General features: G+C 49.2%; 46 protein-coding genes and 1 tRNA gene (1 of these 47 running past the window's edge). 10 read left to right on the top strand and 37 right to left on the bottom strand.

Annotation, left to right across the window (positions count from 1 at the left end):
• Nucleotides 1–486, bottom strand: partial view of a Na/Pi cotransporter family protein gene (locus FYJ45_RS19130; RefSeq protein WP_154466680.1) — the beginning only. 1,167 nt of this gene lie to the left of the window's left edge; 486 of the gene's 1,653 nt are visible here — the first part of the coding sequence; it begins with the start codon at nt 484–486; its stop codon lies off the left edge, out of view.
• A gap of 262 nt (nt 487–748) precedes the next feature.
• Here FYJ45_RS19130 and FYJ45_RS19125 point away from each other — a divergent pair, with 262 nt between their 5' ends.
• Complete coding sequence (locus tag FYJ45_RS19125) at nt 749–1,483, top strand: hypothetical protein (protein ID WP_154466678.1); 735 nt, start codon at nt 749–751, stop codon at nt 1,481–1,483.
• Nucleotides 1,484–1,541: 58 nt separating this feature from the next.
• Here the strand turns inward: FYJ45_RS19125 and FYJ45_RS19120 are convergent, their stop codons facing one another.
• From FYJ45_RS19120 to FYJ45_RS19080, 9 genes are all read right to left on the bottom strand, one after another.
• Nucleotides 1,542–2,471 carry a bifunctional riboflavin kinase/FAD synthetase gene (locus FYJ45_RS19120; protein WP_154466676.1) on the bottom strand — a complete coding sequence of 310 codons (930 nt, stop codon included), beginning with the start codon at nt 2,469–2,471 and terminating at the stop codon, nt 1,542–1,544.
• Nucleotides 2,472–2,549: 78 nt separating this feature from the next.
• The gene (gene truB / locus FYJ45_RS19115; protein ID WP_154466675.1) at nt 2,550–3,446 is read right to left on the bottom strand and encodes a tRNA pseudouridine(55) synthase TruB; all 897 of its coding nucleotides are present in this window, start codon (nt 3,444–3,446) and stop codon (nt 2,550–2,552) included.
• 78 nt (nt 3,447–3,524) lie between these two features.
• Nucleotides 3,525–4,466 (bottom strand): DHH family phosphoesterase, encoded by a 942-nt coding sequence (locus FYJ45_RS19110; protein WP_154466673.1) that lies wholly within the window; start codon nt 4,464–4,466, stop codon nt 3,525–3,527.
• A 50-nt stretch (nt 4,467–4,516) separates the two neighbouring features.
• Entirely contained in the window at nt 4,517–4,912 is a 396-nt protein-coding gene (gene rbfA / locus FYJ45_RS19105) for a 30S ribosome-binding factor RbfA (protein WP_021638787.1), read from the bottom strand.
• A 36-nt stretch (nt 4,913–4,948) separates the two neighbouring features.
• Nucleotides 4,949–8,080 (bottom strand): translation initiation factor IF-2, encoded by a 3,132-nt coding sequence (gene infB, locus FYJ45_RS19100; RefSeq protein ID WP_154466671.1) that lies wholly within the window; start codon nt 8,078–8,080, stop codon nt 4,949–4,951.
• A 14-nt stretch (nt 8,081–8,094) separates the two neighbouring features.
• Nucleotides 8,095–8,436, bottom strand: coding sequence for a L7Ae/L30e/S12e/Gadd45 family ribosomal protein (locus FYJ45_RS19095; RefSeq protein WP_081745525.1), 342 nt, complete (start codon nt 8,434–8,436; stop codon nt 8,095–8,097).
• Nucleotides 8,393–8,665: an RNase P modulator RnpM gene (rnpM, locus tag FYJ45_RS19090; RefSeq protein ID WP_021638784.1), complete on the bottom strand. Its 273-nt coding sequence runs from the start codon at nt 8,663–8,665 to the stop codon at nt 8,393–8,395. The genes FYJ45_RS19095 and rnpM overlap by 44 nt, the downstream gene beginning before the upstream one ends.
• Nucleotides 8,658–9,926 carry a transcription termination factor NusA gene (gene nusA, locus FYJ45_RS19085; protein ID WP_021638783.1) on the bottom strand — a complete coding sequence of 423 codons (1,269 nt, stop codon included), beginning with the start codon at nt 9,924–9,926 and terminating at the stop codon, nt 8,658–8,660. The genes rnpM and nusA overlap by 8 nt, the downstream gene beginning before the upstream one ends.
• A 21-nt stretch (nt 9,927–9,947) precedes the next feature.
• The gene (locus tag FYJ45_RS19080; protein WP_154466669.1) at nt 9,948–10,412 is read right to left on the bottom strand and encodes a ribosome maturation factor RimP; all 465 of its coding nucleotides are present in this window, start codon (nt 10,410–10,412) and stop codon (nt 9,948–9,950) included.
• 1,055 nt (nt 10,413–11,467) lie between these two features.
• On the opposite strand from FYJ45_RS19080, the gene FYJ45_RS19075 reads away from it, so the two are divergent.
• Nucleotides 11,468–12,823, top strand: coding sequence for a sodium-dependent transporter (locus tag FYJ45_RS19075; RefSeq protein ID WP_154466667.1), 1,356 nt, complete (start codon nt 11,468–11,470; stop codon nt 12,821–12,823).
• Nucleotides 12,824–12,894: 71 nt separating this feature from the next.
• Here the strand turns inward: FYJ45_RS19075 and FYJ45_RS19070 are convergent, their stop codons facing one another.
• On the bottom strand, nt 12,895–13,593 hold the full coding sequence (locus FYJ45_RS19070; RefSeq protein WP_154466665.1) for a MerR family transcriptional regulator: 699 nt from the start codon (nt 13,591–13,593) through the stop codon (nt 12,895–12,897).
• Between the two features lie 157 nt (nt 13,594–13,750).
• Between FYJ45_RS19070 and FYJ45_RS31490 the strand changes: the two genes are divergently transcribed.
• Nucleotides 13,751–13,885 carry a hypothetical protein gene (locus tag FYJ45_RS31490; protein WP_268890954.1) on the top strand — a complete coding sequence of 45 codons (135 nt, stop codon included), beginning with the start codon at nt 13,751–13,753 and terminating at the stop codon, nt 13,883–13,885.
• Nucleotides 13,886–13,997: 112 nt separating this feature from the next.
• Here the strand turns inward: FYJ45_RS31490 and FYJ45_RS19065 are convergent, their stop codons facing one another.
• The 3 genes from FYJ45_RS19065 to FYJ45_RS19055 form a co-directional block, all read right to left on the bottom strand.
• Nucleotides 13,998–14,426 carry a MarR family winged helix-turn-helix transcriptional regulator gene (locus tag FYJ45_RS19065; protein ID WP_021639644.1) on the bottom strand — a complete coding sequence of 143 codons (429 nt, stop codon included), beginning with the start codon at nt 14,424–14,426 and terminating at the stop codon, nt 13,998–14,000.
• Nucleotides 14,427–14,560: 134 nt separating this feature from the next.
• Nucleotides 14,561–16,417 (bottom strand): ABC transporter ATP-binding protein, encoded by a 1,857-nt coding sequence (locus FYJ45_RS19060; RefSeq protein ID WP_154466663.1) that lies wholly within the window; start codon nt 16,415–16,417, stop codon nt 14,561–14,563.
• Nucleotides 16,417–18,141 carry an ABC transporter ATP-binding protein gene (locus tag FYJ45_RS19055; RefSeq protein WP_154466661.1) on the bottom strand — a complete coding sequence of 575 codons (1,725 nt, stop codon included), beginning with the start codon at nt 18,139–18,141 and terminating at the stop codon, nt 16,417–16,419. Before FYJ45_RS19055 ends, FYJ45_RS19060 begins: the two co-directional genes overlap by 1 nt.
• Nucleotides 18,142–18,423: 282 nt before the next feature.
• Here FYJ45_RS19055 and FYJ45_RS19050 point away from each other — a divergent pair, with 282 nt between their 5' ends.
• Complete coding sequence (locus FYJ45_RS19050; protein WP_154466659.1) at nt 18,424–18,684, top strand: hypothetical protein; 261 nt, start codon at nt 18,424–18,426, stop codon at nt 18,682–18,684.
• Nucleotides 18,685–18,762: 78 nt separating this feature from the next.
• On the opposite strand, the gene FYJ45_RS19045 is transcribed toward FYJ45_RS19050, so the two are convergent.
• The 13 genes from FYJ45_RS19045 to FYJ45_RS18985 form a co-directional block, all read right to left on the bottom strand.
• A tRNA-Glu gene (locus FYJ45_RS19045) sits at nt 18,763–18,834 on the bottom strand.
• Nucleotides 18,835–19,120: 286 nt separating this feature from the next.
• Nucleotides 19,121–20,461 carry a glycoside hydrolase family 5 protein gene (locus FYJ45_RS19040; protein WP_154466657.1) on the bottom strand — a complete coding sequence of 447 codons (1,341 nt, stop codon included), beginning with the start codon at nt 20,459–20,461 and terminating at the stop codon, nt 19,121–19,123.
• Between the two features lie 167 nt (nt 20,462–20,628).
• On the bottom strand, nt 20,629–22,632 hold the full coding sequence (locus tag FYJ45_RS19035) for a glycoside hydrolase family 31 protein (RefSeq protein ID WP_154466655.1): 2,004 nt from the start codon (nt 22,630–22,632) through the stop codon (nt 20,629–20,631).
• Between the two features lie 209 nt (nt 22,633–22,841).
• On the bottom strand, nt 22,842–27,521 hold the full coding sequence (locus FYJ45_RS19030) for a PolC-type DNA polymerase III (protein WP_154466653.1): 4,680 nt from the start codon (nt 27,519–27,521) through the stop codon (nt 22,842–22,844).
• A complete protein-coding gene (gene ispG, locus FYJ45_RS19025; protein ID WP_021635666.1) occupies nt 27,522–28,580 on the bottom strand; it encodes a flavodoxin-dependent (E)-4-hydroxy-3-methylbut-2-enyl-diphosphate synthase in 1,059 nt (352 codons plus the stop codon). It lies immediately after the preceding gene.
• Nucleotides 28,581–28,598: 18 nt separating this feature from the next.
• Entirely contained in the window at nt 28,599–29,501 is a 903-nt protein-coding gene (locus FYJ45_RS19020; protein ID WP_154466651.1) for a glycine betaine ABC transporter substrate-binding protein, read from the bottom strand.
• A 15-nt stretch (nt 29,502–29,516) separates the two neighbouring features.
• The gene (locus FYJ45_RS19015; RefSeq protein ID WP_154466649.1) at nt 29,517–30,242 is read right to left on the bottom strand and encodes an ATP-binding cassette domain-containing protein; all 726 of its coding nucleotides are present in this window, start codon (nt 30,240–30,242) and stop codon (nt 29,517–29,519) included.
• On the bottom strand, nt 30,239–30,901 hold the full coding sequence (locus FYJ45_RS19010; protein ID WP_025491094.1) for an ABC transporter permease: 663 nt from the start codon (nt 30,899–30,901) through the stop codon (nt 30,239–30,241). Before FYJ45_RS19010 ends, FYJ45_RS19015 begins: the two co-directional genes overlap by 4 nt.
• A gap of 211 nt (nt 30,902–31,112) precedes the next feature.
• Nucleotides 31,113–32,792 carry a recombinase family protein gene (locus FYJ45_RS19005; RefSeq protein WP_195841888.1) on the bottom strand — a complete coding sequence of 560 codons (1,680 nt, stop codon included), beginning with the start codon at nt 32,790–32,792 and terminating at the stop codon, nt 31,113–31,115.
• A gap of 208 nt (nt 32,793–33,000) precedes the next feature.
• Nucleotides 33,001–33,462, bottom strand: coding sequence for a transposon-encoded TnpW family protein (locus FYJ45_RS31860; RefSeq protein WP_207708436.1), 462 nt, complete (start codon nt 33,460–33,462; stop codon nt 33,001–33,003).
• Between the two features lie 215 nt (nt 33,463–33,677).
• Entirely contained in the window at nt 33,678–34,073 is a 396-nt protein-coding gene (locus FYJ45_RS18995) for an RNA polymerase sigma factor (RefSeq protein WP_154466645.1), read from the bottom strand.
• A 10-nt stretch (nt 34,074–34,083) separates the two neighbouring features.
• Nucleotides 34,084–34,257, bottom strand: a complete 174-nt coding sequence (locus FYJ45_RS18990) for a hypothetical protein (protein WP_154466643.1) — start codon at nt 34,255–34,257, stop codon at nt 34,084–34,086.
• A gap of 159 nt (nt 34,258–34,416) precedes the next feature.
• Nucleotides 34,417–34,797 carry an RNA polymerase sigma factor gene (locus FYJ45_RS18985; RefSeq protein WP_154466641.1) on the bottom strand — a complete coding sequence of 127 codons (381 nt, stop codon included), beginning with the start codon at nt 34,795–34,797 and terminating at the stop codon, nt 34,417–34,419.
• Between the two features lie 492 nt (nt 34,798–35,289).
• On the opposite strand from FYJ45_RS18985, the gene FYJ45_RS18980 reads away from it, so the two are divergent.
• Together FYJ45_RS18980 and FYJ45_RS32790 are read left to right on the top strand one after the other, a co-directional pair.
• Complete coding sequence (locus FYJ45_RS18980) at nt 35,290–35,658, top strand: helix-turn-helix domain-containing protein (RefSeq protein WP_154466639.1); 369 nt, start codon at nt 35,290–35,292, stop codon at nt 35,656–35,658.
• Between the two features lie 79 nt (nt 35,659–35,737).
• Nucleotides 35,738–36,010 (top strand): winged helix-turn-helix transcriptional regulator, encoded by a 273-nt coding sequence (locus FYJ45_RS32790; RefSeq protein WP_408609510.1) that lies wholly within the window; start codon nt 35,738–35,740, stop codon nt 36,008–36,010.
• 245 nt (nt 36,011–36,255) lie between these two features.
• Here the strand turns inward: FYJ45_RS32790 and FYJ45_RS18970 are convergent, their stop codons facing one another.
• Both FYJ45_RS18970 and metK read right to left on the bottom strand, forming a co-directional pair.
• Nucleotides 36,256–37,140 (bottom strand): radical SAM protein, encoded by an 885-nt coding sequence (locus FYJ45_RS18970; protein WP_154466635.1) that lies wholly within the window; start codon nt 37,138–37,140, stop codon nt 36,256–36,258.
• 21 nt (nt 37,141–37,161) lie between these two features.
• Complete coding sequence (metK, locus tag FYJ45_RS18965; protein WP_154466633.1) at nt 37,162–38,349, bottom strand: methionine adenosyltransferase; 1,188 nt, start codon at nt 38,347–38,349, stop codon at nt 37,162–37,164.
• Nucleotides 38,350–38,524: 175 nt separating this feature from the next.
• Between metK and FYJ45_RS18960 the strand changes: the two genes are divergently transcribed.
• The 3 genes from FYJ45_RS18960 (at nt 38,525) to FYJ45_RS18950 (ending at nt 42,548) form a co-directional block, all read left to right on the top strand.
• On the top strand, nt 38,525–38,911 hold the full coding sequence (locus tag FYJ45_RS18960; protein WP_154466631.1) for a winged helix-turn-helix transcriptional regulator: 387 nt from the start codon (nt 38,525–38,527) through the stop codon (nt 38,909–38,911).
• A gap of 1,455 nt (nt 38,912–40,366) precedes the next feature.
• Nucleotides 40,367–41,767, top strand: coding sequence for an asparagine--tRNA ligase (asnS, locus tag FYJ45_RS18955; RefSeq protein ID WP_154466629.1), 1,401 nt, complete (start codon nt 40,367–40,369; stop codon nt 41,765–41,767).
• Nucleotides 41,768–41,840: 73 nt separating this feature from the next.
• Entirely contained in the window at nt 41,841–42,548 is a 708-nt protein-coding gene (locus FYJ45_RS18950) for an SDR family NAD(P)-dependent oxidoreductase (protein ID WP_154466627.1), read from the top strand.
• Between the two features lie 57 nt (nt 42,549–42,605).
• Here the strand turns inward: FYJ45_RS18950 and FYJ45_RS18945 are convergent, their stop codons facing one another.
• The 6 genes from FYJ45_RS18945 to FYJ45_RS18910 form a co-directional block, all read right to left on the bottom strand.
• Entirely contained in the window at nt 42,606–44,018 is a 1,413-nt protein-coding gene (locus FYJ45_RS18945; RefSeq protein ID WP_154466625.1) for a relaxase/mobilization nuclease domain-containing protein, read from the bottom strand.
• Between the two features lie 88 nt (nt 44,019–44,106).
• The gene (locus FYJ45_RS18940; RefSeq protein WP_154466623.1) at nt 44,107–44,853 is read right to left on the bottom strand and encodes a restriction endonuclease; all 747 of its coding nucleotides are present in this window, start codon (nt 44,851–44,853) and stop codon (nt 44,107–44,109) included.
• Between the two features lie 157 nt (nt 44,854–45,010).
• Nucleotides 45,011–45,295, bottom strand: a complete 285-nt coding sequence (locus tag FYJ45_RS18935; RefSeq protein ID WP_154466621.1) for a CD1845 family protein — start codon at nt 45,293–45,295, stop codon at nt 45,011–45,013.
• 76 nt (nt 45,296–45,371) lie between these two features.
• Entirely contained in the window at nt 45,372–45,710 is a 339-nt protein-coding gene (locus tag FYJ45_RS18930) for a plasmid mobilization protein (protein ID WP_154466619.1), read from the bottom strand.
• Nucleotides 45,710–54,910, bottom strand: a complete 9,201-nt coding sequence (locus FYJ45_RS18925; protein WP_330588755.1) for a helicase-related protein — start codon at nt 54,908–54,910, stop codon at nt 45,710–45,712. The genes FYJ45_RS18930 and FYJ45_RS18925 overlap by 1 nt, the downstream gene beginning before the upstream one ends.
• Before the next feature lie 71 nt (nt 54,911–54,981).
• Nucleotides 54,982–55,209, bottom strand: coding sequence for a sporulation initiation factor Spo0A C-terminal domain-containing protein (locus FYJ45_RS18910; RefSeq protein ID WP_154466613.1), 228 nt, complete (start codon nt 55,207–55,209; stop codon nt 54,982–54,984).
• Between the two features lie 147 nt (nt 55,210–55,356).
• Between FYJ45_RS18910 and FYJ45_RS18905 the strand changes: the two genes are divergently transcribed.
• Complete coding sequence (locus tag FYJ45_RS18905) at nt 55,357–55,674, top strand: helix-turn-helix domain-containing protein (protein ID WP_154466611.1); 318 nt, start codon at nt 55,357–55,359, stop codon at nt 55,672–55,674.
• Nucleotides 55,675–55,710: 36 nt separating this feature from the next.
• Here the strand turns inward: FYJ45_RS18905 and FYJ45_RS18900 are convergent, their stop codons facing one another.
• On the bottom strand, nt 55,711–55,992 hold the full coding sequence (locus tag FYJ45_RS18900; RefSeq protein ID WP_154466609.1) for a hypothetical protein: 282 nt from the start codon (nt 55,990–55,992) through the stop codon (nt 55,711–55,713).
• 5 nt (nt 55,993–55,997) lie between these two features.
• Nucleotides 55,998–57,557 carry a YodL domain-containing protein gene (locus FYJ45_RS18895; RefSeq protein ID WP_154466607.1) on the bottom strand — a complete coding sequence of 520 codons (1,560 nt, stop codon included), beginning with the start codon at nt 57,555–57,557 and terminating at the stop codon, nt 55,998–56,000.
• Between the last annotated feature and the right edge of the window lie 114 nt (nt 57,558–57,671).

Below are 57,671 nucleotides of genomic sequence, written 5' to 3'. Positions count from 1 at the left end.
CTCCGGCATGTCCCGCATCCCCGACATGGCGCTGGACATCCCGGACAGGCCCATGAAAAGAACGCCGAAGCCAAGGATAATATGACAGATTTTAACAATGTTCTGCCGCTTGCAGAACATGATGCCCAGGATTCCTGCCAGAAGGAATATCGGGGCTATCTCAGAAAGGTTAAAGGAAACAAGCTGGGAGGTCACCGTAGTACCGATATTGGCACCAAAGATTACACCCGCCGCCTGATACAGATTCATCAGCCCCGAGTTGACGAAGCTGACCACCATTACCGTACACGCCGAGGAGGACTGTATAACCGCTGTAAAAATAATACCGACCAGCATTCCAACAAAGCGGTTCTTGGTAAACATCTCCAGGATGCCCCTCAGCTTGGCACCCGCCGCCTTCTCAATACTCTCGCTCATCAGCCGCATGCCAAACAGGAACAATCCAAGGCCCCCGGCCATTGACAACAGCATCGCACCTATACTCATCTTTTGTCTTTTTCCTTCCCACCTGCGAAAAAGGCCTTTCGGCCTTTTCTCCAGGGTTTGCATTATACATCGATTTTACTTTTTATTTACGCACACTTTACATATATTTTAAGGGATTCTTAAGAAAGTTACAAGAGGAAATGGGGAAAATGTTGATTTTTGTATCAGACGCTTACAATATACAGATAAATTTTGTTGGCTGTTTAACCAGAAAATGGTATACTAAGGAAAAGATTTTATTGGGGAATAAGGAGGATATGCAATGAAAAAAAGGATAGTGACTCTGTTAACCACAGCCCTGCTTTTGAGCTTCGCCTTCTCGTCCACGGTTTCGGCCGCAGGCTTTGTCCAGGATACGTCAGGGGTAAAGTTCCAGAACGATGACGGAAGCTTTGCAGCCAACACCTGGGTGCAGGCCGGGACGGGCATCTATCATCTGGATGCCGCCGGTTTCGTGCAGACAGGCTGGATTCAGGTAGGTGAGCTCTGGTATTACCTGGATGAAACAGGCGTATGCACCACCCCTGAGGGAAGCCCGGTTGGTCCCAATGCCGAAGCCGCCAACCCTGCACCTGCAGCGCCTTCCCAAACAGCTCCGGCCCAGGCGGTCCCCGCTCCCGCCCAGACGGCTCCCGCACCGGATGCCGCCATCGCCGCTGTTTTTGAAGCCGCGGGCTGGACGCTGTATGCGCCCACTGATGCGACACTGCTGCAGAATGGCATTGCCGCCGGGCTGATAGGCTTTGACGGTGCACGCTACTGGGCGTCACCTGTATTTACGGCAGCCCTGGCAGGACAGACTGTTCCTGCGCCGCAGCAACAGGAAGCGCCGCAGGTAACCGCGGACAAGCCTCAGGAGAAAACCGTTTACATCACGGCTACCGGCAATAAATATCACAGAGCAAGCTGCCGTTATCTGGAGAAAAGCAAAATTTCCATCGACCTGTCCGACGCCCTCGCCGCCGGTTATGGCGCCTGCAAGGTCTGCAGGCCCTGAGCCGCATCAGCAAATACCTGAAACAGTATATCTGCAGGTCACAGAAAAACCGGAGACGTCACAGCCTCCGGTTTTTCCAATATTCCCTGCCCGCTTCTATGTCCCGGGCCATATTCTGCTTTAATTCTTCCACACTTGAAAACTTCATCTCCGGGCGGCAGAAGGAGTACAGGCTCACCTCCACATATTCCCCGTAGATTTCCTCATTAAAATCATAAAGATATGTTTCCACGCTCATCTGGCCGCTGTTGCTCACCGTAGGCCGGCAGCCGATATTTGTAATGCCGTTCAGCTGTCTGTTTCCGGCAGATACCCGGGAAAGATACACGCCGTTTGGGGGCAGGAGCTTGTCCCTGGGAGGAAAAAGGTTCACCGTGGGCATCCCCAGTGTCCTTCCCAGCCTTTTCCCATGCATGACAGACCCCGCCACACAGTAGGGAGCGCCCAAAAGCCGTTCCGCCAGCTCCATATTCCCCTTCTGCACCTCTTCCCGCACAAAGGTGGAGCTGATCTCCCGGCCGTTATACATGATTTTGTCGATAACCTGTACCTGATAACCCATCTGTTCGGACATGGCCTGCATAAGATGCCAGTCCCCCTTTCCTTTGTCTCCATAGGAAAGATCCGTCCCTGCCGCAATAAACCTTGTCTGCAGCCTGTCATGCAGCACTTCCCGGACAAAGGTCTCCGGCGGCATGGCCGCGGTTTCCGCATTCATGGGGAATTCAATCAGAAGATCGATTCCCATCCGGTCAAAAACCCGTCTTTTTTCTTCCTTGGTTGTCAGCTCCGCCTGCGGCTTTCCTGAGAAAAACACCCCTGGAGGGGGATCAAAGGTGAAAACCGCCGACTGCAGCCCATCCTCCTTTGCCTTCAGAATCTGGGAAAGAAGCATTCTGTGGCCCTGATGAATGCCGTCAAATTTTCCGATGGCCACCGCCGTATGGTGTTTACATTCAAATTCTGTCGTACCCGAAATTATCTGCATTGAATCACTCCAGTATCCGTACTTTCCGTTATTTCTGCGGGATATTTATCTAAAGGGTTTGGTTCCTTCACAGTCACATTACAGGAACATTTTTACGGGCTGATACCTTTCCTTCTCCTCCGAGAAGGCATAAATGCCGTAAAAACGTCCTTTTCTATCATACACTCTCACCTGTCTGCCGTCCGGAGTCCTTACGCTTTCCTCCGCCTGGCCGGGATAAAAGGCATTCCCATTTTCTATCAGCCTGACAAAAGCGTCCTTCACCGTAAGGACAGGAAGCTCTGTAAACATCGCTTCCACAGGTATCACCTTTTCTTCCAGCCTGCCCTGCGCCGCCAGTTCTTCCAGCTGGGAAAGCTTCAGCGTGCCGTCAATGGTAAAAATGCCCACTCTTGTGCGCTTCAGGCTTTTCATGGTGCCGCCGCAGCCAAGCTTCTGTCCGATATCATGGCATAAGGTCCTGATATAGGTTCCTTTGGAGCAGGCAACGCGGAAGGTGATTTCCGGCAGGCTGACGGAAAGGATTTCGATGCTGTGGATTTCCACCCTCCTGCCCTTCCTCTCCACTTCCTTCCCCGCCCTGGCCAGCTCATACAGCCTTTTGCCGTTCACCTTCAGCGCAGAGTACATGGGCGGGATCTGTTCATAAGCCCCCACAAAGGAGCGGATGGCCTCCACAGCCTGCTCTTCATCCGCCGTCACCTCATGCTCCTCCAATACCGTTCCGGTCACGTCCTGGGTATCCGTCACCTGTCCCAGAAGAAGCACAGCCTCATATTCCTTGCTTTTATCAGTAAGCATATCACACAGCTTCGTGCCGCTGCCCAGGCAAACAGGAAGTACCCCGACCGCTTCCGGATCCAGGGTACCTGTATGGCCGATTTTTTTCTGCCTGCATATGCCGCGCAGCTTTGCCACCACATCATGGGAGGTAAAGCCCGCTTCTTTATAGACATTCAGAATGCCGTTTATCATGTATTCCGCTCCTTGATAAACTGTTTCCAGCCGTCCGGTCAGGCTTAGCGGGCAGAAAAATGCCCGCTGGCCGGGTGGTTACAGCTGCTTTTCAATATGTAACGAAAGGTTATTGATTACATCATGGCAGGTGCCGTTCATGGTACAGCCCGCCGCGCGCACATGCCCGCCTCCTCCGAAATAGGAAGCGATCTGCGATACATTGACGAGACCGCCGGATCTCATGCTCACCTTATACTCCAGCACGCCTGTTTCATACATGAATATGGCGCATTCCACGCCCTTGATACTGCGAAGCTGGCTTACAATGCCCTCCAGATCCTGGGGCGAGGCGCCGTAAAAATCCATGGTTTTCCTGTCAATGACGCTGACCACGCATTTTCCGTCCATGAAAAGGATGCTTTCCAGCAGTGCGCGGCCGAGTATCTGCGTTTGCAGATAGGTTTTTTCATAAAATGTCTCTTCTATGAGACGGCTGAAATCAAAGCCATAGGAAATCAGCTTTGCCGCCGCCCGAAGGGTTTCCGGCGACGTATTGGAATACTGGAACACGCCCGTATCATGGATAATGCCGATATAAAGCGCTTTGGCAATCTCTTCGTCCAGCTGTTCCTTTTCCGTCAGATCATAAATAAGCTCGCTCGTAGAGCTGGCTGTGGGAACCACATAATTCACATCCCCGCAGCCCTTATTGCTGATATGGTGGTCAATATTTATCTTTTTCACAGCGCTGTTGAAATACGCTTCTGCTCCTCCCAGGCGGTCGGACGCAGTATCCAGGGCGAAAAACACATCAAAGCGTTCCTGCTCGCCGTATTCGCTGTTAATTTCTTCCACACTGCTGATGCAGCTGAAAATATCAGCCGGTTTTTCCAGGAAAATATGAAGGTCCGCATCGGGCCTTACCTTTTTCAAATAAAGGTAAAGGCCCATACAGGAACCGACACAGTCTCCGTCCGGACGGATATGTCCGCTGATCCCTATCCTTTTTGCCTGTTTACATTCTTCCAAAAGCTTCATATCAGACCTCCCTGCTGTCAAACATGCGCCAGGCGGAAGCATCTGCCGGCTTATTCTTCTCCGGCTTCCTCATCCGTCTCCGCCTGCGTCCCTGCGCTGCCCATAACTTCATCAATCTTATGTGACATGTTTACTCCGTAGGCAATGGACTGATCCATGATAAAACATACCTCCGGCGTAATACGAAGATTGATTTCCTTCGCCAGCCTGCTTTTGATAAAGCCGGCGGCGCTTCTTAAGCCGGCCAGCGTATCCGCCTGGGCTTTTTCATCCCCAAGCACGCTGATCCATGCCTTGCAGGTCTTCAGATCCGGAGAAACCTCCACCGCTACCACTGAAGTAAGGGGAGCGATTCTGGGATCCTTTATTTCCCCCCGGATGGTTTCGGCAAGCACCTTCTGCACCTCCGTATTGATCCGGGTATTTTTAACACTGTTTTTTCTCATATTACTCCTACCTGTGAGGCAGCAAACTTCCGCAGCTTATCTTGGAACCTCTACCATAATGTAGGCTTCCACGATATCACCCTCCTGAATCTGGTCAAAGCCGTCAAAGACAAGACCACATTCATATCCGGAACGTACTTCCTTCACATCATCTTTAAAACGCTTGAGACTTGCCAGAGTGCCTTCATAAATCTGATCCTTGTCTCTGGTAATTCTCACCTTGCAGTCTCTCTTGAACTCACCGTCAAGCACATAGGAACCTGCAATGTTGCCCACTGCGGATGCTTTGAAAATCTGACGCACTTCCGCATGGCCGATAACCTTCTCCTCAAATACAGGATCCAGCATACCCTTCATTGCGGCTTCGATATCCTCGATAGCCTGGTAAATAACTCTGTACAGACGGATATCCACGCCCTCTCTTTCGGCCGTTGCCTTCGCCGTTGCATCCGGACGGACATTGAAGCCGATAATGATGGCATTAGAGGTTGCGGCCAGGGTGACATCGGATTCGTTGATGGCGCCTACGCCGCCGTGGATGCATTTTACAACCACTTCTTCATTGGTCAGCTTAAGCAGGCTCTGTTTTACCGCTTCCACGCTGCCCTGTACGTCGGCCTTGATAATCAGGTTCAGTTCCTTCAGATTGCCTTCCTGAATCTGGCTGAACAGATCATCCAGAGACATTTTAGCCTTTGTCTCTTCCAGCTTCTTCTCTTTATTCTGTGCGATAAAGGTTTCCGCATAGGCTCTCGCCTCTTTGTCGTTCTCATGTGCCAGGAATACCTCTCCGGCATTGGGAACATCGGAAAGGCCCAGGATTTCCACAGGTGTGGAAGGTCCTGCTTCTTTGGCGCGTCTGCCCTTATCGTCTATCATTGCCCTAACCTTGCCATGGCATGCACCGGCAGAAATAAAGTCGCCCACGTGAAGGGTGCCCTTCTGTACCAGCACGGTTGCCACGGGTCCGCGTCCCTTATCCAGCTCCGCTTCGATGACAAGGCCTCTTGCCTGTCTGTTAGGGTTGGCCTTCAGCTCCAGGATTTCCGAAGTAAGCAGGATCATCTCCAGCAGCTGGTTGATGCCATCGCCGGTCTTTGCGGATACCGGTGCGAATACGGTGCTTCCGCCCCATTCTTCGGGAATAAGCTCATATTCTGCCAGTTCCTGCTTCACCCTGTCGATATTGGCATTGGGTTTATCCATCTTATTTACGGCAACGATGATTTCAATGCCTGCAGCCTTTGCATGGTTGATCGCTTCCACGGTCTGGGGCATAACGCCGTCGTCCGCCGCAACCACCAGGACCGCGATATCCGTGGAGTTGGCGCCGCGCATACGCATGGCTGTAAACGCCTCATGTCCGGGAGTATCCAGGAAGGTGATTTTCTGTCCGTTAATCTGTACAGTATAAGCGCCGATGTGCTGGGTGATTCCGCCCGCTTCACGGTCTGTTACATTTGTCTTTCTGATAGCATCCAGAAGGGAGGTTTTACCATGATCAACATGACCCATAACACAGATAACAGGAGGCCTGGAAATCATATCCTCTTCGTTCTCTTCGTCTTCCTTCAGCAGTTCTTCAATGACATCCACCTTGATTTCTTTTTCGCAGATAATGTCATAATCAATGGCGATATTTTCCGCATCTTCATAGGAAATTTCCTGATTCAGGGTAACAACCTTGCCCTCCAGGAACAGCTTCTTGATGATTGCGGCAGGCAGCAGCTTCATTTTATCGGCCAGTTCCTTAATGGTGATGGTATCACCTACGGTAATAACCTTGATCTGCTCCTCCTGAGTCTCTTCCTTCTTAGGCTCCGGCTTGATAAATCTGCCGGCCTTGTTTTTCAGTTTGTTCTTTGCCGCATTGTCCTCTTCGTAAATGAGGTCTTTCCTGGAGCGTCTATCCCTCTCCTGGCTGCTGCGGCGCTTCTCTTCGTCCCTGTGCTTCTCGCCTTCTTTAATCGGGCTTTCGGGGACAAAACTCTTGCCGCCCGGCGCAGGCTTCCTGAATTTATTGTCCGCGGCACGTTTAGCGTCCGGCCTTCCGCCTGCGCCCTGTGTACGGTCTCCCTGAGGACGGTCACTATTGCCGCCAGGTCTGCCGCCATTTGTATTACGGTTAAAGCCCTGGCCAGGCCTCTGGCCGCCGCCAAAGCCCGGACGGCTCTGGCCTTCACCAGGTCTGCCCTGCGGCCTGTCGCTTCTGGGTGCCCTTGTGTCCGTGCGTCCGCCCTGCGGCCTGTCGTTTCTCGGATTTCTGGACTGCGGCCTGTCTGTCCTGCCGCTGTCCGGACGGCTGCCCTGCGGTCTGCTGCCCTCCGGGCGGCTGTTCTGCGGCCTGTCGCTTCTGTTATCCGTTCTTCCTTCATTCCTGTTATCACTTCTCTCGGCCCTTGCCGCTTTCTCCGCGGCAGCTTTTTCTTCTCTTGCTTTCTGTTCTCTGGCTGCTCTTTCCGCAGCTTCCGCACGCCTGCGCTGTTCTTCCAGCCTCTCATCGGGCATCTGGGGCTGTGAAGGCTTGGTAAGGGGCTTGATCAGCTTGGGCTGTTCAAAACCGATTCTTCCTGAAGAACGGTTCTGGTTATTATTCTGACGGTTCTGGCCGTTTCTTCCCTGCCCGCCGGAATTGTTACCGCGGCCGGAATTATTTCTGCCGCCGTTGTTTCCATTATTTCCGTTGTTGCTGCCCCTTCTGTCTCCATTATTTCCAGACACACCGGGTTTATTCCCGGCTGAGGACTGACGCTGTCCGCCGGACTGCATTTTGCTGTTGTGCGGATTGCTCACAAAAATAATGTTTTTCTTCTTTTTCACCGGCGCATCGGCTGCGCCGCCTTCACGGTGCTCAGCGGCAGGCTGTGCCGCTGCAGAAGGCTGCGCTGCCGCAGTCTGGACCTGTTCCTGCTTTCCGTGATTTTCATTCTGCGTATTCTCTGTTTTCTTTTCCGGCGTAACGCCCGTCGTCTTCATGGATGCTTCTTCCACTACGCGTTTTTCTCCTTCGCTTTTACCAAAATGTTTCTTTACCATCGCTGTCGCATCGTCTTCAATGGAGCTTTGGGCGGCTTTCGCCTCCACCCCTTTTCCCTGAAGAAATGTGATTACGTCTTTACTGTGTATACCTAACTCTTTTGCAAGTTCAAATACTTTCGTTTTAGCCATGCTGCTACCTCCGTCTACTTGGCTTCTTCCAAATGTCCGATCAGGCTTTTGGCAAACCCGTCATCTGTTACCGCCAGGGATGCCCTCATTTCCTTTCCCATCGCGTGTCCCAGCCCCTCCTTGGTATCATAGAGGTAAAAGGGTACGCGGTAGTACTCGCACATGTTCCGGAAGTTTTTCTTTGTATTGTCAGAGGCATCATTTCCTACGATCACCAGCCTTGCAGCACCGGACTTCACACACTTTTCCGTCATGAACTCACCGCTGACCACTGATGAAGCCCTGGTGGCAAGACCCAGCAGGGATAAAATCTTATTCTGCTTCAAACTCCTCAAACTCCCTCTCCAGACTGTCATATACTTCATTTGGAATATTCATCTTGAAGGAGCGCTCCAGGCCTTTGCCTTTCCTTGCCTTTTTCAGGCATTCCATGGATTTGCAAAGATAAGCGCCTCTTCCATTTTTTTTACCGGTCACATCCAGTACAATGTCTCCTTCTGCAGTCTTCAGGACGCGCATCATTTCTTTTTTGCCCTTCATTTCGCCGCAGCCTACGCATTGTCTCATGGGAACTTTCTTATTCATAGTTCTCTCCGTCATCCTCTGTCAGTTCTTCCTGTGAAGCTTCATCCAGGTTCTCGTCGAAGGTTTCTTCAAGAGGAGCTTCCTCATAGGCTTCCTCTCCGGCATATTCCCCGGAATCCTCAGACTCCTCATAATCGCCGTCGTACTCTTCCTCGTATTCGCCGTCTTCCTCATCGTAATCATCATCCAGATAATCCTCATAACGGAAGCCGGGTGCATCCTTGGCCTGTGTCTCGCTCTTGATATCTATCTTGTAACCTGTCAGCCTTGCCGCCAGTCTGGCGTTCTGTCCTTCCTTGCCGATTGCCAGGGAAAGCTGGTAATCAGGAACAACAACCTTTGCGGTTTTTTCATCAGGATCCGCAAATACGGCAACAATCTTGGCAGGGGAAAGTGCATTCTGAATCAGGTTTCCGGGGTTCTCATCCCAGTTGACGATATCGATCTTCTCGCCGCGCAGCTCATCCACAATGGCGTTTACCCTGGCGCCGTTCATACCTACGCAGGCGCCCACCGCGTCAACGTTGGGATTGTTGGACCAGACAGCCATTTTTGTACGGCTTCCCGCTTCTCTGGCGATGCTTTTGATTTCTACCGTTCCGTCCTTTATTTCGGTAACCTCGGATTCAAACAGCCTCTTAACCAGCTCCGGATGGGTGCGGCTCACAAGGATACGCGGTCCCTTGGGTGTGTTCTTCACCTCCAGGATATAGACCTTGATTCTCTCGGTGGGCTTGAATACCTCGCCCTTTACCTGCTCGCTTTCATTCAGGAGGGCATCGGCCTTTCCTAAATTAATGCTTATGTTCTTACCCACATATCTCTGGACAACGCCGGTAACCACATCTTTTTCTTTTTCAAAATACTGATTGTAAATTACGCTTCTTTCTTCTTCCCTGATCTTCTGCAGTATCACGTTCTTGGCATTCTGTGTGGCAATACGCCCGAATTCCTTGGACTTGATTTCCACATGAATGACATCTCCCACCTTGGCTCTCTTGGAAATCTCCTGGGCATCCTCCAGGGCGATCTGCAGGCAGTCATCCTCCACGTCATCCTCTGTCTCCACCACTTCCTTTTCCGCATACACGAGAAAATCGCAGGTTTTCCGGTCAATTTCCACCTTCACGTTATCCGCTTTGCCGAAATGGTTTTTGCACGCCGTAAGCAGGGAATTCTCAATCGCCTCAAAAAGTGTCTCCTTGCTGATTTCTTTTTCTTTTTCCAGAATATCCAGCGCTTCCATTAATTCCTTATTCATTGCTTTAACCTCCAAAAATATTTAAAAATCAAATGTAAGCCTTATCAGGGCGATTTCAGACCTTGCAAAAACTTTTTCTTCCTCTTGTGTTTCAATTGTGACGCTGTTTTCATCAAATGCTTTCAGAATGCCCGCAAATTCCTTCTGTTTATCCTTAGGCTTGTAGAGCCGCAGCTCCACTTCCTCTCCAAGGCTCTTTTCCAAATGCTTATCCTTCTTCAGCGTCCTGCCCAGTCCCGGGCTGCTGACCTCCAGAATATAAGCATCATCAATAAAATCCTCTTCATCCAACTTGTCGGAAAGCGCTCTGCTCACATTCTCACAGTCGAGAATATTCACACCCTCCGGCTTGTCGATATAAGCCCTCAAATACCAGTCGCTGCCTTCCTTCGCGTACTCAACGTCGTAAATCTCCACGCCGTTTGCTTCTGCAATGGGTGCAAGCACTTCTTCGGTACGGGTTTCAATCGTTCTGCCTTTTGACATTCGTTCACCAGTTCCTTTCTTTATTCAGTTGTAAGTTGCCTAATCAATAAAGAAGAGTGGACCGGAAGTCCACTCTACTCTAGTAATCTTATTAACCTTACAGTAGTATAACACCATTGTATACAAAACGCAAGTGCAAAATGCGGAGGGTATGGTGGCCTCTCGGGAGGGTGGATAAGCCCGGAGCATTTCCGGCGGTGTCTGGGGGAGGGGTTCCGGGGTGCGGGGCGGGCTGTGTTACTGGTTCGGCCTCAAAAATGGGATATTTCTAATCGTCCCGTTTTTCCATGCTTCTTCCAACATGGCGCAAACTCCTCACTTCGTTCGTCAAACAGCGCCATTAGGAACGGAGCGAAGCATGAAAAAACGGGGCGATAAGAAATATCTCCATTTTTTCGGGACTCACCTGTAACACAGCCCGCCCCGCACCCCGGAACCCCTCCCCCAGACACCGCCGGAAATACTCCGGGCCGGCAGGTAACGAAAAGGACGCCGCACGCTTCCGTATTTTATATAGAAGAAAAAGAAAAAGGACTGGAGGGAGGTAATTTTATTTTATGGAGTTTTAACTTGTTTCATTATTCTTTTTTCAACAAATGCCGCTGTATTCAGGGATAAGCGCATCCGGCCCGGTTCCTTTCTTCTGTTTCACGGGGCGGCGGGAGGTTGGGAGGGCTGCGGCAGGGCGGGGAGGTGGGGGGAAGGGAGCGGCTCCATTGGAAAAAACGGTGATGTTTCTTACTGCGCCGGAAGGCCGGGATTTTGCCGTCCTTTGCGGCTTGTCTGACGAACGCAGACGACCACAGCAACTAAGATACAGCCACCGCACACAGGGGTCGCTGCGGAGGAGTTTCAGCCGCTTTGGCACAATCCCGGCCTTCCGGCGCAGTTAGAAACACCCCGTTTTTGAGACTGGGGCCGCCCCTCCCCCACTCTTTTTGTATTTGGGACTTTTCTCTTGGTTTTTAGTGTGATAGAATATATTGTCACAGCGGCATTGTTTTGAAGCGGCAGTGCAGTGCTGTAATTCATATTATTTTAGGGGGTTTTTCCTTATGAAAGAACAAAAGAATTCGTTTTCCGGCCGGATCGGTTTTATATTGGCGGCGGCAGGGTCTGCTGTGGGGCTGGGGAATATCTGGCGGTTTCCTTATCTGGCGGCGAAGTACGGCGGAGGGACTTTTCTGCTGATTTATCTGATACTGGCGGTGACGTTTGGTTTCGCCCTGATGCTGACGGAGATTGCTTTGGGGCGGAAAACGGGAAAGAGTACGTTGTATGCTTTTACGTCCCTGAATAAGAAGTTTTCTTTCCTGGGCGTGCTTTCCAGTATTGTTCCCATTATTATCTTTCCTTATTATTGTGTAATCGGGGGATGGGTGGCCAAGTATCTGTTTGTGTATGTGACAGGGCAGGGGCTGGCGGCTACGGAGGACAGCTTTTTTACGGGTTTTATCGGTGAGGTTGGGCAGCCTTTGTTCTGGCTTTTCCTTTTTATTGCGGCTACTGCTTTTATTGTTATGCTTGGCGTGGAAAAGGGGATTGAGAAGGCGAGCAAAATATTGATGCCGATTCTTGTCCTTCTTTCCCTGGGGATTGCGGTTTATGTGGTGACGCGGCCGGGGGCTGTGGACGGGCTGATTTATTATATCAAGCCTGATTTCTCGGAGTTTTCGGTGAATTGTGTGCTTGCGGCGATGGGGCAGCTTTTTTATTCCATGTCTCTTGCCATGGGTATTATGATTACGTATGGTTCTTATATGCCGAAGTCGGAAAACATTGAGTCGTCGGTGCGCAGTATTGAGCTTTTTGATACGGGAATTGCTTTTATTTCAGGTATGATTATTATTCCTTCGGTGTTCGTTTTTTCCGGCGGGAACAAGGATATTCTTTCTTCGGGGCCGAGCCTGATGTTTATTACGCTTCCCAAGGTTTTCGCCAGCATGCGGGCCGGTGCGATTCTGGGGCTGGTATTTTTCCTGCTTGTTTTATTTGCGGCCCTGACTTCTTCCATTTCTTTAATGGAAACGGTGGTGTCTATTGTTCAGGACAAATTCCATATGAAAAGGAAGACGGCGTGTCTTGAGGTCATGGTTTTTGCCCTGGTGATGGGAATTCCTTCTTCTCTGGGCTTTGGCGTACTTTCCTGGGTGGCTCCTCTGGGGCTTTCCATCCTGGATTTCTTTGATTTCCTGAGCAACAGTGTGCTTATGCCCGTGGTGGCGATATTTACCTGTATTTTTGTGGGTTTTGTCGTGAAGCCGAAGGTGGTTACGGATGAGGTGAAGCTTTCCGCTCCGTTTAAGGATGAAAAGCTTTATGTGGTTCTTGTGAAATATGTGGCTCCGATTCTGATCTTTTTGATTCTTATCAGTTCTATCGCCAATACGTTTGGATGGATTAGCCTGTAAGGGCAGTTGGGTCGGTTTCAGGCGGTTTGCCAGAGCAGGGCAGCCGGAAATGGGAAACGTGGATGTGTTTCTCATTTCCGGCTGTCTTTTTTAGTTTTGCAGGATGTGTTCTGCGGGATGGTTCGGCTGACTGCTGACCGCAGGCCGGAGGGGAACGGAGGGTGGAAAGCGGCAAGGGAAAGGGCTTCCGTCCGGGAAAATGCCGGGCCGTCCGCAAGAAACCGGGCCAGGTTCTTTTTGGCTGCCTTTGTGTAATTTTCAATGCTGCCATATTGTTTTACTGCCATTTCGCCAATCTCATCTTCTCTGGAGCGCATCATTGTAAGCATTTCATCAAAGCTTTCCAGGCTTCCAAATTGTTTTACAATTTCTTCGGAATTATTTTGTCTGTATTCATTCAGTGCGTTAAAGTAATCCGTCATATCAAATTTTTTGAAGTCCATGCATTTTTCTCCTTTAATCAGTTTGTCCAGCAGTTCGATCAGGACATTCAGGCGGTCGCGTTTGAGCTGTATAAGTTCGCGCTGTTTTATGAATGCGTTCATTTTATCAAACTGCGGGTTTTCCATAATGGTTTTAACTTCCTTCAGCGTGAAGTCCAGTTCCTTGAAAAAAAGGATCTGCTGGAGAGTTTCCAGCGTATTTTCATCGTAGAGGCGGTATCCGGCCTCCGTCAGTCCCGCCGGCTTGAGCAGTCCGATTTCATCGTAGAACTGGAGGGTGCGCACGCTGACTCCTGTCAGGTTTGCCACCTGTTTTACTGTCATCATATATTTTCACCTTCTTTCCTTCCCTCAGGTATTACTTTAGGCTATCACCATACGTGAGGGTCAATACCTATAAAATCTTTTTATAATTATTCTGTGATTAGGTTTGTGTAATATGAAAGCCGGTTTGGCGTATGAAAGGAGTTTTTTGGAGAAAAAAATGGAGATTTTGACAGATGCGGTAATAAAGGCGGCTTCAGAAGCTGTTGATAAAGAAGGGGGCGGTAATGTAAACTTAAAAACGCCGGAGATGATATCAAAAAAGCAACGGACTGCGTTTTTTCCGGCTTTATGATAATTCATCCCAGCGTTCAGAGCGTATTCAGCGGGCGGCAGCGCATGGGGCGCTGGGAACCGCAGGCTGTTTTCACAGGCGAAGGGCAGGAACCAGGACATCCTCTACCGTCCTATTTTCCGCCGCTTTTCAGGTTGGCAATGATCTTCTTCGCACAGGCAAGGAACTCTTCCATTTCCTGTTCATGGAAGCCCTGCCAGATTTGTTCGTCAATATTCCGGAAGTCCTCATGCACCTGGGCGGCCCTGCTGCGGCCTTCCTCAGTGAGGACTATAAGGAAGGAACGGCGGCAGTCGGGATGCTTTTCCCGGGTCAGGTATCCGGCTTCCTCCAGACGGTCGAGGGTGCGGGACATGGTTGCCACATCCATACAGCACCGGTCGGCCAGTTCCCGCTGGGTCACATGGTCTTTTTCATATAATTTATTCAGAATCCTCGGCTGTCCCGGTGACAGTCCCAGCTTCTGAAAATACGGCTGGAGGATTCTTTTCCTGGCAATTTCCATTTCCACCATAGCATCTCTGATTTCCCATTTTTCCATTCTGTTATCACTCTCCTGACTTTCATTCCGGCGGCATCCTGCCGCCAGGGTTCTTCCTCAGCTTCGGGTATGAGGCCGGGGAGGAACCTTTGCGGGGTACAGGCTTCCTTTTTATTGTAGCATGGTTTGACGGGTCATTCCAGTTCGAATTGTCCAGTATACAGCTGATAATAGCGGCCTTTCTGCTCTAAAAGCTCCTCGTGATCGCCCCGTTCTATGATCTCTCCTTTTTCCAGCACCATAATCGCCTTGGAATTACGCACAGTGGAAAGTCTGTGGGCTATGACAAATACGGTCCGTCCCTCCATCAGGGCATCCATGCCTTTTTCGATAAGCTTTTCCGTCCGGGTATCGATGGAGCTGGTGGCTTCATCCAAAATCAACACGGGCGGGTTGGAAATTGCCGCTCTGGCAATGGCAAGCAGCTGTCTCTGTCCCTGGGAAAGATTGGAGCCGTCGCTGTAAAGCATGGTCTGATAACCCTCGGGAAGCCTTCGGATAAAGGAATCCGCGTTGGCGATGCGGGCCGCTTCCTTTACTTCCTCATCCGATGCCTTCAGTCTGCCATAGCGGATATTATCGGCAATGGTCCCGGTAAACAGGTGGGTATCCTGGATTACCATGGACAGGGAACGGCGCAGATCCTTTTTGCGGATATCCCGGATGTCCAGGCCGTCGTAGGTGATGGTGCCGCCCTGGATCTCATAAAAACGGTTGACCAGGTTGATGATCGTCGTCTTTCCCGCGCCTGTGGAGCCTACAAAGGCTATTTTCTGGCCGGGCTTTGCATAAAGGCTGATGCCGTTTAATATCTTCTTTTCGGAAGTATAGCCAAACACCACATCGGTAAACCGCACATCGCCCTTCAAAGGCACCAGATGGCTGCCGCCGTCCTCTCCCGGCACCTTCCAGGCGTAATCCCTGCCCTCGCTGCCGTTTTCTTCCAGATGTCCGTCTTTTTCCCGTACATGGCAGAGCGTGATTTTCCCTTCGTCTGTTTCCGGCTCCTCTTCCATCATCTCAAAGATACGCTCCGCACCGGAAAGCGCCGCCAGCAGGAAATTGATCTGCTGGGTAAACTGGTTCATGGGCATGGCGCTCTGTCTTACATAGACCAGATAAGAGGCCAGGCTTCCAAGATCCATCAGCCCGGACAGCACAAACATGCCGCCCACGCAGGCGGAAACCGCATAGTTAAAATAGGAAAGGCTGACGATTGTCGGCACCATCATGCCCGAATAGGACAACGCCTTTGTAGATGCCTCCCGCAGCGCTTCATTTCTCCGGCAGAACTCTTCGAAGTCCTTATCCTCGTGGTTAAAAACCTTTTCCACCTTCTGGCCGCCCACCATTTCTTCCACAAAGCCGTTGATGCTTCCCAGATGCTTCTGCTGGGCCAGATAATATTTTTTACTCCGCTTTCCGTTAAACTGGATGAAGAGGAACATCAGCAGCAAAAAGCCGATGACAATCAGGGAAAGCCTGAAATTCAGGATAATCAGCATGGTAATGGTGCCCGTTACCACGATAAAGCTCTGTATCAGAAGGGTAAAGCTGTTGTTCAGCGCCTCGGTCAGGGTATCCACATCATTGGTGAACCTGCTCATCAGCTCGCCGTGAGTATGCGCGTCGAAATAGGAAAGCGGAAGGTCCTGGGTATGTTCAAACAAATCCCTTCTGATGCGTCCCACGATTTTCTGGCAGGTGTGCACCATCAGCTGATTGTAGCCCAGCGTGGCCAGCGCCCCGAAGCCGTACATGACGGCCATCAGAATCAGGATACGGATAAGCCCCGGGATATTTCCCGGCAGAATGTACCGGTTGATAACCGGCTTGAGCATATAGGTTCCCAGAATGTTGGCAAGGCTGCTGATACACACCAGTATCCCCACCAGCACCATGGACCATTTATAGATTCCCATATAGTGGAGCATCTTTTTCATGGTTTTCTTTTTATCCTTCGGTCTTGCATATCCGGTATATTTCGCCATTACAGATCAGCTCCTTCCTGCTGGGATTGATAGATTTCCTGATAAATTTCATTATTCTTCAGAAGCTCCTCATGGGTGCCCACGGCATGGACCCTGCCGTCCTCAAGGATGATGATTTCATCCGCATGGACGACGGAGGTGATCCGCTGGGCAATGATGATTTTGGTGGTGCCCGGCAGGCTGCGTTCCATCCCTTCCCGTATCTTCGCTTCCGTTGCCGTGTCCACGGCGCTTGTGGAATCGTCCAGAATCAGCACCCTGGGCTTCTTCAGCAAGGCCCTGGCAATGCAGAGCCTCTGTTTTTGCCCGCCGGATACATTTACGCCGCCCTGGCCCAGGTCGGTGTCATAGCCGTTTTCCAGCCTTTCGATAAATTCATCCACGCAGGCGATTCTGCATGCCTCTTCTATCTCTTCCTCCGTGGCGTCCTCCTTCCCCCACCGCAGGTTATCCCTGACGGTTCCGGAAAAAAGCGTGTTTTTCTGAAGCACCATGGCTATGGCATCCCGCAGATGCCTCAGCGGATATTCCTGCACCGGATGCCCGTCGATGCGGATCTCTCCCTCCGTCACATCATACAGACGGGGAATCAGCTGCACCAGCGTGGATTTGGCGGCGCCGGTTCTTCCGATGATGCCGATTGTCTGGCCGGCCTTCATATGAAGCGTAATGTCCGAAAGCACATATTCCTGCGCATCTTTGCTGTATTTAAAGTATACATGGTCAAAATCAATTTCTCCTTTTTCAACAAAAATGTCCTTTGACCGTTCCTCGGTGATGTCGATTTTCTCGTCCATTACTTCCGTGATACGCTTCCAGGAGGTGAGGGATCGGGTGAACATCATAAATACATTGGATATCATCATCAGGGAATTAAGTACCTGGAGCACATAGCTTAAAAAACCGGTCAGCTCGCCCACCTGCATGCCTCCCACCAAAATCAGCCTGCCGCCAAACCAGAGGATGCACAGAATGGTAGTGTACATGACAAGCTGCATGGCAGACATATTCAGGGAAGCGACCCTAAAAGCCCTCTCCGAGGTGGTCAAAAGCCCGGTATTCACCTCTTCGAATTTCGCCAGCTCATAATCGCCTCTGACATAAGACTTCACCACCCGGATTGCCGTCAGGTTTTCCTGGATAATGCGGTTAACCAGATCCACTGCTTTCTGCATTTTGGAATACAGCGGCCGGACATGGGAAATAATGAGGAATAAAAGAACGCCCAGAACAGGCGCAGCTATCAGAAAAACCACTGCCAGCTCTTTGTTGATATAAAAGGAAACGGCAATGGCGGTAATCATCATCACCGGCGCGCGGCAGGTCGGACGCATGCCGCCGGAAATGGAATTCTGGATATTGGTCACATCTCCCGTCAGCCTTGTGACAAGGGATGAGGTCCGGAAATGATCCGTATTGGCAAAGGAAAACTGCTGGAGCTTCCGGTATTCATCCTTTCGGATTTCCGCGCCGATGCCCTGTCCGCAGACGGCGGCAAATCTGGCGCTTCCCGCTCCCAGCACCATGGAAACAACCGCACAGCCCGCCATGAGCAGGCCTTTTTCAAAAATATAGGCCTTATCCGCGTTGGCAATTCCCACATCCACCATATCCGCCATGATGAGGGGAATAATCAGCTCCAGAAAGGTCTCCAAAACAATACAGAACACTGCCAGAACCGTTGCTGTCCTGTATTTCTTCATGTAAGAAAGTAAACGTCTCATACTGCCTCCAAATTCAAGTATTTACAATTATTGCATATGCAACTATTTTATGGGCATTATTTGATTTTGTCAACTCCTGCATCTTCTTTTATTTTTCATGCCCTGAATTATGCAACGGATTCGCTCTATCCGGTCTGTTATGGACTATTGCAAATATTACTACATTAATGTAGACTATATTACCGTTCTGTGGTAGTCTGTATATAGTGATGTGTCGGAATTTTGATATGGAAGGAGCCGCTCTTTGGGTGAAAAAATCGGAGTGGCCCGGAGGATAAGAAAATGTTGGATGAAATCACTGACTGTGCGGTATCAGGAAGGCTTCAGGAAATATTCCTGAAGGATGGGGATTACCGTAAGCTGAGCGAAACGGAAAAGGAGGCTGCCGTCAGCTGTTACCGCGAGCTGCCTGAAGAATACCATGATCTGGTGGAGTCGCTGATGGAATGTCATAGCAGCTGCTGCGGGAAGCTGATAGAACTGGCATATAAGCAGGGAATGAAAGACTGTGCGCGCCTGCTTGAAGAGCTGAACCTCAAATAAAAAAACATAAAAAAGAACTGTAGACACAAGGCCTGCAGCACTTCTTTCGGGTTGGGCTATTCTTTTCAAAATAGTCAACAGCTCGTAGGGGAATCGAACCCCTGATTCCGCCGTGAGAGGGCGGCGTCTTAACCGCTTGACCAACGAGCCATCTGGTGTTGTCCGCGATAACTTCCCGCGTGACACTTGTATATAATAATACAAGTTGCCAGGAAATGCAAGTACTTTTTTTGAAATTTTTCTATTTTTTATTTTGCTTTTATTTTAACGCAATATTGTTTCGCAAAAAGCCTGCGCAAAAGCTGCTTTTTAAGGGGCGGCAGAGCTTCGGAGGGATTATTTTTGCTGCCTGTCGGGCGTCTCCCTCCTGTTTCCTTTTTTCCTGCCGCCTTGCAGTTTTCCTCATAATTAATTTTAGCCGCCGGCCCGGCACAGTTTATGCCTGCCGCCAGGTATACTTCTTCAGAAGCGCCCTGTAATCTTCATAGAAGGCACAGTTTTCAAACCGGAAGGATTCCGGCATGGACATGATTTCCTCTTTGGGGAATTCCTCCAGGACCGGCTTCAGGATATATTCCTCTTCCAGGCGGTACAGCACGCCCCTCAGCTGGAACTGCAGCTCGTATTTAAGTTCCTTTGCCAAATCCGCCGTATATCTTTTTCCCATATCCTCCATGATTTCATCCGCAGCGTCCATCTGCCCGTAATGCGACCAGTGTTCCCTGATCCTGCCGGCCAGCTTCATCCAGCCGGCGCCATCCTTCGGGTAGGCCAGGCCCATCCACTGCGCGTCCTTATAGCTCCAAAGCGTCCAGGAAAGGCCATGCTTTTGAAACAGCCCCAGTGTTTCATCCAGAAGCTGCATCGTAAACGGAAGATCGTCCTTCTTAATATCCACCCCGGCTTCCCCACAGAGGGCAGGACGGCCGAATTTATCCCGCAGAGCCGCGAATCCGGCAAGCTGCTCATCCATCTTTCGCACTCTCTCCCTGGCGTCATAATCCTTATCACACAGATTCTTATCCCATACAGTAGGATAAAAATGGAAGGTCAGCGCCGTCTGTTCATCCGCAGGCAGCTTGATATCCGAAAAATCCATGGAGAAAAAATCGCCCTCAATAAAAATAATATGATTCTTATCCACCTTTCGCACTGCCTTTGTCACTTCTTCAAAGAAGGCATTCAGCACGCCCTCCTTTTTAGGCATAAGAAAAGGCTCATTGAGCAGATCGTAGCCTAACAGGAAAGGCTCGTCCCGGTATCGTTGTGCTATGTCCTGCCACAGCTTCACAATCTGTTCCTGGAAAATACGGAAATGCCAGAACTGCGGGATTCCCGTGGTGTTATCCGAGTGCCAGTCCGGGTTCTGTCCCCCCGGCACCGTATGCAGATCCGGCATCAGGAAGATCTCATACTTGCTGCAAAGGGCAAGCAGCCTGTCCATGTAGCCAAAGCCCTCTTCCTTATATACCCCCGGATTCTCATCATCAATAAAAAGCCTGTAGCTGAAAGGCACGCGAAGCAGATTCACCCCGGATTCCTTCAGGAAAAGGAAATCCTCCTCCGTAAGGAAATTCAAAATAAAGGAATCAAAAAAACTGGCCGCGTCCTCCTTCCCCAGCACCCGGGCAAAGGTTTCCCTGACCTGTTTGTCCGTTCCCGGAAGCCCCAGCATAAAATGCTCCATATTCAGCCAGGAGCCCACGCCCAGCCCGGAAAACAGGATGGGCTTTCCCCTGTAATAAAATTCTTTTCCATTCACCTTAACAAAATCCATAATCAGCGCTCCTTATTTCCTCGTAACAGTTCAGAACGGCGGGTCATTCAAGAAGATGGCAGTCCTGAACTGCCGCATTTTTTCCAACAATAACAGTCCCGGGGCATCCTTCTCGTCCCGGGACTGTTTTCTTCTATACTGTTTACATAGTAAACGGCAGCCTGCCGTTAAAATTTCAGTTCCTCCAGACACCCGTTTTTCACAAAAACAGGAATGGCGTCAATGGGAGCCTCACATACAATATCCGCCCCGCCCGCATATACTTTTCCGTCATTCAGGCTGCGCCACTCTCCCGCAGGAAGATACAGCTTTCTTTCCCTCTGTTTTTCATAAAGGATGGGCGCCACAAGAATTTCCGGCCCGAACATATACTCGTCCTCGATCTCCCAGCATTTTCCGTCCTCCGGGAAATCATAGAACAGCGGACGCATTACCGGCGTCCCTTTTTCATGCGCCTGCGCCATCAGGCGTTTTACGTAGGGCAGCATCCTTTCTCTCAGCTCCAGGTACTTTTTACAGATTTCATATACCTCTTCGCCGTAGCTCCATACTTCATTTTCCGCGCCGCTGATAGCCGTTCCGCCGCCTGTGGTTCCCAGAGGCTCCTTGAAGGGCTCGCGGAAGCCGTGCAGACGGAATACCGGGCAGAATGCCCCGAACTCAAACCATCTGACCAGAACCTCCTTGAAATCCTCATCATATATATTTCCGCCGTGGAAGCCGCCGATATCCGTCGTCCACCAGGGAATCCCCGCAAGGCCCATATTCAGCCCTGCAGCCAGCTGGCTTCTTAAGGAGCGAAAGCTTGAGTCAATATCTCCGGACCATACAAGGGCGCCGTATTTCTGGCTGCCTGCCCATGCGCAGCGAAGAAGGTTCACAATGTTGGCCTGGCCTTCCCCTTCCATGCCTTCATAGGCCATTCTCGCGTATTCCCTGGGGAAAATATTGCCGATTTCCAGATCTGAGCCCAGGTAAAAACGATGGTTGCCGTATTCATAGTTGGTGAATTCCGGTTCCGCCTCATCCAGCCAGAAAATGCGTACGCCGTCGTCATAATAATTCTTTTTAATCTTGCTCCACACATATTTTCTGGCATCCGGATTGGTGGGATCCATGATGGCCGCATTGCCCAGCTGGTGCATCCTTTTTCCGTAGTCATTCCGGCTCAGATAGCCCAGCTCCTCCATTTCCTTAAAGTTCTCGCTGCCTTCCTCCACCGTGGGCCAGATGGAAACCATCAGCTTGATGCCCATGCCTTCCAGCTCGTCCACCATAGCCTTCAGATCCGGCCAGTAATCCTTGTCGAATTTCCAGTCCCCCTGATGAGGCCAGTGGAAATAATCGGCTACAATGACAGAGATTGGCAGCCCTCTTCTCTTATATTCCCTTGCCACCTCCAGCAGCTCCTCCTGCGTCTGATAACGCAGCTTGCACTGCCAGAAGCCGCAGCCGTAATCCGGCATCATGGGCACCTTGCCCGTGGCGTCCGCATAGGCTTCTTCTATTTCTGCCGGCGTATCCCCGGCTGTAATCCAGTAATCCATCTGTCTTGTGGAAAGCGCCGTCCATTCCGTCAGGTTCTTTCCGAAGGTCACGCTTCCGATGGCAGGATTGTTCCAGAGCAGGCCGTAGCCTTTATTGGAAAGGGCAAAGGGAACGCTGGCCTGGGAATTCCTGTGGGCAAGCTCAACCACACAGCCCTTCATATCCATATACGGCTGCTGATACTGGCCCATACCGTATATTTTCTCTCCGTCATTCGGTTCAAAGCGAACGGCTAATTTAAAGTTTTCCGTTCCCATAATGGGTGTGAAGGTACGGGGGCTGATTTCCAGCGCGCTGTTGAATTCCCCTTCCACATTTTCACGGAAACGGTTCCTGTCATATTCCTCCAGAAGCAGCTCACCCTTCTGGTTGAAAAACTTCAGCTTGCCCGTCACCATCAGCTCACAGCGGATTTTACCGTTGGTGATGACTGCGCTTTTCCCGTCCGTTGTAATTTCCGGCGCCGAGGCCAGCGCCGGAAGAAGGGCTGAGGTTTCTTCGTCCTTATTAAAGGTATGGTTCTGCGTGGCGCGCACACGGAGACTGTCCGGCCCCCACGGCTCTATGACAAGAAGCTCCTTGTCCTGTCTGCGGTATATTTTGTTGTCGATTACCTTAATCATAGCTCCTCCTTTTAACCAGTTTTCCGGTTCCTGCATTTCCGTCTTTCCCGCCGCCCTGAGCAGCAGGCGGTCACCGGCGGGATATAAATACATTATATTGATTTTGTACTGTTATTTCCTTCTGTTTCCTGACCTTTTATTTAAGGATCCTGACCTTTTTTTATAAATTCCATAAAAGAAAAGGGATGCATTACGCATCCCTGACAGCTCTATATGGCAAAATCAAACAGGCTGATCTGGTTGGACTCCGGCAGGTTCCCCAGTAGGTTCAGGGTATCCATCAAATCCACCACGGTCTTGGAAACCTTCGTCCTCTGCCTGAAATCATCCTTGGAAAGGAACGGGCCGTCCTTGGCCGCTTCCACAATGGCATCCGCGGCTTTTTCACCCAGGCCGTCAATGCTGCTTAAGGAGGGCATTATCTTATCCCCCACCACCTGGAAGCTGCGGGACTGGGCGGAAAAAATATCAATCGGCACGAATTCAAAGCCTCTTGCGTACATTTCCTGCACCACCTTCATATCCCTGGCCGCATCCTGCTCCTTCTTGGAAAGGGTGTCCGCCCTTCTCTTATAGTCAGCCATCATTGATTCCAGATGCTTCTGCCCCTGGCACATCAGCTCATAGGAAAAAGCGGATGCGCGGATGCTGAAAAAGGCGGCATAATAAGCCAGCGGATAATTTACCTTACAATAGGCGATACGCCATGCCATCATAACGTAGGCCGCCGCATGGGCCTTGGGGAACATGTACTTGATTTTTTTACAGGACCATATGTACCAGTCGGGCACATTTGCCGCCAGCATGGCTTCTTCCATTTCCGGCTTCAGGCCCTTGCCCTTACGGACGCTCTCCATGATGGTGAACGCCAGACTGCTTTCCACGCCCATTTCAATGAGGTAGAGCATGATATCGTCACGGGTGCAGATAGCGGTGGAAATGGTTGCCTTTCCCTCCTTGATAAGGGTCTGGGCATTGCCCAGCCATACGTCCGTACCATGCGCCAGCCCTGCGATACGCACCAGATCCGAAAAGGAGGTGGGATGTGTATCCAGAAGCATCTGCATGGCGAATTCCGTACCGAACTCAGGGATTCCCAGCGCGCCCAGCGGACAGCCGTCTATCTCTTCCGGGGTCACCCCCAGTGCATTGGTATTCTGGAACAGGCTCATTACCTGGGGATCGTCCAGCGGGATCTTGGTAGGATCGATGCCCGTTAAATCCTGAAGCATACGGATCATGGTAGGATCATCGTGTCCCAGAATATCCAGCTTCAGCAGGTTATGGTCAATGGAATGGTAATCAAAATGTGTGGTTACCGTATCCGTCGTCATATCATTGGCCGGATGCTGCACCGGCGTGAAGGAGTTGATCTCCTCCCCCAAAGGAAGCACGATAATACCGCCGGGATGCTGTCCCGTACTTCTGCGGATTCCCGTACAGCCTGCCACAATACGGTTGATTTCACAGGTACGCTTCTTGCTTCCTCTCTCTTCATAATAATTCTTTACATAACCAAAGGCCGTCTTATCCGCCAGGGTGCCGATAGTGCCCGCACGGAAGGTCTGGCCCGCGCCGAAAATAACTTCGGTATATTTATGCGCCTTACTCTGGTACTCACCGGAGAAGTTCAGGTCGATATCCGGCTCCTTGTCACCCTTAAAGCCAAGGAAGGTTTCAAAGGGGATGTCGAATCCGTCTTTTTTCAGGGGTTCGCCGCATACCGGACAGTATTTGTCCGGCATATCGCAGCCCGCCTTGCCTGTGTAGGCCTTCACATCCGGGGAGTCAAAATCATTGTAATGGCATTTCATGCAGTAATAATGGGGACTCAGGGCGTTTACCTCCGTAATTCCCGCCATGTTCGCCACAAAGGAGGAACCTACGGAACCACGCGACCCTACCAGATAGCCGTCCTCCACAGATTTCCATACCAGCTTCTGGGCGATGATATACATAACCGCGAAGCCGTTCTTGATAATGGAATTCAGCTCCTTTTCCAGCCTCTGTTCTACGATGGGAGGAAGCTTTTCCCCATACATTTCATGCGCTTTGTTATAACAGATTTCCGTCAGCGTCTTATCACTGTCCGCAATGACCGGAGGACATTTATCCGGGCGCACCGGAGATATGGTCTCTATCTGATCCGCAATCAGGTTGGTGTTGGTAATGACCACCTCCTCCGCCTTATCACTTCCCAGATACTGGAACTCCTCCAGCATTTCCTCAGTCGTGCGCAGATAAAGCGGCGCCTGTTCGTCGGAATCCTTAAAGCCCTTACCCGCCATGATAATCCGGCGGTAGACCTCATCTCCGGGATCCAGGAAATGCACGTCGCAGGTAGCTACCACCGGCTTATTATACTGCTCTCCCAGCGCCACAATCCGTTTGTTCACATCCTGGATGTCCTCAATGGAATTGATATTCCGTATCTTTTCCTCGTTAATCATGAACTTGTTGTTGCCGGTGGGCTGGATTTCCAGATAATCATAGAAATTCACGATCCTGGCAATATCCGCATCGCTCCTGTCGTCCAGAAGCGCACGGTACAGTTCGCCAGCTTCACAGGCGCTTCCCAGTATCAGCCCCTCTCTGTGTGCAAGCAGCAGGCTCTTTGGGATTCTGGGCCTTTTGGCATAATAGGTAAGATGGGATTCCGAAATCAGTTTGTACAGGTTCACCCTCCCCGTATTGTTTTTGGCCAGGATGATCGCATGATAGGTAGGCAGCCTTTTTACGATATCAGGGTTGGAGTCTCCCAGGGCATTCACCTTTTCCAAGGTATCCTTCCCGTCCTTAAGCAGCATATCCGTAAACTTAACAAAAATCTGGGCGGTTGCCTCCGCGTCATCTACGGCGCGATGATGGTTTTCCAGGGAAATCCCCAGCGTTTTGGATACCGCGTCCAGCGTATGCTTGGCCTGATGGGGCAGCAGCACCCTGGCAATTCCCACGGTATCCACATAAGTGAAATCAAAGGGAAGCTGCTGCCTCTGGGCATTTTCCCTGATAAAGCTGATATCAAAGCTGGCATTGTGCGCCACCAGCACGGTGCCCTCGCAGAAGCTTAAAAACTCCGGCAGCACCTTTTCAATGACCGGCGCATCCATCACCATTTCATCATTGATTCTGGTAAGCTTCTCTATTTCAAAGGGGATGGGCACCTGGGGATTGACAAAGGAGGAAAAACGGTCCGTAATCTCTCCATTGATCACCTTTACCGCGCCGATTTCAATGATCCGGTTTTTGATGGGGGAAAAGCCCGTGGTCTCAATATCGAATACCACATAGCTGCCCTCCAGGGGCTGCCCCTTTCCGTAGGTGACGATTTCTTTTAAATCATCCACCAGATAGGCCTCCACGCCATAAATTACCTTAAAGAAATCATTCTTGTCCGGATTGGGATCCCCCGCGTCCTTCCTTTTTCCCTTCTCCGTCTTCCATAAATCATCAATTAAGTGGTTGGCGTCCGGGAAGGACTGCACCACGCCGTGATCCGTAATGGCAATGGCGGGATGGCCCCACTGATACGCCCGTTTCACGATATCCTTGGCTTCGGATACCCCGTCCATATCGCTCATTTTGGTATGGCAGTGCAGCTCCACACGCTTGCGGACGCTGTGATCCATACGGCCGTGGGTAAAATCACTGATTTTCTTCACGCCGACGATGGAACCGATGGTCAGCTCCCCGTCGAACTTATCTATCATGGTAATTCCCTTGATTTTCACGAATACACCGGGCTTGATGCCCTCACAGATTTCCTCCACCTGTTCGTTTTTGGCAAACATCTTAATCGTCATGGTATCGGAAAAGTCCGTGACATCAAAAATGAGGATGGTTCTTTCATTCTTGATTTCCCGCTTGTCCAGATTCAGGATTTTGCCGCGGATGGCCACCTCTCCTATTTCACCTACAATATCCTCAATGGACATGGCCTCGTCTTCAAAATCCCGGCCATAGATCACATCCGGATTATCGGAACGCTTCGCGGACTTGAAAAAATCGCCGTCTCCCTTAAATTTGCCTTTCCCGCGGCCGAAGCCGCCGGACTTTTTGCCCATAAACTTTTTGCCCTCCAGCGCAGCGCCGGGACGCACTGTCCCTCCTTCAAAGGGCGCGCCTCCATCTTTGGGCTTTTGTCCTGACTCCGCTTTTGCAGCTTCCTTTGCTGCGCCTGCAAGATAAGCTTCATATGCAGGATCAACCGCCTGCTTCTGTGTTCCTCCCTCTGCATTCCCGCTTTGCCCGGCCTGCATTTCCTGCCGCGGCGCAGGCATCTCTCCGCCGTTTTCATAGCCCTTATTTCCGGTATACCTGGCTGTAATTTCCGCCACCCTGCGGGCGATAAAAATATCGTCCTCTTCCTTGAACCTCCCGGTTCTTGCCTCCCTGTATTCCACAAATACATTGACAGGCAGGCCGCAGCGTTCGAAAAAAACCTTCTCCAGGATGCGGGTCAGCTCATCACTTTTGGTCCGCGCCAGCACGGTATCCTCTATACGCAGGTTGAGCCTGCCCTCCTCAGGGAAGGAAAGCTCCGCATTTTTAAACATACTGTAAAGAAGATGGCTGTATTCCTGCAGCTCAAGCAATATGCTGTCCCGGTAAATTTCCATGAGCTTTTCCGGGTTATACTGGGAAGAGAGGCGGTACTTTTCATGAATTTTTATGGTGATATTGCAGCCGGCAAACAGCTGCTTCTTAATTTCACCTTCCACCGTAAAAATATCATCCTTCTGTATCAGCCGCTCACTGCTTAAATAAATGCGCACAAAATCCTTCTGTTTTGTTGCTGTGACGCGTTCAATCTGCGTCTGCTCAAACAGGCTTTTCAGCTTACCATCCAGTTTTAATCCGGGAAATACATCAAAAAAAGCCTTAGCCATTTATTCCTCCCAATGCAGCAGCTCCTCACGGAGAACATTCAAAAGCTCCGCCTCCGGTACCTTACGTATAATTTCACCCTTCTTAATCAGCAGGCCTTCCCCGATTCCGCCCGCGATTCCGATATCCGCTTCCTTTGCTTCTCCGGGGCCGTTCACCGCACAGCCCATGACGGCTACCTTAACGCCGTCTAAGGGGATATCCGCCACCATGGCTTCCACCTGGTTGGCAAGGCCTATCAGATCTATTTTGGTCCTGCCGCAGGTAGGGCAGCTCACCACCTCAATGCCGCCCTTTCTCAGCCCCAGCGTGCGGAGCAGCAGCTTTGCGGTGCGGACCTCTTCCACCGGGTCCCCGGTGAGGGATACGCGGATGGTATCCCCGATGCCTTCATAAAGGATAATTCCCATGCCGATGGAGGATTTGATATTACCGCTCCAGAGAGTACCGGCTTCCGTGATTCCCACGTGCAGCGGATAATCGGTTTTGCTTGCCAGTACCTCGTGCGCGCGGACGCACATGAGCACGTCCGAGGATTTAATGCTGATTACCAGGTTATGATAATCCAGATCCTCAATCATTTTCACCTTGTCAAGGGCGCTTTCCACAATCCCTTCGGCCGTAACGCCGCCGTACTTTTCCACCAGCTGTTTTTCCAGGGAACCGCTGTTGACGCCGACACGGATGGGGATATTCCTTTCCTTTGCCACCTTTACAACAGCCGCCACATTTTCCGGGCCGCCGATGTTTCCGGGATTGATGCGGATTTTATCCGCGCCGTTTTCCATGGCGGCAATCGCCATCTTATAGTCAAAATGAATGTCCGCCACAAGAGGGATATGAATCCTCTTTTTAATCTCGCCGATTGCCCTGGCCGCCTCCATATTGGGCACCGTACTGCGGATAATATCGCAGCCTGCCGCCTCCAGGCGCAGTATCTGGGCAACGGTGGCTTCCACATCCTCCGTTCTTGTATTGGTCATGGACTGAATCAGGATCGGATTACCGCCGCCGATAACCCTGTCCCCTATTTTCACTTCTCTGGTATGCTCTCTGTACATGTTTCCTTCCCCTCCTGTTTAATTTAGAAGTCCCTTCTGTGTCAGGAAATCCCTGGCGATATCCTTCTCGTCCTTTCCTTCCACTTCCACCTGGTAATTCATTTCCCGCATTTCATCATCGGAAATCTGGCTCGTGAGCTTCTCCAGCGTATCCGCAAGCCCCGGATATTTCTCCAGCGTATCGTTTCTCACAACGGTGCCCGCATAGTAGGTGGCAAACAGGCTTTTATCATCCTGCAGCAGCAATACATCCGCAGCCGCCAGCTGGGCGTCCGTAGTAAAGGCATTGGTCACGTCGATTTCCTGATTGGCCATGGCCTGGTATTTCAGGGCAATATCCACATCCACGGTACCCTTGAATTCCATGCCATAGGCTTCGCAGATCATGGGATAGCCGTCCTCTCTTTCCATATAATCCGGGTTGCCGCCGAAAATCAGGTTCCCGGAAGCCGCGGCCAGATCGCTGAAGGTTTCCAGCCCGTATACTTCGGCCGCTTCCTTTCTCACCGCAAGCACATAGGAATTCTGGAAGCCGTACAGGCCGCTCCAGTGAAGTCCCATCTCCTGATATTCCTTCTGCAGGTTTTCATATAAAACGTCGGGATCATCCTCTTTTTCATGCTTCAGCACCGTCAGCCATGCGGTTCCCGTGTATTCCGGATACAGGTCAAAATCACCCTTCAGCAGGGCCGGCTGGATATTGGTGGTTCCGCCGCCGATTCCCTTGGTGATTTCCACCTTAACTCCCAGATCGTGCTCTATCAGCTGCCCCAGGATTTCTGTCAGGATATACTGCTCCGTCATGGGCTTGGAGGCGATCTTAATGGGTTCCTTTGATTTGCCGCAGCCTGCAAAGACGCCTGCTGCCAGAACTGCAGCCAGCATGACCGCGATGGTTCTCCTCTTGTTTTTAATATTCATTTTCTTCCTCTCTTCCTACCGCTCCGACATCAGCTTTTTCACAAAGTCCGTTGCCGGATGCTCTCTGATTTCCTCCGGCGTGCCGTCCTGGATAATCCTTCCCGCATCCATTACAACAATCCGTGTTCCCAGGCGAAGCGCCTCATCTATATCATGGGTGACAAATACAATCGTCTCCCCCTGCTGCCTGTGTATTTTCCCAATCTCCTCCTGAAGCCTGCGGCGTGTGATCTCATCCACCGCGCCGAAGGGTTCGTCCATCAGCAGGATTTCCGGCGAATTCATAAGCGCCCTGGCAATCCCCACTCGCTGCTTCTGCCCTCCGGAAAGCTCGTCCGGATAACGCCTGCGTATTTCCTCCGGCAGCTCCACCAGCTGCAGAAGCTGCGTGACCCTGTTCTGTATGGCTTTACTGTCCTTTTTACGTGACAAATCGGCCACATAGGAAATATTTTTCTCTATCGTCAAATGGGGAAACATTCCTGTTTCCTGCACCACATATCCCAGATTCCTGCGCAGGGCTGTCAAATCTATCCGCGACAGATCGTTTCCGTTTACCACCACGCTTCCTTCCTTTGGCCTGAGCAGGCCGTTCATCAGCTTCAGCGCAGTGGTCTTGCCGCAGCCGGAGGTGCCGATGAGCATGACAAATTCCCCCCGGGCGATTTCCAGGTTAAAATGCATCAGCACATCCTTGTTACCGTAAGCCGCCGTAATGTTCTTCAGCGATATCACACTCATGCGCCCTGCTCCCTTCTTTTCCTCGCCGTCTCGCCCCAGGGTATCTTCTTCTCCAGCAGATAAATCAGCCTGTCGGATATCAGGGCGACCAGCGCGATCAGAATACTGCCCGCATAGGTCATTGCCGCATTATTCGTTGTAATTCCCCGGTATATGGCGACTCCCAGGCCGCCGGCCCCGATATAGGAGGCAATACCGCTTAAGGATATGGTCATCACCACCATGCTCCGTACCCCGGCCAATATCACCGGCAGGGCCAGCGGCAGCTTTACCCGGAACAGAACCTGTCCCCTTGTGCTTCCCATTCCCGTCGCCACCTCCGTCAGGAAGGGCTGGATGGTGCTGATCCCGGTATAGGTATTACGCACAATCGGAAGCAGTCCGTAGATACTGAGTGCAATGATCGCCGTCTTATCCCCGATTCCCGTAAAAGGAATCAGAAAGCCCAGCATGGAAATCGAAGGGATAGTGTACAGCACATTGATCACATTCATGATAATCTGCGCCGGTTTTCTGTATTCACTGATGATGACGCCGATGACAAGCCCCAGAACAAGGGATACCGTCACCGAAATGCCCGCGATGCGGATATGCTGTAAAATGAGTTCCGCAAAAAATGAGCTGCGTTCCGCATACAGCCTGAATATTTCCTGTATCATACCGTTTTCTCTCCCATCCAATCTCATTTATTATACCCTCACAGACTACTTTTGGCAACCGGAAGCGGTTTCCTTTTATTCGGAATGTTGTATCTGTTTTCTATTAAAAAGTGACAACGCAGGCAGAAAAAAAGTCCTGCGGCCAAAGCGGAAGGTGCTTAGGGAACCTTTTTTGACCTGAAAGAATGGCAGTGTGATGTATGCAAATATGTCACGCTGCTTTTCTTGTTTTGAGATTTCGTTGGGCGACCACATGAGAGGTCTCTAGGTCGCCAACGAAAGAATAATAAATGTCAATTTTTTGAATGCGATGGCCGCTGCTTTTATCGCCCTCATGCACCACAATTTTCTCAATGAGTTCATGGAGCATTCCTGGCGTCAGCGTTTCAAAGGAAGTGTACTTCTTTGCCACGGTAAGGAAGCTGTTGATATTGACTACCTTAGAAGTTTGTTCTTCAATCTGACTTCTCAAATCCTCAACCTCAGCTTTTAAGGTATGCTGTTCATCTTCATAGTCTTTAGAGAAAATCATATACCGTTCATCTGACAGCTTCCCAGTGAAGTTATCTTCATACAGCTTTTTGATAATTCCATCTAATTCCTTAATCCGATGTTCTTTGGTTGACAGCATCTTCTGGAGGATTTTAATTCCTTCCTGCTGTTTGGCGAGGGTTCGGTTCATAATGTGCTGGGCAAATTCGTTTTCATGCTCCGTAGCGAATTTAACCGTCTGTCTAAGGTTCTCAAGTATCAATTCTTCCAAAACCACTGCCCGGATATAGTGCATTGAGCAGCTATTGGTGCGCTTCCTGTAATTGCCGCAACAATACCGTTCCTGTTCCCGGCTAACCGTCACACCTCTTGCGAGATACATCAAAGATCCACAGTCTGCACAGTAAAGCATTCCAGAGAACAGCCCAGGCTCGTCCTGTTTCTGATTTCTCCGTCTGTGCTGCCTTATCCGTTGAACGGTGTCCCATGTTTCCTGTGTGATGATAGCAGGATGGGTATTTTCAAATACCATTTGCTGATCTTCAGGTGTATCGTAGCGTTTCTTGAACTTATACGATTTGGAGAACGTTTTAAAATTGACTGTATGCCCCAGATACTCTTTATGGCTAAGGATATTAGCAATAGAGTTTGAGTGCCATTGGCATTCACTATCTGGATGATAGTTTCGCTTATGTCCATAGCGGTAGAAAGCAACTGTGCCCGGAGTAGGAATGTTTCTCCGTGTCAATTCGCTGGCGATTTTCCCAATACCTAACCCCTGAACACAAAGGTCAAAAATCAGCTTAACCACCCAAGCGGTTTCTTCATCTACGACTAACCGGCCATCTTCGCCTTTGAGATAACCATACGGCACCTGCGTAGCAACTCGTTCCCCAGCCATTCCCTTCATTCGCTTGACTGCCCGCTGCTTCTTGGAGCAGTCACGGGCATACCATTCATTGAACAGATTACGGAATGGGGTTAAGTCATTCTCGCCCTTCTGGGAGTCAACACCATCATTTACGGCAATAAAGTGAATATCGTATTCCGCAAACATGATCTCGGTGAACATACCTACCTGAAGGTAGTCACGTCCGAACCGGGACATATCTTTGATGATTACCCGTTTGATAATTCCGGCTTTTATTCCCTCAATCATTTTTTTGAAGTCAGGGCGTTCAAAAGTTGTACCGGAGTAACCATCGTCCACGAAAAACTGATAATTCGTGTAGCCGTTTTCTTTGGCGTAGTTCAGCAGGATTTTCTTCTGGTTCTGGATACTGTTGCTGTCGCCGTCGTTGGCATCGTCAACTGACAAACGGCAGTACAAAGCGGTCATTGCGTCTAAGGCAAGAACATTCCGGCAGGAATACAAAGCATCAAAGTTGATAGCGTTCATGCTTTTGCACCCCCTTTCAAGAAGGTGGCATTTTCGTCAGCACAAGCTGTGCGGCAATAAATCGCAATATATTCAGTTGTATTTGTGTCTTTTACAGTCGTCTGTAACATCATAACCTCCGTTCTGACGAACTTTAAAAGACACGGGTTTATGGATTTATTATACCGCATCTCGTCCGTCTTGGGAAGTGCTTTAGCACTTTAAAACGTTAATTTTTCGTTACAGGCACTGCCGCAGTCACATCACGTTCTGCGATGTGTTGCAGTTTATCAAAAATAGTTTCTTTGGCGGCTTCATTGTAGAAAGCAGACACAACATAGGTAGTGCCTTTTACCTTCTTCATCGTAACCGTTGCAGGCTTCTTTTCGGCCATAGCAATCACATCCTTATAGTAAGAGAAAAGCTGTGCCGGAACAAACTGACACAGCACCTCATTGTTCCTGATTTGCTGTATCGTATTATCTGGACAGCGGGACTGCCCATCAGCACACCCCCGATACTGGGAATATTCAAGCCGGGTCAGGGTTATCAGCCAGAAGGCTGCTGATCCGCCGCATACCGCCGGTAGGTGGTTGGCACCATATTCGCAGTAAGTTTTGGTGAAGGGCACGGTTCCTTGTGCTGTGCGTCCTGGCACTTTCCAGCCCACCACAGGCCGGTTATCAGCCACCAAATAACCGCTCGGCCCCTTTGATGTCATCGTATTGACGGATGCTCTGACCATCCGCAGGGGGTCTTGGCGTTTGTGCTATGTGATGCTCGACACAGCATTCAGAAACTTGAATACTGATATGAACGGATTGGCCCGCTGTTTGTCAAAGAACAGAAATGAAAAAGAATTTTTCCCTTTCACCTTATAGGACAAAACACGGGCAAAAGTTGCTATCAGGCCGCTAGCTTTTTTTGAATTTTTTTCAGTGCCGTTTTTGCAGAACGCATCACAGTGGATTTATTGCTTCCCTCCATTTTTGCTATGTCCAGATAGGTGTATCCATAAGCAAAATGGAGCAGGAACCGTCTGCGCTGTTTGGGTGTAAATTCTTCAAGCGCTGCATCAATTTCTCTCAGCACACGGATACGTTCATAAGTTTGTTCCAGTGTTTCTGTGGACAATTCAAAGATCAGGCAGGTATCCCATGAGCGTGCATCACGGTGTCGGGAATCCGCCTTGCGCTGACGCTCGATCTCTCTGTCATAGTCCACGAATACCTGATAGATTTCATGGGATACTTCAACCGTAATTGGAAGTCCAGTTGCATCAATAATCGTTACACTACACATCTGGCCCTCCTTATGCGACATCATCCAGGCAAATCACAATGCCATCAAAAGTCGGAACATCTTTTTTGTGTTTTTCCGGCATCATGCAGGCGGAACAGAATGGGCCTGGGGTTGGCTTGTCCTCTGCCATGATAACCACCACTTCACCGGGGCGCAGTTTGATTACTCGAACTAATTTTTCCATTTATTATACCTCCGAAATTTTTTGAGGGCTTGTCCCTCTACCAATCGGAGATGGCAGCAGCCAAAAATTAAGGGGTACGGAAAACTTTTTGAAAAACTTTTTGAAATTGGATAGACAAAAGCAATGGCAGCATCTCATAGTGAGATGCTGCCGCTGCTTTTATTTACCCAGCAGGTATATACGGAGCCGGTTAAAGGCTCTCTGCATTAAGAGTGTTACCGCTGCCGGACTACAATTTAGGATCACTGCAATTTCTTTGCACTGGTATCCCTCCCAGAACCGCAGCATAATTGCCTGCCGCTGCCGGTCAGTCAGATCACGCAGGGCTTCTGCTAACCGCTCGTCCTGGATTGTATCAATAAAGTCTTTCACTTCACACTGGGAAGTGGAGTCGCTTTCTATGTATAAGCATCGCTCCTGAAAGGCCAGCTCCTCGCTCATGCTCTCCAGGGATTTGCAATGATAGCGATACTTTCTGTCTGAATTGCTTATGATACGATCTTCCTCTTGTAAGACCGCTACCCAATATTCTTCGGTCATTGTCGTCTGCTCCTTTCATCAGTTTTTAGGCAAAAACTGATGAAGGGCGGGCCACGACACTTGATTGCATCGGGGAATTTCCCGAAAAAACGACAAAAAAAAGCGCCAGACAATTCAAATGACTGTCTGACGCTTTTCTGCGCAGTTCTATAAATGGTTCCGAAACAGCATCTTTTTACGCTGGATAATGCGTATACTATGCCAGGAATCGGCACAGGAATGTCAACGCTTTTTTTAGGAAATCGCAAACCCAAAAGCCTAAGTTCTGTATAAACAAATAACCGCTCATTGGCTACTCCTTTCACGGCAGCCACGAGCGGTCACGCAAATAGACCCTGACGTGCGATGCCGTTTTTTTTATTGGCTTCCCAACAGGGTCAAAAAATGTATAGTTGTTTATTGATTACGCACTATAAACACATATCAATGCGCTTGATTGGGGAATGTAAAAATTTCTTTGCGCACGATAGAATATAGTTGAGGTGAACTATCATGCCGAAAGATGCTCTTGAACATCTGGGCAACTGCATTCGTAATGCGAGAAATGAATGCGGGCTAACCCAGCAGGAGCTTGCGGATCAGACTGGCAAAGGACTTCGGCATATTCAAAACATTGAAAAAGGGAGAATCAATCCTTCCTTTGAAGTCCTGGATGCGTTAATCAAACGATTAGGCATCTCTGCCGAAATTCTCTTTAATCCCGATATGGCAAAACAGGATGAGGACATCAAACACTTCCTTGGCAAATTTATGAGCTGCAATGAGGAAGAAAGAGCGTTCCTGTTATGCACCATGGATTGCATGGTTGAGCAAATTATCAAATACCGGCAGGCGCAGCCACAGCCGCAAGACTCCGAGTAAAACCAGTGGAACAAGATTTCCTTGTTTCTACTGGTTTTCTCATTATAATACGTTTATTTTGCAGAAGTTTCTTTCAATATTGACTAGTACATTTCGAGTACAACCGACTTTTTTAGGAAACATCGGCGCTGAAGCGTTTCAATATGTACGTCGTTTTGGAGAACTTCGCAGTTATATGGGGGATATTACTAAATCCAGCTTGACAAAGCAGCTTCGTGAGCTTGATAGTGATGATTTCATTTCTCGTTATGATTATCATGAAGTACCGCCCCGTGTAGAATATTCTCTAACTGAGTTGGTACAGAGTTTTATCCCGGTACTTAAGCACACGAAACAAAATTCTTATTGCTAGCACTGTTATACATCGGCATTTTTTTGGAAGTAGTTCAATTTAAAAGAAGGATTTCACTCCCGCATCAAATAATCGGTATTTTTGCCGGAACAGCTTTTATCCTTGAATATCTTGCAGGTGCCGCCTTTCAACTCATACTTGCAAAAATCAAAAATTGCGGAATCTGGAGCTTTCCGGACATGGTATTAACAAGTAATACCATGTCGTTACGAAAAGCAATTTATCCTGTATCATACTTATGTCCTTTATAAGTGCTTCAAGTTGACTCTGTATTCCCGCAAAGCTGCTTCATCAGCAGTTGCAATCAATCGTTCCAAATATTTGACCAGCTTTTTCTGATCCGTAGGAAGATTCCCGCGAACCTGAATCAGATTGGATGCGCCATCAGTAGCAAATCTGGCTTCTACAGTAAGATTTTCAATCAGGGTTTTCAGTTCAGCAAGTTTTTCAATTTCGCTTTCTTCCTTCCAGTTCCCTTTCTGAATTTCTTTATACAATTCAGAAGTGTTGTAAATTGTCAGCATGGAGGCGTCAATGATTTGGGGATGACACTGGTTAAAAACCTCTGCGGTCGCCTTAGCTCCAATTTCTCCACGGCCTGCACCAGAAATTCCGGTCAGATAGAAGAAATTGTAGCTGATTCCCGCTTCCTCCATCTTCTTACATTGTTCAATAATATCTTCCCGCCGATACCCTTTATTCATAAAAGCAAGAGCTTCATCATCTCCGGTTTCCACACCAAAAGTAATGCCATCATAGCCAAGAGCACGGAGCTCTTTCAATTCTTCCACCGTTTTATTTTTCACATCAGTTATGCGTCCAAAGCACCCAATCGACTTGTAATTCGGATAATATTCCTTTACCATCTTTGCCAGTGTTTTCAGCTTATCTGTGCTCAGGACAAACGGGTTTGCGCCAGTAAAGAAAATCCGGGGAACGTTCCTCACATAATGGCTTGCTTCTGCGAGATCTTCTTTCACTTCCGACAGTGGGGACATTCGGAATTTGAAAGGTAAGTCCTCATACAAGGTACAGAATTTGCAGGAATGGTGTGTACATCCTGCTGTAACCTGAATCAATAAAGAATAGGCTTCATATGGCGGTCGCCAAATCGTTCCATCGTAATGCATAAATTATATCTCCTTTCAAAGTCATGCGTTTTTAAGTATTTCCTGCCGTAAAATTTCGGCTTTATTTATCTGTTCCCACGGGAGAGATAAATCGTCTCTGCCGAAGTGACCATAGGCAGCAGTTGGTTTGTAAATCGGTCTGCGAAGATTGAGCCCTTTCATAATGGCAGATGGGCGAAGATCGAAATGTTCCATAACCAACTTTAATATTTGCTCGTCCGGTATAATGCCAGTGCCAAAGGTATCAACGAAAACAGAAACAGGCTTTGCTACCCCAATCGCATAGGCAATCTGAATCTCGCATTGGTGTGCGATACCGGCGGCCACCAGATTCTTTGCAATATAGCGAGCCGCATAAGCAGCACTGCGGTCAACTTTGGTCGGGTCTTTTCCTGAAAAAGCACCGCCACCGTGGCGGGCAAAGCCTCCATAGGTATCTACAATTATTTTTCGTCCGGTCAGTCCAGTATCTCCCTGCGGGCCACCTACAACAAAACGTCCGGTAGGGTTGATAAGGTAACGAGTATTCTTGTCTAACAATTCTTTTGGAATGACAGGAACAATTACTTTGTTAATAACATCTTTCTCAATCATTTCATGGGACACATTCGGTAAATGTTGCGTAGACAAAACCACGCTATCTACCCTCACAGCTTTACGTCCTGCATATTCGACGGAAACTTGGGCCTTTCCATCCGGCCCCAAATAAGGGATTGTGCCACTTTTGCGAACTTCTGCCAGTTTTCGTGTAAGCCGATGCGCCAGATAAATAGGGGTTGGCATGAATGTTTCTGTTTCATCCGTCGCATAACCGAAGACCATACCCTGATCGCCTGCGCCAATATCCGCATCTTTTCCGTAGCGTGTTTCCAACGCATTATTTACGCCCTGTGCAATATCCGGCGATTGAGCATGTAGCGCAGAAATTACTGCAATTCCATCGGCATTAAAACCAAAATCATTACCGGAATAACCAATATCTCTGACGGTATCCCGGACAACCTGCTCCACATCAACATGATTCAGAGCATTCGCAGAAATCTCGCCCATCAGGACAATCATTCCAGTTGTAGCAGATACTTCACAAGCCACATGTGCTTCAGGTTCTATCGCTAAAATTGCATCAAGAACAGCATCTGAAACTTGGTCGCATACTTTATCAGGATGTCCCTCTGTAACCGATTCCGAAGTAAAAAGTCTGTTTTCCATAAGCGATCAACTCCTTTTCTTTTTGCTTGCTTTAATGGTACTGTTATGCAATGATTTTTTCAAGTACGCAATTTTTTTAGTAGTAGTATCATTTTTTGTACTAATAGTGAAAATATTGTGTACATTGAAGTTCTGTTCTGTATATGCTATACTGTTAATGGAGGTGTATAGCGATATGGCAGAAAATAAATTTATGAATCCTGATATGATGACCAGATGTGTACCAATGAGTAGCCTTCAAGCTGTATTAGGTGGAAAATGGAAAATATTGATTTTGTGGTACATTGCTTTTTATAAAGTCCAAAGATTCAACGAGTTAATGCGTCGTTTGGATGGTATTACTCAATCTTCGCTGACAAAGCAGCTTCGTGAATTGGAACAGGATGGCTTTTTGCACCGTGAAATTTATAAAGAGATACCGCCAAAAGTAGAGTATTCTTTGACAGAAATGGGGCAGAGCTTTGTTCCAATCTTAAATCAGATGATGTTGTGGAGTGAAACAAATCTCTGTCCGCCTGATTATATAAATCCTTATGGGGATAATAAACTGTTGCAAGAGTAACAAAAGTATTTCATTCCATGAAAAATATAGTAGTAGCATAATTTCTAAGGAAAGAACCGAAGTCAGGATAATCTTTGCAAGCAATGGAAAGGGATATCCTTTTGCCCTCCAGCCCTTCGTGCTGGCTGGCGAAAGTTTATCCCTTTCTGCTTGTTGGGGAGTTCCCCAACCCCCCAGTAGAGTGCTGACACACCTCTGCCGAACACCACAAGTTTTGTGGTGGCTACGCTGCGCTTGAAAAAGAAAAGACCGGTAGCAATACATCAAAATGTTGCTACCGGATCTTTCAATACTTATAAAGTGGTCGATATTTAAGGTTAACTCATATCTTCTGCCTATCGGAAGCACGGTTCCAGTAGGAAATTGATGTGAGGGAGTACAATATACAGCACCAATCCCTTGAACTGTTGGAAGCCTGGAAACAATCAAGCCATTTTTATCTACTGGCACAGTCTGAATAATCAAATCGTTACTGATAAATATCGCAGCAGCTTTATTATATCCGGGTTCTTCCATTAAGATAGTGGGCTGATTTTTCCATAGTATTTTGCAGATATAATCTAACGATTGTTGAATGCCGGCGGTTATTATAATTTGCTCCTCACAACAACGTACACCTCGAATTCGTTCAAGATATAAGCGCAAATGATGGCGCAAATACCTTTCTCCTTACTTATCCAGATGCACAGATAACTTCGATTCGCTCTCTAAACGCTCCATACATTGAAGGGTATATTTTCGCCAAAGTTTTTTGGGAAACAGATCGCTGGTGTGAAAGATATTGCAAGATATACCGAACCCGTCCGACTGGGAAGACGTGACGAAAGAAACATAAAAGCAAAATCATTTGTCGGCTTTATTTACCGAGTATCAGCATGATATTGCATGGCATATTGACGAAAAAGAAATGGGGCAAAATATTAAAACTTCTGCCCCGTTTCAGTTGATTAATTGAAACATGAGGACAACTGGTTGGCGTAGGCGTGTGGTAGCCGTAAAATGTAAAAGATAACAGGTTTGAGCTTGTATTTGGAGAAGAAGTATGTTATACTTCAAAATCAATAAGAGAAAGCGATGAAGAGAACCAGTAGGTATCCGGAATTGTTACAGAGAGTCCCGTTTGCTGAGAGTGGATGCAAGGAAAGATATTTTGAGCAATCAAAGTTCCCGTACAGGAATCGAATAACGCCTCGGAGCTGCATACCGACTGCATTGTTTGACAGTGCTGAGACTATGATGGGAGCGCCCATTACAGCGCAGGAGTATCGATGGCTATCCGTACTTTTTTGTTTGAGTTCGCATAGGTATCTGTACTTATCAAGGCCTATGTTGTGAGATACAGGCGAACTAAGGTGGCACCACGGATTTTTAATCCGTCCTTGGAAACAGGGACGGATTTTTTTGTGCTCAAATTTTTGTCCCATGCAAAATATATTTCAAAAGGAAGGATGAAACATGAGCAAGACAAGTATCAAAATCAAAACATTGTTCGCCGAGCAGGCAACACAGATGGGGCAGGAGGTAACTGTCCGGGGGTGGATTCGTAACCACCGCAAACAGAAGAACATGGGCTTTATCGAATTGTACGATGGAAGCTGTTTTAAGTCTTTGCAGTTGGTGTACACTACAGAAAAAGATGTGGATGGTACATTGAAGAGTCTACACAATGGTTCCTGTATAGAGGCAACTGGAACCGTGCGACAGGGATTCCAGAACGAATTGATTGAGCTGAATGTGGCGGAGGTAACTTTGTTGGGAGATTGCCCGGAAGATTATCCCATGCAGCCCAAACGTCATTCCATTGAGTTTTTGCGTGAGAATGCTTACCTACGTCCTAGAACCCGACTGTTCCAGGCGGTATTCCGTATCAGAAGTGTAGCAGCACAGGCTATCCACAGCTACTTTACAGACAGAGGATTCCTGTATGTGCATACTCCGTTGATTACCGCTAATGATGCGGAAGGAGCAGGAAATACTTTTACGGTAACAACCCTTGATGTAGGTGGGACGAAATCTAATACTGAAATGAGCGTCGAAGAAGCCTTCAAAGAGGATTTCTTTGGTATGCCCACTTCCCTGGCGGTAACTGGTCAGTTGGAGGCGGAAGTTTTCGCTATGGCTTTTGGTGAAGTATATACCTTTGGACCCACATTCCGCGCAGAAAATTCTAACACCAAGACACATGCGGCAGAGTTCTGGATGATTGAGCCGGAGATGGCGTTCTGTGATTTGGACCGTCTGATGGATGTAGAGGAAGATTTCTTAAAGAGTATTTTGGGTTATATAATGGAGAGATGTGACGATGAACTGGTATTTCTTGAGGGCTTTTCTAAATTATCCTTGAGAGAGCGCATGCAGGCAGTAATTGATTCCAAGATTATCAGAGTGCGCCATGAGGAAGCAATTCGTATCCTGAGGGAGTCTGGCGAGGATTTTGAGTTTGAGCCCAAGTATGGCGAAGACATTGCTAAGGAGCACGAGAAATATCTCACTGAAAAACATTTCAAGGCTCCTGTGTTTGTCTATGATTGGCCCAAGGATATCAAGGCTTTCTACATGTATCAGAATGAGGACGGCAAAACTGTGGCAGCAGTAGATTTGCTTGTGCCGGGCGCAGGAGAGCTCATGGGCGGCAGTCAGAGAGAGGTGCGCTATGAGCGTTTGAAGGCAAGAATGAATGAACTTGGTATTTCAGCAGACAGTATGTGGTGGTATTTAAATCTGCGGAAATACGGTAGCTGTGACCATGCAGGATTCGGTATGGGCTTCGAGCGTCTGTTGATTTATGTGACCGGCATGGAGAACATCAGGGACGTGATTCCGTTTCACAGAACGCCGGGAAGCTGTGACTACTAGGAAGAAACTGCCAGTAGAAATTTTCAGGATGACATTGCGGTAACTGGCGTATATTTTTCAAGGGAGATTGACTATGGATAAAAAAATTGCTATTGTAACAGGTGGCAGTTCTGGAATGGGACTTGCCATCTCAAAAAAATTAAAACAGATGGGAATGGAAGTAGTCATTTTTGACATTCAAAATCCACCTGATGATTTTCCGTTTTATCATGTAGATATTCGGAATGATGAACAGATCAAAGCAGCAATATCGCAAATACCCAAAATAGACATTTTAGTGAACAATGCTGGTATCTATTTTGAAAAGTATCTTGAAGATACTACAAATGATGAGATTGATAAAATGGTGGATGTTAATATTAAGGGAACTTATTTAATAACAAGAAATGCTTTTCAAAAGGTCAAGGAAAGCAAAGGCAATATCGTCATAATCGCTTCATGTCTTGGCCTTGTCCCAGAATTGACCTCCCCGCTATACTGCACAACAAAAGCAGGACTAATCATGTTTACGAAATGCCTTGCACAGCAGTACGCAGATTGCGGAGTTAGAGTAAACTGTGTGTTACCAGGGCCGATAGATACCCCTCTGCTGCAAAAGAGTTTTTTGGATGAGGGCGCCGCTGAGCGATGTGCAAATCGTATCCCTATTAAAAGAATTGGACAGCCAGAGGATATTGCAAACATGGTGGCATTTCTTGTGAGTGATGAAGCATGCTATATTACAGGTGGTGCGTTCCCGGTTGACGGTGGTGTATCTTCTTCAAGTATGTATTCAAAATGAGCATAACAAAAGGCCGGAAGCTGGGCAATCGCCACAGCCTCCGGCTTTCTCTGTGCCTTAACGGTTTTTCTCTTGTTCTTTTTTCTGTTCTTTCTTTTCCTCCTGCTGGATTTGCAGAAGGCTGTCTACATTGGATTTGACCGCCTGCAACTCTTGGTTCTCCTGGCGCAGCCGCTTGTAATCTTCATAGGCGGCTTTTTTCTTTGTCAGCAGTTCTGTGTACTCTGCTTGTAAAATCTTGACCGTAGGCAATTTCTTTACGCCCTGGGCATCAAAGGCTCGTTTGGCGGCTTCGTGCAAAAGGATCTCCGCTTCATGGGCAGTTCGGAACGCTGGTTTGTCAGCGGCCTTTGTTCTGCGATAGGTTGCATAGGTGTCCCTTGTCTTGGCATAGTTGATGATGTGTGTCTTTAGAGCGGCGATCTGTTCCATGCGATGCTCCATGTGCTTGATGGAAGTAGAAACAGCATCAAAGTCAGCCGCAGCAGCTTCCGCTCTGGCGGCCAGCACATCGTATTCTGTAATGCCATGCTCGGTAAGATAGTTTAGGGTCTTGGCGGCTTCCTTCAGGTTGTGTATCTTCATCCACCGCTCCAGACCGGGGCCACGCCCCTGCAGGCGGGCCTGAATGTCCATGAGCAAATTGATACGGGTATCTTTCTGAAGATTGACCTTCTTTTTCTTGGGCAACTGGGTTTTTCTGATACGATCACACAGAGCTTCCAGTGTATAATCAGCCCCCAGCGTCTTGGAACGGGTAAAGCGTTCCTGACCCTGGGCACGGAATTTCAGAAATTTCTTGCTCTGGACGATCTCATATCCTTCCTGTCGCATTGCGTCCAGAAATTCATCGAATGTCTTTACCTTTGGCAATACCCGGTCAATGGTCTGCCGGAGTTGGGCTTTCCAGCTTTTTCCCATTTTTGTAGCTTTCCACTCCGCATAGTGCTTGCCTTTTTCTTTGGGTTCTTCGATAATGCTCAGTCCAAATTCCTGACATATCCGGTCATTGGCTTTCCGCAAAGGAATAAAGCTGTTCCGCACGTTATTAAACTTGTGGGAGCAGTCCAAGGTGGTGCTGTTAAACTCGATGTGATTATGGATGTGGTGCCGGTCTATATGAGTGGCCACAATGAATTGATGTTGGCCACCGGTAAACTCCAGCGCCAGCTTATAACCCAGCTTGTTGGCATTCTCTGGTGTAATGGTTCCCGGCTCAAAGGACTGTATCAGCAGATAGGAAATCACATCTTGATCAGGGGCACGCCTGCGCCCAGTGGTGGCGGTATAAATCTGTTTGGACACGGTAAATTCTTGCCATGCTGTTTCCGGGTCACATTGGTAGCCGGTTACAAGAAGGCCGCCGTCTGTTTTCTCTGGGTTCTTGTCGTAGTCAAGGCGGTCTTTCAGCACAGCAGCGATGCTGCGTCCCTCGCTGGCATGACGGGTTTTGATTTTTGAGATTGCCATACGGCGGCTCCTTTCCGTATAATTGAAAAGCGCAGGCCATATTAGCCTACGCTTTATTTTACATCTTTAAATTTGATGTTACTTGTTATCAGCATCTCATCATTCGAAGCAAATCGTTAATATCTATCAAAGTAATCAACTGATTTTGCCGATCTGCAAACTCTTTTGCATCTCGTGTAAATGTTGAAGATGTGACCAGCACAGCCTTATTTGCTTTTCGATCAGTTTGCACTCCTAACAAACTCCTCACAAGTTCAACACCTACCTTATGCTTCTTTCCATATTTTTTGCATTCTATCAAAATCATATAAGATAAACCTCCGACACTATGAGTTGCAATAATATCACAGCCTCCGTCTCGTGTTGCAGGAGTAATTGTCACATTAAAACCTTGTTTTTTAAACACCTCCGCTACTAATTCTTCAAACTCTCTTGAGGTTAAATTATATATATTTTTATTATTATCTAAAACTCTCTCAATATTGGAACGTGCAGTACAAACTTCTGAATAGATATAATCTTCTTCATACGCATCATAATCGAATTCAAAGTATCTGACCTCCACTGTCGGAGGTTGTACAAATTGTCCGCCACGGCACTCGTAAGAATCATAATTAAGACATCCTACTGGATATTCATATCCTCTGACAGAATAACTTAACCAGTTTCTACAATTATCGCACTGGCATTCACCATCGAAATCGTATTCAACTTCTGCGCCCATTTGTCTTTCGTACGAATATGTGTTGACATCCAAAGAATCTTTATCAATTACATGTACTTTTCCGCAGATATTACATTGAATAACCAAATCATTTCTTAAGCATAATTCCATATTTTTCACCTTCTATGCATGTGGGGTTGATTTCATATTGCAGTCATTATAAATTGTATCTCGTTGACTTAATTATACTAATTATCTGCGTTTTTGTACAGTCATAAAAGGGCACGGTAGCCTTTTTAGACCGCCGTGCCCGATGTGGGAAACACTCTTAAATTGCTTTCAGCATACAGTTTATATCGTCTACCTTATTGGTCAGCCAAGCCGCCGCCCCCGGCAGTCCGTAAGGGCTGATTGCCCATGCCAGAACACTGAAACCAAGGAAACCCTGCCACTCTCCGATGAACAGCATCAGGACACCGAACAGGAAGACGGCTCCGGCAATGATATTCAAGACCATACCGGAAAACAGGCAGAAGAACTGGGCAAATGCCACCAGCAGGGTCAGGATCAGGGTTACGGGAAACAGCGCCAGCTTTATCAAAATTTTCAGCATATCGGATACCTCCTTGAATAATACTTGTCGCAAGTTCAATATATTGCTTTAAAGCAATAAAGTCAAGTGGAACAAGTTACAAATCCTCAAACTTGGAGAGCAGGGAACTGAACGCTCCCCATAGCTCTCCATAGCGGGCTTTCAAGTCTGCGATATCCTCGCCATACAGATTACTGGTGCTGTTCACACGTTTGGCGATCTGGTTCAGGTTGTTGGAACAGGTGCGCAGCAGGGCGGCCAGTTCTTTTACATCCGTCATATCTACCCGGACAACATAGCCGTCCACCGCCATTTTCCTGAGATATGCCCGCTGGTTGTGGGTGCCAAGCTGTTCCATTTTTTTCTCAATGATTGCTTTTTCTTCGGGCGATACTTTGAAATAAAGGGGTATGGTGCGCCCGCTGCGTGGGTTCATTAAATCGCCACCTCCAATTCTTTGTCTTTCTTCGGGGCGGCGGCACTGGCAGCGGACTCCACACCCATACGACGCAGGAGCCGCTTGATGGAAGTCTTGCCGTCACGGGCCTGCCGCTCCCGGTCTTTCGGTTTATCTTTGCCGCCGATGTTCAGTGCCACATTCAGGGCATTCAATCGTGCGGACTTTTCGGCAAGTTCCGCTTCCTGGGGGAAAGGACGCTTGACCTCAATCTTGGCTTCCTCTGTCTGCTGGATCAGGTTTTCTAAAGATGCTTTGTACTTTTCTAGATTATCCTTCATAGCTTCCAGAGCGTTATCCAGACGGGTAATATTGCCGGAAGGGTCGCTGCCGGGTTCTACACTGTGGGACAGTTCATTCTTTAAAGTAATCTGGAGTTTCTGGGAAAAGCCAGTATCCGATATCCATAAGGTCATCGGAAAACCACGGTATTCGCCCAGTTCCACCTTGTCACTCAAATCCTTCAGGCTGTCAAAGGCATTGATGATAGCCTGACCAGCTTCTTTCCGCTCTGTGTAGGTCTTACCCATGACCGTCATGGAGAAGTGTTCCTTGTCGGGCGGCGTATGGGCTTCCAGATGCTTGATATCTGCTTCCAGGGCGGCAATCAATTCCTGTTCCCGTTTGATAGCCTGGGGAAAGAATTTAATCAGCTTATCTTCCAGAGAATACCGCTGATTTTCGTGGTTGGCCTTCAGCAGTTTCAGCTTCGTCACCTGTCCATCCAGTTCCGTCTTTTCCATGATACGAGGGTCGCCAGATGCCAGAGCCTTGACCTCTGCGTAGGAAAGAGCTGCTTCATCCACGTCCTCACAGGAACGGGAAGGATTCTTTCCGCTCATCAACTGGCCGATGAACTTCTGCTTATTCTCGATCAGGCCCCAGTTGTAGGCATCGAATGTACCTTCTGTTACATACTTGAAGATTTTGACGCTTTCAAACATATTGCCTTGGCGTAGGATACGACCTTCACGCTGTTCAATGTCAGCAGGCCGCCACGGGCAATCCAGATGATGAAGCGCCGCCAGTCTGGTCTGTACGTTCGTACCGGCTCCCATTTTAGAAGTGGAGCCTAAGAGGACACGCACCTGACCTTTTCTAACCTTGGAGAACAGTTCAGCCTTTTGGGTTTCAGTCTTAGCATCGTGAATAAAAGCAATTTGCTCCGGTGGGATGCCCTGGGCCATCAGTTTCTGCTTGATGTCATCGTACACATTAAAGGAGCCGTCCCCATGGGGCGTAGACAAGTCGCTGAAAACAAGCTGGGCACCTTTCTGGGGTTCCGTATCACGCCATACCTGAAGGACGTTGCCAACACAGGCATTGACTTTGCTTTCCGGGTCGTCGGGCAGTTCCGGGAATGCCAGCCGCTGATCCAGTGCCAGCTTACGGCCATCCGACGTAATCTTGAGCATATTGTCCTCTCTGGGTTCTACCAGCCGGTTTCGCACATCCTCCGCACGTTCTCCCAACTCTGCGACCAGTTCTTTCTGGAACTCGCTGGGCTTCGTAACCACAGTAATGTTTTCCGCATGAGGTACGGGAAGATTGAGCATTTCTGCCGTCTGAATGTCTGCGGACTCTTTCCACATGGCCATCAATTCAGGTAAGTTAAAGAACTTCGCAAATCTGGTCTTGGCACGGAAGCCGCCGCCCTCCGGGGCAAGCTCCAACGCTGTAACAGTTTCGCCAAAGGCAGCCGCCCAGCTATCAAAATGGTCAAGGCCGGTTTCTTTCAGCAGGTCATACTGGAGATAGCGCATCATGGTGTAGAGTTCCACCATGCTGTTGCTGACAGGTGTGCCAGTCGCAAAAACAACGCCACGGCCACCCGTAATGTCGTCCAGATACCGGCACTTAGCAAACATATCGCTGGACTTCTGGGCTTCGGACTGGCCGATGCCCGCCACATTGCGCATCTTGGTTGTTAAAAAAAGGTTCTTAAATCCGTGGGCTTCATCCACAAACAGCTTATCAACGCCCAATTCCTCAAAAGTGATTACATCGTCCTTGCGGCTCTGGTCATTGAGTTTGGACAGCTTGGCTTCCAGTGATTTCCGGGATTTCTCAAGCTGTTTGATGGTGTAGCGTTCTCCGTTTTCCCGTTTGGCTTCTTCAATACCGTCGATGATCTGGTCGATCTGCTCCCGCAGAAATTCTTTCTGCCGTTCCGGGGAAAGAGGGATTTTTTCAAACTGGGAGTGCCCGATCACGATAGCATCATAGTCACCGGTGGCGATACGGGAACAGAACTTTTTGCGGTTCTGGGGTTCAAAGTCTTTCTTTGTGGCAACCAGAACATTGGCACCGGGATAGAGCCGCAGGAAGTCTGCGCCCCATTGTTCTGTCAGATGGTTGGGCACCACCACAAGGTTTTTACGGGACAGCCCCAGCCGTCGCCCTTCCATAGCAGCCGCCACAATCTCAAAGGTCTTGCCAGCGCCCACACAATGGGCAAGCAGGCTGTTCCCGCCATAGAGCATACGGGCAACAGCATTTCTCTGGTGGGGTCTAAGGCTGATTTCCGGCGACATACCGGCAAAGCGGATATGGCTGCCGTCATACTCGCGGGGCTTGATGCTGTTGAAGATCTCATTGTATTTCTGGCACAGGACTTCACGGCGCTCCGGGTCTTTCCAAATCCAGGACTTGAAGGCTTCACGCACCATTTCCTGCTTCTGCTGTGCCAGCATGGTTTCCTTTGTGTTCAGGACACGTTTTTCCGTGCCGTCCGCATCCTGCACGGTGTCATATACCCGGCAGTCACGCAGGTTCAGGCTGTCCTCGATGATGGCGTAGGCGTTCTTGCGCTTGGTGCCGTAGGTCACATAGGCCAGCGTATTGTTTGCGCTGTCCCTGGTTTTTCCGCTGACATTCCACTCGCCGGTGGCTGCGGAATAGTGGGCGGCGATGGTATCGCCTTTTAAGTATCCCGGCGTCTTTAGCAGCTCATAGATGAACTGGGTAAAATACTTCGGTTCAATCCAGGTAGCGCCAATCCGCACATCAATCTCTGCCGCAGACAGGTCTTTGGGCTGGGACTGTTCCAGTGCAGTCACGTTGACGGCATAAGCAGGGTCACGTTCAGCCGCATCCCTGGCCGCCGCCAGCTTCTTTCTGACGTTGCCGGAAAGGTACTGGTCAGCGGTTTCCCAGCCCGCCAGCGGGTCATTAAAACTCTTTTCCGGGTTCTTGAAGATAACGCCCGCAAGTTCCTCTGCGATCTGGGTTTCCTGCCCAGGCCGGTCTAACAGACCGGCCATAAAGGTCAGGTCAATACCGGCCCGTTCTCCGATGGAAACTGCCAGTGCTTCCGTAGGCGTATCCACATGGTCAACGCTTTTCTGCTGGTTGATGGTGCGCTTTGTGAACATATCCGCTTTGTGCTCCAGCTTTCCGTCCTCGTCCAGAACTTCCAGAGAACACAGCAGACAATAAGAGCTGTCCTGTTCAAAGGCACGCTTGTTGCCGGTACTGTTCAGCAGTCCGTTCTTGGCGATAAACTGGTCATAAGCGGTATTAAGCTGCCCCTGCAGGTGGCTAATCTGTTCATCGGAACAGCCATTTAACTGGGCTTCGATCAGGTTACGGGTAATGTCACGCAGGCCAATCATGCCACGGATACGTTCTGCCGTAGCTGCCGGTACTTCCACAGGTTTCAGGCTATCGTTTTCCTTGTAGAACAACTTGCCGCCCACTTCGGTATAGCTGAAATTACGCATCTCAGCAGGTGCGTCCAGCACTTCGGGCATTTCCATTTCTGGCTGATCCGCAGCCTGGGTAATTAGGGTGCGGTCTGGAGTGTCCAGATGGCTGATTGCTTGGGTAAGCTGTTCCTTCAGGTCAGCGCCCTCGAAAGGTTTACAGGTGGTTTCTTGCCCATAAGGGCCAGTTTCCCATGCCATGGAACCTAAGACCATTTCCGGGTGCTGTTCAAAGTATTTATTTACGGGTACACCGTCTGCGGTCTGTCCAATCTGTACCCAGTCGGACATCTGCTCCGGTGGACTTTTCCGTTTTTGCAGGAAGATGATGTCGCTGGTTACTTCCGTACCGGCATTTTTTAGGAACGCATTATTGGGAAGTCGGACGGCTCCCAAAAGGTCAGCCCGCTGTGCCAGATACTCCCGGACAGCCGTGTTTGGCTTATCCAGGGTTCCCTTGGAAGTGACAAAGGCCACGATACCGCCAGGGCGTACCTTATCCAGTGATTTTCCAAAAAAATAATCGTGGACAAAGAAATGTTCCTTATCATACCGGGCATCGGCAAGCTGATAGTTGCCAAAAGGCACGTTGCCAACGGCAAGGTCAAACCGGTTGTCAGCAAAGTTGACCCGTTCAAAACCGTCCACCGTGATATGCGCCTGGGGATAGAGCTGCTTTGCGATACGGCCTGTGATGGAATCCAGCTCCACACCGTAAAGGTCGGCGTTTTGCATGGACTCCGGCAGCATACCAAAGAAATTGCCGGTGCCCATGGCAGGCTCCAGCACGTTTTTCGGTTCCATACCCATCTGTTCCACAGCCTGATAGATGCTTTCAATGATGACCGGTGCGGTGTAATGGGCATTCAGGGTGGAACCTCTGGCGGCGTCATACTCTGCCGGGGTCAGCAGTTCTTTTAACTCAGCAAATTCCGATGCCCACTTGTCATTGGCACTGTCAAACGCCTGGGGAATGCCGCCCCAGCCAACGTAACGGGATAAGGTTTCCTGTTCTTCCGGGGTGGCACTGCGGCCATCGGCTTCCAACTGCTTTAATAGCCGGATTGCGGTCACATTGGCCTGATATTTGGCTTTCGGGCCGCCAACGCCCAGGTCAGGGTCGGTAATGCGGAAATTCTGTGGTTTGGTTTCCTGCGGCTGTTCCGGTGTAAGTTCTGTCTGAATGGAAAGAGGGGTTTCCTGTGCCGCAAGGTCAGCAAGTTCCTGATCCTGCGCTTCCTTTACCAGTTCCCGCACATAGGAAACAGGCTCATTACGGAAAATCGGGAAACCAGTGCCCTGGGAAAAGGTATCGTCCCGCAGGCTGACAGAACCGAAATCATAATCCACGCTGTCAATGGTGTAGGTTCGTCCGTCATCCGCAATTTGCATCCCAATGGGGATATAATCGGCAACATCAAGTACCGTCAGGACTTCGTAGGTTTCTCCTTCCGGGTGGGCAAACAAGGCACTGTTGCCATGCTGACGCAGTTTTTCGCCAAGATATTGCCAGCTTGCATCGGAGCCGGTAACAGTGGTTTCGCCAAGCCCTGGGATTTCTCTGGTAATGACCTTCGTGCCCAGAGCTTTTGCCGCAGCTTCGGCGTCTTTTCCATAAAACAGGTAAAGATCATCCACACGGACACCTGCCACATAGCCCGGATGCTCTGCTTTCAGCCGTAAATATTCCTCTGTCAGAGGGGTAAGGTTAGGTTCCGGTTCGGGGCTTTCTGCCTGCTCTGGTGCGCCCGCACGGGCTTCGTTCTCAGGCTGTTCTGGCTGTGTAGTATCTGTAACCCAGGCAGGTGCATCTGGTTCCGCTTCGTGCCGCTGCGGGGCTGTGCGGCTATCTGTCAGAACGTCCTGATAAGTTCTCTCCAGAATGTCCTCAATCAGATATTCCCGGAAATCCGGTTGTGCAATATAGGCTTCATAGAGAGCCTGGTTGCCGTCCTTTGCTTCCTCCAGAAGTTCATCTACCTTTACGGCCAGTTCTTCCGTTGCGTCCAGCACATCCGTATCCCTGTCACGCAGGAATGGATAAATCTCGCTTTGTCGCACCAGTTCCGTCAGTTCCGGCAATGCCTGTTCATAGAGCTGCCGGGGTGTAAGGGGCACCTGTTCCTTGGCTTGTGCCAGCACTTCCTGATGGAGCCGGGTATGGAAAGACGGCACATCAAAGTAGGCTTTGGTCAGTTCCAGCACATTGACCGCCAACACCGCACGTTTGATGGCAGCATCGCCCTCAATCTTCAGATTCTGCTCGTCAGCATTACGGAGTGCATTGACAAAGGCTTCGTTCTGCAACACCTGAGATAAGATGACCGGCTGAAAATCGTGATAGATGTCACGGATGGTACGCTTTTCAGGTTCGGGAATGGCAGGCTGCTGTGCCTGTTCCGTTACATTGTCCGCGGCCGGTACCGCATCCAGACGCAGCCCATGATTACGGCTGTCTTTTTCCAGTTCGGCATCATAGTCTTTTTGTGAAACGACACGACCAATCCAAGGACGTTCCAGGTCTTTCAGATAAACGTCATAATCGGTCTGACGCTCGATCTGGTACGGGTGCCCATCATCAAGATAAATGGTCTTGCCAGTTTCACGGGAATAATGATGGGGTTCTGGTGCTGTCTGCACGGTGCCGCCGGAAAAATCAAAGGAAAGCTGTTCCGGCTCATTGGCCTTTGCAGGCTTTTTGCTGTTTCGCACCAGTTTCTGCAAGGCAGCTTTCGCAGCATCTTTGGGCTGTTTTTCTGCTGTCTTTTTAGGTGGTGCTGTCTGCTGGGCGGTATGGGTCTGTTTTTCTAACAAAGAGAACGTACCGTCTTTATAAGCACTCAGGCGGTCATAGGCTTTCACACAGGCATCATAACCACGGGTTTCCGGAGTCATGGACTGTAAGCCGTCACGCATAAGAGAAAGCAGTTTTTCCATCTGGGCAGGATCATCAAGCATCTTCCGAACCTGCTTCCAACCGTCAAACATATCTGACTGGTATGGACGCTGTTCCTTGGCTATATAGTAGAAAAAGGTATCCACATTACGGGAAAGGATATGTCGCTCATACTCAGGAAACCGGGCTCTATCCTCCGATGTCAGATAGCGGTCTGATTCCATCATCTGGCTGATACGACGTTCTGCCTGGTTCCAGTTCAAGAAGGTTTCGGCATATTGTTTGCCGTAACTGCGCTTGATTTTCATGCCCTTGGCGTCGTGCCAGGTGTCCCGGATGGAGCTGCCGCCGCCACCTGTGCCGAAAGACTCCTTCAGGTGATCCTGCCGCTGTTTGCGGTCAGGGTGGTTTTCAAAGAAAACGTAAGTCGCCAGCTTGCTGTCGGAGTAGCTGCCGCCAGGAGCCAGCACAGCATTGATTTCGTCCTCCGTAATGAAGGAAGGGCGTTCTTCTTTGAAATCCGCAGAAAGCGGGAACTCTCTGGCAGGAAGCATAAGCTGTTCCAGCCGCTTCTCAATGTTGTGGGGGCGATGGAAATGGAACCGCAGCACACCCAGGTTCTGGTCATAGACCTGACAAAAGGTTTGCAGTTCCTTGTGGATAACGGCCCGTTCTTCGGGGTTGTTCAGAAGCTGCGCCAGTTTTGCGGTGGCATCCGGAAAACCGTCTTTTTCCCTGTAGACCTCATTCACAAGGGGAAGAAGGTTTGCTTCATGGGCGGCATCGCTAAAGTCCTGCCGCAAATACCAGAGTTTTGCAGCCAGTTCGGAGATCTCGTTATCACGGGTCTGTCGGGCACGTTCCGCAGAAAGATAGTGACCACTTTCCACAAGATTTCGGGTGCGCTGTTCAACCTCTGTCCAGGATAGACGCAGGCTTTCCTTGTCGTATCGGACACTGTTTCCGCTGTTAATAGCAAGTCCGTTTTCATCAAACCAAACCGCATAAGAAGTACCGTTGACGTGAAAACCACGGCCACCGGTGCCGTATTCCTGCCGCAGATAAGCCGCCATCTCATTGGGAGATAAGCCTGCCTGATACCGTGCATAGATACGCAGCGCCCCAGCTGGTTCATTGGTTCCGGCAGACAAAATCCTGTCTACTGCCTGCTCTGGAACCATGCCCACAGAAAAAGCAGGAGCCTTGGCCTCCGCTTTAGACTGTGCGATCTGTTCAATTTGTTCTTCTACCGTAGGGAAAAGAGATAGCTGGGTAAAGGTGGCTTTGGTATCGGCAAACGGCCCATCCAGCTCCAAAGACGAAAGAACGGCAGGCTCGCCGCCTGCCGTTTCACTTGTATTTAGCTGTAAATCAGGTCTGCCGTCACGATTTCCTCGGCTCTCTGCCGGATGTTGTTCATTCTCTGCACCCATTCCATCTGATTGGATGCTTTCAGGGCTTCCGTCACGCCCTCGCTGGCTGCCAGTTCTCTGGTCAGGCTGTCTATCTGCTCGTTGGCTGTCCTGTCGATCTCCGTCAGGTGCGTCCACAGGGTTCCTTTCAGAAGCATCGCCGTGTAGGTTCCTTTCCGGTGTTCCATCAGGTATTTTTCCCTCGCTCTGCCGAACCGGGTCAGGGTTTCCGGTTCCTCCGGCTTGCTGTCCATCATCAGGTTCGGAATCAGATAGCCGTTCCGGTTGGTGTATGTCAATTTGCTCATCTCTGCCGCTCCTTTCGCACTTTAAAGTGTTAAACTGCTCATTTTCATTATAGGACACTTCCTGCTGTTTGGCAAGTGTTTTTTTCGCCTGTTTGACCTGCTCCAACTGGATATTGCGGATAACCTCGCCAACCTCCAGCAAAATAGAGCAATTGGCTTCGGCAGTAACAGTGCCCAGGCAGGCCAGGGTGCCAACATTATTGAAGTTGGTAATGCCACGCAGATCGTCAGCGTCAATATACCGGGAAGCGTCAAAGCCGCAGCGGGTCAGCACCGCATACTGGACACTGGCCCGAATGGTGTCCCGGAATATTACTTCGATATTCTGGTCGTCCAGTTCCTCCAGAAAACTGTCTGCCACTTCATAGTGCAAGTCACGGAGATATTCACCGTAATTTTCTTCCACCACACGGGCAGCGGCTTCCATCAGACTGTCGCCCAGGTCGTTTCCCTCAGAGATATGGAATATCTCTGAAAGCCGCTTGATGATTGGAGCATGGTAGCTCTCGTTCATCTGCCACAGCCAGGGGTCTTTGCCGCCCCGTACCTTGTGGGTATCCGCAACATCGTGGACATTCTGGATATAGGGTTTTCCGCCTGTGCCTTTGCGGATCAGGCCGATTGCATTGGAACCGGCATTGACCCAGCGGTGCATCTTGTTATTCCAGACGCCGATTTCCGCACAGGCGGTAGCATTAGGGCGCTGGGCGTAGATAAGGAGCTGGTCGTCAAAGTCATAACTTTTATAGAAGCGGGAAGCCGTGGTCAGGAACTTCTGCCAGTTTTCAGGCGACCTTGTGACTTCCTGCTGGGTTTTCTGGGCCAGATCTGAAACATATAGGAACCATCTGTCTGCCATTGTGACCTCCTTTCAGACGCAAAACACCCGGAACCTGCAAATACGAAGTTCCGGGTGTGGTTATGGTTCAATTATTGGTTTTCTTTCTTAGCCTGTTTCGCCAGATACCGAATCATTTCTTCTGGTGTAGGGATTTCCCCTTTGCACGGCACCCGGTTCTGGTAGGCTTTCGTAATCTCATTTTGATTCAGAGGATTGGTGTAGGCTTCTGTGATGGTGGCCTGTATCTCTTTGCGCACCTCCTTGGCGCTTACCCCGTATTTCTTTGCCACCTTACGGTATATTCTCCTCATGCTCATAAAAAATCCCTCCTTTGTAAAAAATATAATCGCTCGGACTTTTCAATTATAAGCGAAAATAACGCTCGTTTCAACACAAATAGGCGCTATAATCGCTCGGTTTCGACGGTTGCATGAATTATGATTATCACATAAGGAGGGATGAGCATGGAAGAACAATTTATCCGTGACCGGATTTCCAGGCTGAGGGAGGACAAGCAGGTTTCCGAACGAAAAATGAGCCTGGACTTAGGCCACAGCACCAGTTATATCCGCAGCATCACATCTGGCAGGGCACTCCCATCTATGAGCGAGTTCCTCTATATTTGTGAATACTTGGGTGTTACGCCAATGGAGTTTTTCAACGAGGAGAAGTCCACCACGCTGACCCAGCAGAAAGCGATTGATTATATATACACGATGTCAGACGAGGACATCAGCCTGATGATTGGTTTCATCGAGAGAATGAAAAATGCGGATAAGTAGCAGACGGTATCAAAAAAGCAGATACCGCCTGCTTTTTTATTGCCTACGTTGCTGGTTCTTTCGGTTCATTTCCTCCAGCACCTTTTTCTGTGCTTCGGACAGCACCCTGGGCGGCGTGATCTTGATCCACTTCTTGGGCAGTTCAAAGGAAAGACCGCCGTGCCGGTTGTTATCTGTCTGCCTGACCTGCGCCGGATGGCTTTCACACAATCCCCGCAGGGTATTCTGCAAACCGGTGTTATGGGTATAGACCGAAGCGGTGGCTTCCTTCTCATTGTAGAGAATAATGGTTTCCTGTTCATATTTTGTCAGTCCCATAGGCGTTACCTCTGCAAATCCTTGCGCTTTGCCGGTGGTTTTGGGGAGGATGGCTGCTCCGGCTTTTTGGCAAGCTGTTCCCGGATAGAGGGTTTCTTTTCCGATTTCTGGGCTTCCTGTTTGGGCTGCTGTTTGGAAAAGTCCTTCTCCCTCATACGGCGGAAAGCGGTAATCTGTCCATGCTCATCTTTGACAGCGGTATACATCTTCGGGGTTTTAAGCATCATACCGTCCAGACTGATACCGCCATAGTAGTTGCCGTGGGCATCACGTTCTTTCTGAAGCAGCACAGTCTGGTCGGTCAACTTAAAGCCCTCCATCTGGTGCTTAAAGACAAGGCCGCAGGTAATCTGGCCCGCCTGGGCAATCCCGATTTCTTTTCCAACCGGTTCAAAGGGGTTCTCCACCGGGGCATCCTCCACCACACGGAAAGCGGTAGGATTGCCGCTTTTGCTTCGCTGTGCCACCTCATAAATGTGGGGGTCAATATAGCGACTGTCCAGGGCACGGTTGGAGGACTCATAATAATCCGGATTGGAAGCACAGGGCGAAAGCAGGATACCGCCTTTGACGATGTACTGGTCTTGGGTAATCTCACTGGGTTCGATGTAGCGTTCAAACCTGCCAACCGGCACCACACGCAGAAGGGGCGCTTCCTGGGTCTTCAATGCTGCCAGAGCCGCCAGCCGTTCTTTTTCCGCAGTATCCGCCTTTTCCATCAGGAACTCGTAGTCAAGCGCTTCCAGATTGGCATCCTGCCAGCCTTCATCAGAAAGCAGTTCATAGATAGCCTGTGCCATGGAAAGTTTCGGATCGTCAAGCTGTCCGCCGTCCAGTTCCGCAAAATCAGCGTTATAGAATGTGTAATCATAGCCATTATCACTGGTCTGGATAGCCATATAGCGGGAACCGCCGTCAAGGGAAAGTCCGACCTGTTCCTGGTCAGGCAGGTTGTTCAGGATGCCATCAATGTGGTTATAATTCTGTTCCTGGGTCTTTTCGACAGTTTCGATGTGGCTGGGGTTATTTGCGGAAGGCAGCAAGCCATACTCCCGAACCTGTTTCGGTGTCAGGGACTTTGGATATTCCAGATAGCCAAAGGCTGTAACTGTACCTTGCTCGAATTTCTGTGGCGCAATGGTAAGTCGGTTCACATCAGAACTCCCCATGTAAGGATAAGTGCCGATGTTTAGGGCTTCCTGCGTAATGTAATAGCGGAATTTGTCCGGCTCCTGTTTGAAAAAGGCCGGGACTTCTTTGAACCCGAAGCTGTCCACATAATGGGCAGTATCTTTCCCGGCTTCGTGAAATACAATGATGTCCGATACGGAAAGGCTGTGTCCACGGAAGTCTGCCGGATGATCGAAATTGAATTTATCATAAATCTGGTTTAACTTCTGAACCGTAGTCCCGTTCTCAGGCAGCGGAGCTGAATAGATTTTCTCATAATTATCGAAATCCACGAACAGTCCAAATCGCTCCAAGCGTTCCAGCGGTTCAAAACGATGGAAATGATATTCCTCGCCACGCTTAATCTGGTAGATGGTAAAAGTGTTATCCCGCATTTTATCTGGCACCAAACCATGCCACACTCCACCAAATTAAAAAGAGGCACAGCATAAATTATTCTGATGGATTTTTCATCAGATTGCTTTATGCCGTGCCTTTTGTGTTATCAT

Origin of the sequence: Eisenbergiella porci, from assembly GCF_009696275.1 — a bacterium.
Lineage (GTDB): Bacteria > Bacillota > Clostridia > Lachnospirales > Lachnospiraceae > Eisenbergiella > Eisenbergiella porci.
The sequence above is the reverse complement of the archived record's forward strand: the minus strand, read 5'-3'. Positions and strand labels throughout refer to the sequence as shown.

Bases quoted from the DNA above. Each gene is read 5' to 3' on its own strand.
- infB (WP_154466671.1), bottom strand. From the start codon at position 8,080: ATGGCTAAAACGAAAGTATTTGAACTTGCAAAAGAGTTAGGTATACAC.
- FYJ45_RS18905 (WP_154466611.1), top strand. From the start codon at position 55,357: ATGGAAGAACAATTTATCCGTGACCGGATTTCCAGGCTGAGGGAGGAC.
- rbfA (WP_021638787.1), bottom strand. From the start codon at position 4,912: ATGAGAAAAAACAGTGTTAAAAATACCCGGATCAATACGGAGGTGCAG.
- FYJ45_RS19030 (WP_154466653.1), bottom strand. From the start codon at position 27,521: ATGGCTAAGGCTTTTTTTGATGTATTTCCCGGATTAAAACTGGATGGT.
- FYJ45_RS18925 (WP_330588755.1), bottom strand. From the start codon at position 54,910: ATGGCAGACAGATGGTTCCTATATGTTTCAGATCTGGCCCAGAAAACC.
- FYJ45_RS18985 (WP_154466641.1), bottom strand. From the start codon at position 34,797: ATGACCGAAGAATATTGGGTAGCGGTCTTACAAGAGGAAGATCGTATC.
- FYJ45_RS19065 (WP_021639644.1), bottom strand. From the start codon at position 14,426: ATGGAAAAATGGGAAATCAGAGATGCTATGGTGGAAATGGAAATTGCC.
- ispG (WP_021635666.1), bottom strand. From the start codon at position 28,580: ATGTACAGAGAGCATACCAGAGAAGTGAAAATAGGGGACAGGGTTATC.
- FYJ45_RS19040 (WP_154466657.1), bottom strand. From the start codon at position 20,461: ATGGATTTTGTTAAGGTGAATGGAAAAGAATTTTATTACAGGGGAAAG.
- FYJ45_RS19010 (WP_025491094.1), bottom strand. From the start codon at position 30,901: ATGATACAGGAAATATTCAGGCTGTATGCGGAACGCAGCTCATTTTTT.
- FYJ45_RS18950 (WP_154466627.1), top strand. From the start codon at position 41,841: ATGGATAAAAAAATTGCTATTGTAACAGGTGGCAGTTCTGGAATGGGA.
- FYJ45_RS19080 (WP_154466669.1), bottom strand. From the start codon at position 10,412: ATGTCAAAAGGCAGAACGATTGAAACCCGTACCGAAGAAGTGCTTGCA.
- asnS (WP_154466629.1), top strand. From the start codon at position 40,367: ATGAGCAAGACAAGTATCAAAATCAAAACATTGTTCGCCGAGCAGGCA.
- FYJ45_RS18960 (WP_154466631.1), top strand. From the start codon at position 38,525: ATGGCAGAAAATAAATTTATGAATCCTGATATGATGACCAGATGTGTA.
- FYJ45_RS19050 (WP_154466659.1), top strand. From the start codon at position 18,424: ATGTTGGATGAAATCACTGACTGTGCGGTATCAGGAAGGCTTCAGGAA.
- FYJ45_RS18930 (WP_154466619.1), bottom strand. From the start codon at position 45,710: ATGAACCCACGCAGCGGGCGCACCATACCCCTTTATTTCAAAGTATCG.
- FYJ45_RS19120 (WP_154466676.1), bottom strand. From the start codon at position 2,471: ATGCAGATAATTTCGGGTACGACAGAATTTGAATGTAAACACCATACG.
- FYJ45_RS18940 (WP_154466623.1), bottom strand. From the start codon at position 44,853: ATGGAATTATGCTTAAGAAATGATTTGGTTATTCAATGTAATATCTGC.
- truB (WP_154466675.1), bottom strand. From the start codon at position 3,446: ATGATAAACGGCATTCTGAATGTCTATAAAGAAGCGGGCTTTACCTCC.
- FYJ45_RS18970 (WP_154466635.1), bottom strand. From the start codon at position 37,140: ATGCATTACGATGGAACGATTTGGCGACCGCCATATGAAGCCTATTCT.
- FYJ45_RS18995 (WP_154466645.1), bottom strand. From the start codon at position 34,073: ATGTGTAGTGTAACGATTATTGATGCAACTGGACTTCCAATTACGGTT.
- FYJ45_RS18980 (WP_154466639.1), top strand. From the start codon at position 35,290: ATGCCGAAAGATGCTCTTGAACATCTGGGCAACTGCATTCGTAATGCG.
- FYJ45_RS18895 (WP_154466607.1), bottom strand. From the start codon at position 57,557: ATGCGGGATAACACTTTTACCATCTACCAGATTAAGCGTGGCGAGGAA.
- FYJ45_RS18945 (WP_154466625.1), bottom strand. From the start codon at position 44,018: ATGGCAATCTCAAAAATCAAAACCCGTCATGCCAGCGAGGGACGCAGC.
- FYJ45_RS18900 (WP_154466609.1), bottom strand. From the start codon at position 55,992: ATGGGACTGACAAAATATGAACAGGAAACCATTATTCTCTACAATGAG.
- FYJ45_RS19055 (WP_154466661.1), bottom strand. From the start codon at position 18,141: ATGAGACGTTTACTTTCTTACATGAAGAAATACAGGACAGCAACGGTT.
- FYJ45_RS19125 (WP_154466678.1), top strand. From the start codon at position 749: ATGAAAAAAAGGATAGTGACTCTGTTAACCACAGCCCTGCTTTTGAGC.
- FYJ45_RS19070 (WP_154466665.1), bottom strand. From the start codon at position 13,593: ATGATGACAGTAAAACAGGTGGCAAACCTGACAGGAGTCAGCGTGCGC.
- FYJ45_RS19015 (WP_154466649.1), bottom strand. From the start codon at position 30,242: ATGAGTGTGATATCGCTGAAGAACATTACGGCGGCTTACGGTAACAAG.
- FYJ45_RS19005 (WP_195841888.1), bottom strand. From the start codon at position 32,792: ATGAACGCTATCAACTTTGATGCTTTGTATTCCTGCCGGAATGTTCTT.
- FYJ45_RS18910 (WP_154466613.1), bottom strand. From the start codon at position 55,209: ATGAGCATGAGGAGAATATACCGTAAGGTGGCAAAGAAATACGGGGTA.
- nusA (WP_021638783.1), bottom strand. From the start codon at position 9,926: ATGAATAAGGAATTAATGGAAGCGCTGGATATTCTGGAAAAAGAAAAA.
- rnpM (WP_021638784.1), bottom strand. From the start codon at position 8,665: ATGAATAAGAAAGTTCCCATGAGACAATGCGTAGGCTGCGGCGAAATG.
- FYJ45_RS18990 (WP_154466643.1), bottom strand. From the start codon at position 34,257: ATGGAAAAATTAGTTCGAGTAATCAAACTGCGCCCCGGTGAAGTGGTG.
- FYJ45_RS19020 (WP_154466651.1), bottom strand. From the start codon at position 29,501: ATGAATATTAAAAACAAGAGGAGAACCATCGCGGTCATGCTGGCTGCA.
- FYJ45_RS19110 (WP_154466673.1), bottom strand. From the start codon at position 4,466: ATGAAGCTTTTGGAAGAATGTAAACAGGCAAAAAGGATAGGGATCAGC.
- FYJ45_RS19060 (WP_154466663.1), bottom strand. From the start codon at position 16,417: ATGGCGAAATATACCGGATATGCAAGACCGAAGGATAAAAAGAAAACC.
- FYJ45_RS18935 (WP_154466621.1), bottom strand. From the start codon at position 45,295: ATGCTGAAAATTTTGATAAAGCTGGCGCTGTTTCCCGTAACCCTGATC.
- FYJ45_RS31490 (WP_268890954.1), top strand. From the start codon at position 13,751: ATGGAGATTTTGACAGATGCGGTAATAAAGGCGGCTTCAGAAGCTGTT.
- FYJ45_RS19075 (WP_154466667.1), top strand. From the start codon at position 11,468: ATGAAAGAACAAAAGAATTCGTTTTCCGGCCGGATCGGTTTTATATTG.
- FYJ45_RS19035 (WP_154466655.1), bottom strand. From the start codon at position 22,632: ATGATTAAGGTAATCGACAACAAAATATACCGCAGACAGGACAAGGAG.
- metK (WP_154466633.1), bottom strand. From the start codon at position 38,349: ATGGAAAACAGACTTTTTACTTCGGAATCGGTTACAGAGGGACATCCT.
- FYJ45_RS19095 (WP_081745525.1), bottom strand. From the start codon at position 8,436: ATGACAGTCTGGAGAGGGAGTTTGAGGAGTTTGAAGCAGAATAAGATT.